We start from the raw sequence: 56,934 nt of genomic DNA on the forward strand, positions 1-56,934 counted from the left end.
GCGTTCCACGCGAGGGAGAAGCTGGTGTTGGTGGTCGCGGTGACCTGGAGGTTGCCCGGCACACCCGGCGTGCCCGCGGGCGTGGTCGGCGGGGGCGTGGTCGGGCCGCCGCCTCCGGTGCAGGTGCCGAGATCGGTCCACAGCGCCGGCGTGGTGGACGGGGTCCAGCCGGCGCCCGGATAGGCGGTGTGCGTCTGCAGGGCCCGGTACGTGTGGCCCTGGTACGTGACCTGGGTGCCCGCCGTGTAGGTGTTGCCTTCCGCCCAGACCGGGGCGGTGCAGGCGGCCTGGACGGCGGCGCTGCCGGCCTGTGCCTGGAGCGTGGGCGCGAGGGCCAGGGTTGTTGCGATGGCCAGGGCCACGCCCGCTGCCAGTGCGAATTTACGACGTTGAGATCTCATTGGACTCCTCGTCATCGATGGATGGAGAGGAAGTTAGCAGTTAACACTGTTAAATGTAAGAGTCAGGTGGGGGACAGGCCGGCGTCGGCGAAGACATGCCGGGCCAGGGCGGAGCCGAGGAATCCCACGAACGCGTCCGCGCCGACGGTGTTGGAACCGGTCGAGACCTTGATCGCGGTGTACTCGTCGGCGATGCGCAGCGCCTGGGCGAAGTCGAGGGCGCGCAGGTCGTTGCCGGAAGCGACGACGTCGGTGCGGTAGACGAGCGCGGCATCGGCGGTGCCTGTGCGGACCCGGTTCAGGGCGGTGGCCGGGTCCGGGTCGACAGCAGCGGGACGCACGTCGATCGATGCGGCGGCGAGCGCGGCACGGCTCATCCGGCCGCACGGGATGGTCTCGGCGCACAACGCCACCCGCGAGCCGGGAAGGTCGGTGACGCCGGCGATCCCGGTGCCCGGCGGGACGGCGATGACGATCGGGTTGCGGGCCACGACGGCGGGCGCGCCGCGGACGTGTCCGGCGGTGACCTGGGCGGTGGCGACGGTGTCCGCGGACACGAACACGTCGACCGGTGCACCGGCGAGGATGTGCCCGGCGTGCTCGGCGCCGCGGCCGTACTCCACCGCGACCCGGACACCCGGGAACGCCTCCTCGAACTTCGGCACGAGCTGGGTCAGCGTGGCGCGTAACTCGTCGGCGGCGTGCACGACGAGCGTCCCGCCCGGCGCGCCGGACCCCACCGGTCCACCGGCGGCGTGCTGATGGTCGTGGCCGGCGGAGGCCGGCGCCGCGACGGGTGCGCGCCCGGAGTCGGACGACGTGTTGGTGCACGCCGCCAGGGCGAGACTCATTGCGACAACGGCCACGCCGCTCAGGCTCCGCAGGTTCATCGGGGCGGCTCCGCTCGCTCGAATGCTCGGAGCCGTCCGGCCCGGGATGCCCGAGCCGGACGGGTCCTGTTGGTGATCAGTGGGGTTGCCGGATCAGCAGGCGCCGTTGTCCTGCCAGACGCCCCACTCCCCGGTGGTGCCAGGCTCCTCGCCCTGGGTCCACCACCGTGCGGTGTACTTGCGGCTCTTGTGCGAGACGGTCATGCCCCCGGTGTAGACGGCCGACGCGCTCCACGCCGCGCCGCAACCGCCGGTCGGCGGTGGGGTGGTGGGGCCACCGCCGCCGCCACCCACGTTGACGTCGACGCACGCGTAGAACGCCATCGCGGTGTCGTAGATGTTCCAGACGGCGAGGACCTTGTGCCGCCCGCTGGGCAGTCCGGTGACGTTGTGGTTGACGACCTGCGGCGGTTGCGCGTTGCCGTTGGTGAACGTCTGGTGCAGGTTGCCGTCCACGTAGTACTGCCAGTTGAGCGTGCGGTGCATCGCGGTGTTGCGCCACGAGAACGTGGTCGAGCTGCTGATGTTCGTGACGATCCAGCCCTTGTTCTCCTGGTCGAGCACCGTGAAGTTGCTGTTGCCGCCGCTGCAGTTGCGGGAGCCCTTGGGAGCCTCGACGCTCTGCGGTTCGTACTGGATGGAGCCGCAGTTGGCGACGGCACCGGTGGCGCACTGGTCCTGGCGGCTCGGCGGGCTCGTGATCCAGCCGTGCGCGCTGGCCGGAGAGGCCGAGAAGATCACGGCGAGCAGGGGGACGGTGAGGAGGGCGGCAGCGAGGACTGCCAGTCTTCTTCGGAGGGTCATGTCGCTCCTTCGGCAGGCGTGGGTCATCCTTCGTTGACGACCGGTCCGCCCACCGACGTCGACCTTCCATCAGGGAACGTCAATACTGTTAGGTTTGTCAACAGTTTCGGCGGCACCGGTCCGGGCCGCTCTGTTCCCACCTGTAACCGGTGCGGCGCCGCGAAGTGATCGCGTGCGAGACTCGGTACCGTACCGGTGGACGTCGATGTTCACGATCGTGCGGGGGCGACGCGGTGGACCTGGTCGTGCTGAAGCCGGGCCTGGACGACCGGGACGAGCGCATCGCATCGGCGGGGCTGATGGGCGAACACGACGGCACCGTCAACGTCGTCCGCATCGTGGAAGGCGTCAGTACCGATGACAGGTTGTGGAACGAGGTCGTCGGCGAGCTGGTGACGGCCGGGCTCCACCACCCGCTCAAGCAGCCGGGCCGCCGCCTGCTGATCGGCGCGGCGCTGGTCCTCATCGCGATGGTGGCCGTCTACTGGCAGATCTTCGCCGGCACCGGCGCCGACGAACCCGGCTGGCTGCGGTGGCTGGTGGGGATCTTCGCGCCGCCGCTGTGCCTGGGCGGGGCGCTGGCGACCGACGCCGTGTTCGCCGCACTGGAGCGCCGGGCCAACGTCCGGCTGCTCAAGCTCGCGCGCCGGGGCGTCGGCTACGACTATCCGGCGAGTGCGGGTCTCGTCGTCGCCCTGGACGGCGTCGACGCGATCACCCGCACGCACCCCGAGCTGGCGAGGCGTCTGGACGTCCGGCAGCGGCGCAGACGCGCGACGCCGCCGGTCAAGAGTCTGCGCGAAGTACTGCTCGAGGAATGAGCCTGGCAGGAGCGGAGGTCCTGCGCACGTTCCTCCGGCCGGGACTCAGTTTGCTCCGTTGAATACGCCGAAAACCGCGGTGCCGACCAGGCCGCACCACACGATGATGAACAGCCCGAAGAGCACGCTGAGGATCCAGCCGGCGATGACACCGACGTTGGCCAGTTCGATCCCGCGTTCTCCGCTCTGCGCGATCTGCTCCTTGGCCTTGCCTCCGAAGTAGATCCCCAGCGGCGGGAAGACGACGAAGGCGAAGACGGCGGCGAGGATGGCATACGTGTTCACGGGCGGAAGCGGGGTGTACTGGAAATTCGGTGGCTCGGTCATACGTCCGTCAGCTCCCCGTCGGGTTTCACACCATCATGGCCCGGGCAGTATCGCAGCTTTTCGATCTCCAGGACATCGATCATTTGCCGAGTGGCGGGTTGCGGGCCGCGACCCGGTCGGCTTCATTGGCTGCCTGGACTATTCCTGGCGATCCTTCCAGCGACGAGAGGCCGGAGCCGCGACGTTCCTCCAAGTTCTTGACTTGGAGGTACAGAATGACGTAGCGTCGCTGACATGGGGAGGCCCAAGCAGTTCGATCCCGACGTAGCCGTCAACAAGGCGATGGAACTCTTCTGGCGCAAAGGATTCGCCGAGACCACACCTCAGGATCTCGTTGCGGAGCTGGGTATCGGCAAGGGCAGTCTCTACAGCACCTTTTTCAGCAAGAGGGCGCTGTTCGACCTTGCGCTGCAGCGCTACGTCGAGATGCGGGTGGCCGGTGTGGTCGAGACGCTGGAACGGCCAGGCCCGGTCACCGAACGCCTGCGGGTGGCGCTGCTGCGGCTCGCCGACACGGATGTCACGCCGACCCCCCGTGGTTGTCTTGCGGTCAACACGGCCGTGGAGTTGGCCGGATGTGACGAGGTCGCGGCCGAGGTGGTCGGGCGATTGTTCGATCGCATCGAGGCTGCGTTCCAGGCCGTGATCGAGGAGGGGCAACGCAGTGGAGAAATCACGGCCGGCCGTGATTCCCGGCAGCTGGCAAGCCTGATCCTCGCCTCGTTCATCGGCATGTCCGTCCTGGCGAAAACCACGGATGCGCAACGGTTGCGGCGAACCATTGATGCGGTGATGGCAGCACTCTGACCTGATCCTCCGATCAGATGGCTCATCATGCCCACATTTTTGACCTGAAGTTACAAAAAGGGAGTCGAAGAATGGAAACGACAGAAGGAGCACCGGAGATGGTCCAGCACGCCGCGAACGTCGGACCAAAAGTGACAAAGGGACTCTTTGTCCGGCTGGAGGCCAAACCCGGCCGGGAGGCGGACCTCGAGGCGTCCCTCAAGTCTGGTCTCGCTGCGGTCCTTGACGAGCCTGACACCACGGCCTGGCTGGCGATCCGCCTCGGGCCGACCAGCTTCGCCGTTGTTGACGCGTTTCCGAATGCGGCTGGCCGGCAATTCCATCTCGACGCCGGCAAGATCCGGATTACCAACGACGCGTACATGGAGATGCTCGCCGAGCCGCCGTCGTTCACCCACACCGACATCGTGGCATCCAAGCTTCCGTTGCAGGCATAACGCCCGCCGGCCCGTCACCCTGCCGTTAGCGCCGAGCGACCCGCACACCGTCGAGCGCGGCTTGCAGCACTCGCCACGGCCACCGCGCGATCGGCATATCAGCGCAGCGTTGACTTTCCGCACGTGCAGCAGGTGTTCCGGGTGCGCCGCGACGTGTTCGACGCCACCCAGCAGCGGGTCGGCAGGGAAATCGTGCATGGGGTGACCAGCTTGCAGCCGGTCACCACCGCCGAGCAGATCAACGCTCATGCGCGCAACCACTGGTCGATCGAGAGCAAGAGCCACTGGGTCCGCGACGTTGGTCTACGCCGAGGACCACCGGCACGCCTACCCCGGTGAGCAGCGTGCCGCCGTCGTGCTCACGGGGCGAGCAGGTCGGTGCGGAGCCGGTACACGTAGTCGTCCCGGTCGCGGCGGCCGGCCGGGCCGGGGCCTTCGCGCGGGACGAACAGGTTGGCCTCCGAGCGGGTCCATTCCCGCGATGCGTAGCGTTCCAGGATGCGCCATTCGCCGTCGCGCTGCTCGAGCAGGTCGATGTAGCGGAAGCCGCTGGTGAAGTTCAGCTGCGGGGAGTCCGATGGGGAGCCCCAGTGCACGGCGGTGCCGTAGGTCTCCGACAGTGCCCGGGTTCCAGCGAACTCGACCAGGTGGTTGGCGACCAGGTGCATCGTGCCGTCGAAGCCGCGCAGCTTCGGCTCGACCCAGGCGACGTACTCCTCGACGGGTCCGTCGAAGCCGGTGTGGTGGTCGATCGCGCCGGGGTGGTAGCAGGAGCGGACCAGCTCCATGTCGAGGCGGTCGACGCCCCGGCAGTACCGGCACACCAGCTCCCGGATGGCGGCCCGGTCGATGTCCTCGTTCGTCATCAGAACCTCCCGCAACTGTCTGTTGTGGACCCGCGTGGCCTGGTGTTTTGCCGGGCCGCACAGGTAAGCTACCAAGCACTTGCTTGGTTCGGGAACCCGTTGGCTGCCAACGGTTTTCGTGGGTGGAAGTGGGGATGCGATGGCTCGGCTGGGCTTCAACCTGATGAGCGTGGACGAGCTGTACGGCGGCCGTTTCACCGGCATCCTGGAGGCGGCCGGACTGGCCGACCGGATGGGCGTGGACCTGCTGGTGCTGCCCGACCATGTGACGATCAGCGAACAGGCCCACCGCGACCGGGTGGCCGTCGGCTTCCCGTATCCCATCGACACCAACTGGTTCGAGCCGCTGACCGCCCTCGCCGCGGTCGCCGGGGTCACCGCCCGGGCCCGGCTCGGCACCAACGTCCTCATCGCGCCGATCCGCCCGGCCGTGCTGCTGGCCAAGCAGCTCGCCACGCTCGACGTCATCTGCGGCGGACGGCTGGATGTGGGCCTCGGGGCGGGCTGGCAGGAGGAGGAGTACCGGGTCACCGAGCGGCCGTTCGAGCGCCGCTTCGGCTACCTGGAGGAGCAGGTCGCCGTCTGCCGGGCACTGTGGGCCGGGGGACCGGCGGCCCACGCGGGGCAGCGGGTGGACTTCACCGACCTGTACAGCATGCCGGTGCCGGTGCAGGGCGCGGACCTGCGGCTGTCGTTCGGCTTCCACCCCACCCCGCGGGCGATCGAGCGGGTGGTGCGCCACGGCGTGGGGTGGTGGGCGGCGCCGATGCCGGTCGAGGAGGTGCGGGCCGCGGTCGCCGCCATCCGCGCCGAGTGCGTGCGGGTCGGCCGGGACCCGGCCGCGATCCCGGTCACCGCGGCCACCACGCTGGTCACGCACGGCAGGACCGCCGAGGAGGCCGGCGCCGCGCCGGTGCTGCAGGAGGCGCGGGCGCTGTGGGAGGCCGGTGCCGACTGTGTCATCGTGCACCCCCTGGCGTTCGTGCGGACACCGCAGGAGCTGCCGGAGTTCCTGCAGCCCCTGCTCGACGCCCGGGACGCGGTTCACGCCTCGACGACCACCTTGAGCTGACCGGCCCGGGGCGCGGCGGCCCGGTCGTAGGCCTCCTGGACGCGCGTCATCGGCAGCCGGTCGGTGACGTAGGCGTCCAGGATCGACGGGTGCTCCCGCAGGTACTGCTGGGCCAGCCGCAGCACCCGTCCGCGGTCCTTGGTGGTGCCGGCCCGCAGGGTCAGGTCCTTGCGGAAGAACGTGTGCATCGGCACCGGGTAGACCAGGTCGTCGGGCACCCCGAAGTAGTAGACCAGGCCGCCGTCCGCGGCCGCGTCGACGGCGCAGCCGAGGGTGCCGACCTGGTGCCCGATGGACTCGACCACCACCCGCGGCCGGTCGGCCGGGGCGAGCGAGGCGACCCAGCGGTCGCACGAGGCCCGCACCGGCTCGTCCACCCCGAAGGTCCGTGCCTGTGCCGACCGGTCGATCCGGTCGACGCCGACCACGTGGGCCGCGCCCGCGGTCTTCAGTACGTGGCTGAACAGCATGCCGATCGGTCCCTGGCCGAGGACGGCGACCCGCTGCCCGGTGACGTCCCCCATCCGTTCGACCGCGTAGATGACGCAGGCGAGGGGCTGCGCGACCACGGCGTGCGCCGGCGGGAGCGTGCCGTCGTCGGGTGCGAGGGAGTCCCCTTCGGTGACGACGAGGTCGGCGAGCGCGTCCTGGCCCAGGGCCCAGCCGACCGCGGTGGTGCCGGGCGTGAAGCCTGGGTGGCGGGAGGCGACCACGTCGCCCACTACCTCGTGCATCGGGCAGCCCGGCCCGGGTGGCGCGCCGTCCGGGTGATTGCCCAGCCCGCCCTGTAGCTGGACGGCGCCCTTGAACAGGGGCATGTCGCTGCCGCAGATCGCGCCGGCCCGGACCCGCAGCAGCACCTCGCCGGGGGCGAGCGCCGCCGGGGATGGTGCCGGGACGCGGACGTCGGCGAACGTCGACGGGGCAACGAGCTGGGCCGCCCACATGTCACTCAATGCTGGCTCCCTCAAGAAAGAGGCCGGGCGGCCCCACAGGACCGCCCGGCAACGTGCATTACGGCCGCATGGACGCGACGTAGTTGCGGATGACCTCGATGCCGTCGAACAGCTCGGTGAACGTCCACTCGCGTGGTGCGTCCGGTGCCGCGCGCAGCATCGCCAGCAGGGTCTCCTCGTCGTCGACGTTGGCGACGATCAGCCGGCCCCCGCCGGCCATCGAGTACAGGCAGTCGAAGGTGCCGTCGGCCAGCTTGGCCGAGATCCAGTCCACGGCCACGTCGGCGATCCTCAGTCCCAGCTCAGGATCGACCGGGCCGTGGTGGCCGACGGCGAGGAACTTCCGCATCGGCTACGCGGCCAGCGCCGTCTGGCGCGGCGTGTCGTCGAACAGCTTGTCGTCGGCCAGGGGTTTGGTGAAGTTGACGATGCCACCGATCTCGGCCCAGGCGGACTCGATCGGTGCGATGTTGCCGATGGGGAACTTGAAGTCGGGGTCGAACACCAGGCTGGACGGCCCGGTCACCTGGGCCTCGGTGGCGCCCAGGGCCTTGATCAGCCCCTCCTTCACCTGCGGGTTGCTGCGGTAGTCGCCCTGCAGATAGGTGCGGCTGGTGCGGACCAGCGCGCGCACGATGGCCGCGGCCACGTCCGGCTTCTCGGTGCGGATCTTGCCCATCCAGTAGCTGGTGATGGACGCGGTGAACGGGATGATGAGCTTGTGCCCGGTCTTCTCGGCGGTGGTCCAGACCGGGTCGCTGAGGTTGCCGGCGTCCACCGAGCCCGAGTCGAGCCCGGCCAGCAGGTCGGCGCCGCCGAGCGGCACGATCGTGACGTCCTTGACGGTGAGGTTGCAGGTCTTCAGGTAGGCGGCCAGCTCGACCACGGCGGGGGAGCCGAGGCCGGTGGCGGAGCCGGTGGAGACCTTCTTGCCCTTCAGGTCGGCGCAGCTGAACGAGCCGTCGGGCTTGAGCAGGCTCTTGCGCACGTAGTAGCCCTGGTGGTTGGCGGGGCTCCAGCCGACGCCGCCGCCGATGCCCTTGATGTCGGCGCCACCGGCGATCGCGTTGAACAGCCCGGCCGACGGCGCGGCGGGCGCCACGTCGATGTCGCCCTTCTGCATCACCACGACGAGGTTGTTCGTCTGTACCAGCTGGATGTTGATCTTGATGTTTTCCTTCTTGAACTCCCCGAAATATTCGGCGAGCAGTAATGGTGCATACGCCTCGATGTTGCGGAAGGGCAGCGAGGCGTTGACGGTGACCTCGCTCGGCAACGGCTTCGGCGCGGGGGTGTTCGGCCCGGTCGGGCCGGGGGCCGGGGCGCTGGTGGCCTGGGTTCCGGTGGGAGTGGAGGACGGGGTCGAGCCGTCGTCGCCGCAGGCGGACAACAGCGGGACGGCGAGCACGGCGACGACGAACAGGGCGGCTGATCGGCGCATCTTTGCGTCTTCCTTACTGGGGGAGGGGAAACCGATTTACAGGAGGTTCCGGTCGCCGCCTTCGATCTCGACGCGAGCCCACGGCAGCACGAGCAGCGACACCCACTTGACGACATTGCTCAGCAGCAGACCCATGAGGGCGACCGCCACGATGCCGACGTACATCCGGGGCGCCTGAAAGAGCGTCCAGGAGTACCAGATGAGATAGCCGATGCCCTTGTTCGCCTGGGTGAACTCGACGCCGACCATCATCAGCACGGCGACGCTGACCGACATCCGCAGACCGATGAACATCTGCGGCAGCGCGGCCGGGAACAGCACATGACGGAAGGTCAGCCACGGGCCGGCCTGGAAGCTCTGCGCCACCTCGCGGTGACCCGGACTCACCGCCAGGAATGCGGCCATGGTGCTGACCCACATGAAGAAGAAGACGGTCATCCCGATGGCCACGTTCAGGGCCGTGTCGGTGAGCCCGAAGATGAGCAGCAGCAACGGGAAGATGGCCAGCTTCGGCACCGTGTACAGCGCCGACAGCAACGGTTCGAGGGTGGCCCGGACCCAGCGGGAGGCGCCGAGGGCGATGCCGGCGGCCACGCCGGTCACCACGCCCATGGCGCAGCCGATGAGCACCCGGGTCAGGCTGGCCCAGAGGTGGTCGAACAGCTCGCCGCTCTCGACGAGCTGCAGGGCCGCCTTCCAGACCTCGGTGGGCGGCGGGAAGAACAGCGGGTTGACCGCGCCGCTGGTCGCGGCCACCTGCCACACCACGAACAGCACCACCGGCGCGCCGAAGCCCAGCACGATCTCGGCCAGCCGGCGACGGCGCCGGCGGACCGCGGCCCGCTCCGGGGTGGCGGAGGCCTCGCGGCGCACCAGCCGGACGTTCCCCGGTGCCGACGCCGGCTTCTGCATGGTCTGGGCCACAGCTACTCCTCTCCCGCCGCGAGCGAGGCCTGGACCTCGTCGCGCAGCACGTCCCACACGTTCTGGTGCAGCTCCGCGAACTCGGGCGTGCGGCGCACGTCGCTGGCGCGGGGCCGGCCGAACGGCACGGTGATGTCACTGACGACCCGGCCGGGCCGGGCCGACACGACGACCACGCGGTCGCCGAGGACGAGCGCCTCCTCGAGGCTGTGGGTGACGAAGATGACGGTGCGCCGGTCCTCCTCCCAGACCTTGAGGAGCACCTCCTGCAGCACCACTCGCATCTGCGCGTCCACGGCCGCGAACGGCTCGTCCATGAGCAGGATCTGCGGCTGCACGGCCAATGCGCGGGCGATCGAGACCCGCTGCCGCATGCCGCCGGACAGCGTGGCCGGGTACGCCTTCTCGAAGCCGCTCAGCCCGATCCGGCGGATCCATTCCATCGCCCGCTCGTTGGCCTCCCGCCGGGGGACCTTCGCCATCTCCAGGCCGAACCGCACGTTGGCCAGCACGGTCTTCCACGGCAGCACCCCGTAGTCCTGGAAGACCATGGACGTGTCTGCCCGGCCCTCGTCCAGCCACAGGTCCAGGGTGCCCGCGGTCGGTGGCAGCAGGCCGTTGACGATGCGCAGAAACGTCGACTTGCCGCAGCCGGACGGGCCGACCAGGCAGACGAACTCGCCGTCGGCGACCCGCAGGTCGAACGGGCCCAGGGCGTGCACGCGGCTCTTGCCGGAGATGAACTGCCGCTCCACGCCGGACGCGAGCAGCTTGGCGCCCGCGGGTGCCGTCGGCGGGGCCGCGGTCGCTTGCCGTGTCTGTGTGTCCACTGTGCTCCAGGTGTCCTCAGGGGCGGGGTGTCCTCAGGTGGCGGGTGTCCTCAGGTGCCGGGGTGTCTGACGGGTCAGCCGAACCATTGGCCTGCGTTGACGTCGAGCGTCTGCCCGGTCACGCCCGCGGCGGCGGGCGAGCCGAGGAAGGCGGCCACGTCAGCCACCTCCCGGGCCGTCACGAACCGGCCCAGACAGGTCCCCTCCAGCGCGGCCCGCCGGGCGTCGGCGTCGGCGAGGAACGCCTCCAGGTTGTCCGACTCGATGTATCCGGGCACGACGGCGTTGACCCGGACCGAGTGCGGGCCCAGCTCGCGGGCCAGGACCTGGACCAGGGTGAGCATCGCCGACTTCACCACGGCGTAGATGCCGGAGCCGGGGTGCGGCCGGCGCGCCGAGATGGAGCTGACCAGCACGACCGCCGCCGGGCGCCCCCGCATCAGCGGCAGCAGCTCGTACAGCAGGTTGGTGGCCGACAGGATGTTGCCGTCGACCGCCGCGTGCCAGTCGGCGGCGGTACGGTCGCCGAGCGAGCCGAGCGGCGGCCGGGAGAACGCGTTGTGCACGAGGACGTCGACGGCGCCGTACCGCTCGCCGATGCGTTCGGCGGCCTCGGCGCAGCGGGCCCGGTCCGTGAGGTCGGTCGGGAGGCGCAGCGCGGCCCGGCCGGCCGCCTCGACCTCGCCGGCGACCTCGTTCAGGTAGCCGGCGCTGCGGGCCAGCAGGGCAAGGTTCGCGCCGGCCCCGGCGAAGGTCAGAGCGAGCTCGCGGCCCAGCCCCGGGCCCACGCCCGCGACGGCGACTGTACGTCCGGTCAGGTCCATGCCGCCACCACCTCGTCCACTGTGGACAGCGTGGCGAGATGGCGCAGGCTGTAACGGATCACCTCGGCGGCGTAGTCGGCCGGGACGCCGGCCACCGCGTCGACCGGCACCACCACGCGGTACCCGAGCCCCACCGCCTCCATCGAGGCGCCGAGGATGCCCATGTTCACCGACACGCCGACCAGGACGATCGTGCGCACGCCGAGGCCGCGCAGGGTCGCGTCGAGGTCGGTGCCGGTGAACGGGGTCACGCCGTGCAGCCGCTCGACGGTGACGTCGCCGTCCTCCGGCCCGATCTCCGCCAGCACCTGTGCGGACACCGAGCCGGTGCGCAGGTGCTCGGGCATGGCCGCGGCGCGCTCCAGGATCGGCGCGTTCGTCAGGCCCGGCCGCCCACCGGCCCGGCGGGCGACGGTGGCGTGCACGACCGCGACCCCGGCGGGGCGTGCCGCAGTCAGCAGGCGGCGCACGTTGCCGACGCCACCGGCGGCCCGCAGCTGCTCGCCCAGCTCCGGCACCAGGCTCTCGGGGCCGACGATGCCGCGCTGCAGTTCCATCGTCACGACCGCGGTGCCGTCGGGGCGGACCACCGCGGGGTCGAGTGGACGGCTCATGGGCCACCTCCGGGCGTGATGGTGACGGCGTGGCCCTGCTCGGCCGACGCCTGGATCGCCTCGACGACCCGCAGCACGGCCAGGCCGTCGGCGAAGGTGGCCGGACGTTGCTCGCCGGTGCTGCCGTCATCGAGGTGGCGGTACAGCCAGCCCGCCAGACCGGTGTAGGCGGCGATCTCGGCCGCGGTCCACGGGCGGCTGCTGTCAGCTGCGTCTGGATGCGACGGTGCGGCGCTCAGGTCGTGGGTCCCGTCGGCGGTCTCGAGGTGGGCCCGGCCGTCCACGATGGACACGGTGCCGGCGGTGCCGGCCACCCGGGTCACCTCGACCGGCGCGCCCCAGACCGCCGCGCACTCCTGGATGATCCCGACCGCGCCGGACGCGGTGCGCAGCAGCACGCCGTAGCCGTCGTCGGCGCCGCCGCCGGGGCGGGGCACCGCCTGGCCCAGCGTGGCCGACACCTCGGCGATCGGGCCGAGCCACAGGTGCAGCTGGTCCAGCAGGTGGGTGCCGTTCGCGCGGAGCCACCCGCCGCCGCGGGCCGGGTCGAACCACCAGCCGGGCGCGCCCGCTTCGGCGTCGGCGAGGATCGGGTAGGATCGCACGACCGTGACCGTGTGCGGCCGGCCGATGCGGCCGCCGGCGATCGCGGCGCGGACCGCCTCGACCGCGGGGTCCCACCGGAACTCGGTGCCGACCAGCGCGACGACACCGGCCGCGTCGGCCGCCTTCGTCATCGCCTCGGCCTGCTCGACCGACAGCGCGAGGGGCTTCTCGCAGATGACGTGCCGCCCGGCCGCGACGGCCAGCCCGGCGAGCTCGGCGTGCGTGTCCGGGGGTGTGGCGATGGTGACGATCTCGGCGTCGGTGGCCCGCAGCGCGGCCTGGAGGGAGTCGAACCCGGCCGGCACGCCGACCCGCGCGGCCCGCCGGGTGGTCCGCTCGGCGTCCTGGCCGACCAGCGCGGCCACCTCGAACCCGGCCGCCCGCAGCGCCGGCACATGCACCCGCAGCCCGAAGCCTGTGCCCACGACGATCGCAAGCCGGGTCATGCCATGCCCCCGCGGTCCAGGCCCAGCACCCGCAGTGCGTTGGTGCGCAGGAACTTCTCCCACACGTCGTCGTGCAGGGGCAGGTCGTCCAGCTCGGTGAAGATACGCTCCAGGGACAGGCCCATCGGGAAGTAGCCGGCGTAGAGCACCTTGTCCGCGCCGCGGGTGTTGGCGAAGTCCAGGATCTGCCGCGGGTAGTACTTCGGCGCGAACGCGCTGGTCGAGTAGTACAGGTTGGGCCACTTCAGCAGCAGCTTCACGGCCAGGTCGACCCACGGTTCGCAGCCGTGCCGGGTGACGAAACGCAGCTCGGGGAAGTACCAGCAGACCTCGTCGATGAGGGCGACCTCCTGGGCCGCGAACGGGATCCGGGGCCCGGGCACGCCGGCGCAGACGAAGATCGGGATGTCCAGGTCGACGCAGGCGGCGTACAGCGGGTAGAACCGCTTGTCGTTGATCGGCACCGGCGGGTTGAGACCGCTGGGCATCGCGCTCGCCGCGACCACGCCGAGCTCCTCGACGGCCCGTCGCAGCGCCCGTACACCCTCCATCCCGGCGTTGGGATCGACGGGGAACGCCCCGAGGAACCGCTGCGGGTGGTCCTTGAGCGCGGCGACGGCGAGCTCGTCGTCGAAGCTGACGGTGATCATGCCGCGTTCGACGCCGAAGCGGTCCATCTCGCCCAGCACGGCCGCCGCGCCGTCGGCGCTGAACCGCTGGTCCGGCAGGCTCTTGTACATGTACTCGGCGGGGAACCGGTAGGTCTCGCGGCTCTCCTGGTCGCGCAGCTGGGCGCCGAGGAACCGGCGCCAGCTGTCGTCGCCGGGTCCTTTCGGGATCCCCATCATCAGGTCGATCACGCCGATGTCGGTGGGCCTGGGCATTGCGTCACCACCCCCGGAAGACCGGGTCGCGCTTCTCCGCGAAGCTGCGCAGCCCTTCGGCGCTGTCCTCGGTCCACACGTTCATCGCCACCGCCATCTCCTCCTGGTGGAACGCCGAGACCCGGTCCGAGTCCAGCGACTGGTTCAGCAGGCGCTTCGCCAGGCCGATCGCGACGGTCGGCCCGGCCGCGAACCGGGCCGCGAGCGCGTCGGCGGCGGCCGGCAGGTCGTCGGGCTCGACCACCTGGTGCACGATGCCGAGACGTTCGGCGTCGGTGACGCTCAGGTCGCCGCCGAGCAGCAGCAGCCGCTTCGCCAGGTGTAGCCCGAGGATGCGGGGCAGCAGGTACGCCGCCGCGGCGTCCGGCACGATCCCGCGGGTGATGAACAGCTCAGCGAACCGGGCGCTGGTCGAGGCGACGACGACGTCGGCGGCGAGGGCGAGCTGGGCGCCCATGCCGGCGGCCACCCCGTTGACCGCGGCGATGACCGGCTTGGGGCAGTCGAGGACCGCGGCGATGAGGGCCTGCGCGCTGCGGACCGCGGGCCCGGTGGCGCCGACCACCCGGTCCGGCCGGCCGTCGGCGGGCGGAGCGGGCTTCGGCAGGCCGAGGTCGCCGCCGGCGCAGAAGGCCCGGCCGACCGCGGAGAGCACGACCGCCCGCACCTCGACCGCCGCGCCGGCCTCGGCCAGCAGCGAGATCAGCCGTTCGCGCTGCGGCGGGCCGAGCGCGTTGCGCCGCTCGGGGCGGTCGAACACGATCCGGGCCACGCCGCCCTCGACGGTGCAGCGCACCTGCTGCGTCACGTCCTGCTCGGCGGTCATGACCCGGCCCGCCGGGCTGTGGCGCGGGGCAGGCCCAGGTGCCGTTCGGCGATGATGCCGCGCTGGATCTCGCTGGTGCCGGCGTAGATGGTGGTCACGACCGAGTGCCGGAACTCGTGCTCGATCCAGCCGTCGGCGGGGGCGCCGGTGCCGTGCCCGGCGAGCAGCCCGTCGGCGCCGACGACATCCATCAGGGACGCCGCGGCCCGCATCAGCGCCTCGGAGCTGAACAGCTTCGCCAGGGACCCCTCGGTGTGCGGCAGGACGTCGCGTGAGGTCAGCCAGGTCATCCGGTACCCCATGAGGCGGCTCACCTCGAGGTCGGTGTACGCCCGGGCCAGGCAGGCGCGCACCTCGGGCCGCTCGATCGGCGCCGGCCCGTCCGGGCCGGCCGTGCGGGCCCAGTGCACTGCGCGGCCCAGCAGGTGCAGCAGGTGCCCGGCCGCGGCCGGCTGCCGCTCGAAGGCGAGCGCCACCATCATGACGTCCCAGCCGCCGTCGACCTCGCCGACCCGTGCGCTGTCCGGGACCCGGACCCGGTCGTAGAACGTGGCGTTGGTGCGTTCCCCGCCGAGGGTGTGCACCGGGCGGACCTGGACCCCGTCGGCGTCCAGCGGCACCAGGAACATGGTCAGGCCGCGGTGCTTGGGCACGTCAGGGTTGGTGCGGGCGAGCAGGAAGACGTAGCTCGCCTCGTGCGCCATCGTGGTGAACATCTTCTGGCCGTCGATGACCCAGTCGTCGCCGTCGCGGGTGGCCCGGGTGCGGGCCGCGGCCACGTCGGAGCCCGAGTCCGGCTCCGAGTAGCCCAGGCACAGCAGGATCTCGCCGCCGAGGATGGCCGGGATGACCTCGTGCCGCTGCTGCGGCGTGCCGACGATCTGCAGCGTCTTGGCCACCAGCTCGGCGATGAGCCAGCCTTCGATCGGGATGCCGGCCCGGGCGAACTCCTCGTTGAGGGTGGCCATCTCGAACGGGTCCCGGCCCTGCCCGCCCTGCTCGACCGGCCAGGCCGCCTTCAGCCAGCCGCGTCCGGCCATCGCCCGGTGCACGTCCCAGCTGTGCAGCGTGCCGGTGTCGTGCACGGCCGCCGACGTCTGCGGTGGCAGCCCGGCCAGGAACTGCCGGACCTCGTCGCGGAAGCGCAGCTGCGCCGCGGAGAGTTCGAAGTCCATCTACCGCCGCCCTGTGTCGGAGTCGGTGTCGGCCAGCGCGAGCGCGACGACGGCGTCGACGGCTGCGGACTCGCCGCCGCTGAGCAGGCTCAGTGCCTTGGCCCGGCGGAAGTACAGCTGGATGTCGTATTCGAGGGTGTAGCCGTAGCCGCCGTGCGCGTGCAGGCTGCGGTCGGTGGCCTGGCGGGCGGCCCGGCCGGCGAACGCGGCGGCCATCGCGGCCAGGCCGTGCCGGCGGGGGTTGCCGGTGTCGGCGGCCCAGGCCGCCTCCTGGACCAGCAGCTGCGCGCCGTCGACGAGGGCGGCGGCGTCGGCCAGCTGGTGGGCGAGGGCCTGGAAGGCGCCGATCGGCTGGCCGAACTGGTGGCGGGTCTTCGCGTACTGCACGCCGAGGTCCAGCCCGGCCGCGGCGATGCCGGCGAGGGTGGCCGCGGTGAGGATCTGCCAGTCGGCGCGGGCCTCGGCGAAGGCTGTCGCCGCCGACGGTCCCTCGGCGAGGACGGTCGCGCCGGTGAGGTCGGCGTGACCGATCGCCAGCGCGGCGAGGGTCTGCTTCGGCCGTTCGACGTCGTGGCCGGGCCCGGCGATGACGATCCGGCCCCCGACGCCGTCGTGCCAGCGCCCGTCCTGCGCCCCGCTCCGGCTGCTGTCCGGGTCGCCGTCCCTTCCGCCGGAGTGGCCGTCCCAGGCGATCACGCGGTCGGCGACGGCGGCCCACGGGACGGTCCGGGCGACGCCGGCCATGGCCGGGCGGGGGGAGAAGGTGACCAGGTCGTCGCCGGCGGCGAGGCCGAGGCGGTCCAGCAGCCGGGTCGCGACCAGGGTCTCCACCAGCGGCGCCGAGGCGAGGCAGGCGCCGGCGTCCTGGGCGGCGACGGCGAGGTCGGCCAGCCGGGCCGGGGTGCCGTCGCGGGAGCCGGCCAGGTGCGGGAAGCCGAACCCGCCGAGCACCGCCCACAGCGCCGGGTCGAAGCCCAGCGGCTCGGCCGCCCGGACCCGGGCCGGCGTCGAGTGGTCGGCGAACACGGCGGTCAGGCCCGCGCGGAGGTCGAGCTGCTCGCTGGAGAGGGCGAAGTCCATCATCGCAGCCGCCACTTCGGCCGGCCGCCGGCGCGGAACGCGTCCTGGCCGGCGGCGAGGGCGGCCGGGTCGGTGCCGGCGGCGACGAGCGCGTGCGCGACGCCGAGCGCCTGGCCGGGCGCCATCTCCGAGCCGATCCAGATGGCCCGCAGGGTGGCCTGGACCGCGAGCGGCGGCAGGGCGGCGATGGTGCCGGCGACCGCTGCCGCCGCCGCGCGCAGCTGGTCGCCGGGCACCACCTCGGACACCAGGCCGATCTCCAGCGCGCGCCGGGCGGACATCCGCTCGGCAGAGCCGAGCAGGGTCAGCCGCAGCACCTCGCCCAGCGGCATGCGGCGCAGCAGGTGCAGCGGCTCGAACACGGCGGGCATGCCGAACGTGGTGTGCGGGTCGAAGAACGTGGCGGTGTCCGCGGCGATGATGATGTCGGCCTCGCCGAGCAGGTAGAACGCGCCGCCGCAGGCGATGCCGTTGACCGCGGCGATGACCGGCTTCCACAGGCCGCAGGACTTGGGGCCGAGGAAGTCGCCGACGTCGGCGCGCAGGAACGGGCTGCTCGCTTTCAACAACTGGGCGGACCCGTCGACGTCGGCGGCCGGGTCATCGGTGGGGTCGAGGCCGGAGCGGTCGTAGCCGGTGCAGAACGCCTTCTCGCCGGCTCCGGTGACGACCACGGCCCGCACCTCGTCGTCGAGGCGCAGCCGTGCCCACAGGGCGGCCAGCTCGCGCAGCATCGTCTCGTCGAACGAGTTCAACACCTCGGGGCGGTTGAGCTCGACCCACGCGACGCCGGCGTCGATGGCGACCCGCACTGTCGTGGGTTCCGCATCTTCGCTGGTCATCAAGTGTGTGTTGTGCATCACAGCCCGAAGGTTATAAGGTTATATCCTTAGCGTCAAGGGTGGCCGGGGAGGGCGACGTGACCGCAGGTCGGCAGGGTCGGGTGTGCACCGACGAGGAGCTCCGGGAGCTGTCCACGTCGCCCCGGGACCGCGTGCGCGCCGCCTCGAGGTCCACTGTGGACGACCTCCGGGGGCGCCTCGCGATCCTCGAACGGGAGCACCGGGGCCAGCGCGAGCGCTACCTCGACTGGGTCGCCACCATCCTCGACACCGCCGCCGAACGGCACGGCCGCGACGGCCTTCGCCTGCTGACCACCCGCACCGTGGCCTTCTTCGCCGCCTACGCGGGCGTGGGCCCGGTCCGCGACGAGGTGCCGGCGCCGATGGCCGACGACGTCGCGGCGGCCGTCGCCCGCGGCGACACGAGCGGCGCGCTCGCGCTCTTCGACGACCGGGAGGCCGCCTGGCGCTCGGTCATCGACGTGCTGCGCGACTGGCTGTCCGCGCTGCTGTCGCAGGTGCACGCCAGTTACGGCCCGGACGAGCTGGAGGTGTTCCACCGCCGCCGCGGCGAGGACGCCCTGCGTGGCCTCATGCGCGACATCGACCGGCCCGTGGCCGAGCGCCTGGCGAACCTCGTGCACCTGCTGCAGGGACACTTCACGGACCTTGCGGTCAGCGAGGACGACGAGAAGTTCACGATCGTGCAGGACCCCTGCGGCACCTGCGCACGCCAGGTCACCGACGGCCGGTTCACCGCCGGGCTCGGGCTCGCCGTCGTCACCGACCCGCACCCGGTCACCTGGGGCGGCCGGCCGACCACCGTCTACCGCACCCACGTGCCGATCTGGCACGTCGAGATGGCCCGCGAGCGCCTCGGCGCGCCGTGGCCGGTGAACCTCTGCCCGGCCGGGCTCGACCCCGGCACCTGCACGATCCTGCTCTACAAGGATCCGCGCGACCCGTCCGCCGTGACCCGGCTACCCACGGCCGCCGACGCGTCCGCCATCCCCGCAACGAAGGGCTCAGGAACCCCATGACCGACGTGGTGACAACGGCGCCGACCGGGTACCAGCTGACGGACCGCTACGACGCCGACGACGGCACCGTCGTGCTCACCGGCACCCAGGCGATCACCCGGATCCTGCTGGACCGGCACCGGCTCGACCGGGCCGCCGGGCTGCGCACCGGCGGGCTCGCGTCCGGGTACCCCGGATCGCCCCTCGGCGGGCTGGATCTCACCCTGCACCGGGCCGCCGCGACCCTGGCCGCCGAGGACGTGCGGCACGTGCCCGGCGTCAACGAGGAGCTCGCCGCGGCCGTCGTGTTCGGCACCCAGCAGCCGTCCCCCGGTGGGTTCCGCGACGGGCTGCAGGGCGTGTTCGGCCTCTGGTACGGCAAGGCCCCGGGCGTGGACCGGTGCGGCGACGCCTTCAAGCACGCCAACCAGTTCGGCGTGAGCCCGCTCGGCGGGGTCCTCGCAGTGGCCGGCGACGACCCGGCGGCCAAGTCCTCGTCGCTGCCCAACCAGAGCGAGACCGCCTTCTACGACGCCCTGATGCCGGTACTGGTGCCCGGCTCCGTCCAGGAACTGCTCGACTTCGGCGTGACCGGCCTGGAGCTGTCGCGGTACTGCGGCTGCTGGGTCGGGCTGAAGGTGGTCACCAGCGTCGCCGACTCGGTCGGCTCGGTGCGCCTGGACCCCGGCAGGCTGTCGCTGCGGCACCCGGCACTGGACATCGACGGCGAGCCCTGGCAGCACCGGCAACGGATCCAGCTGGTCCCCACCATCCTCGTCGACCGGGAGCGGGACCTGCTCGAACGCCGGCACGTCGCGGCCGTCGCGTTCGCCGCCGCCAACAACCTCAACGTCATCGACGGCGCGCAGGACGGCGCCCGGATCGGCATCGTCGCGGCCGGCAAGACCTACTACGACGTCCGGCAGGCCCTCACCGACCTCGGCCTGGACGACGACGGCCTGCGCGAGCAGGGTGTGCGGCTGTTGAAGCTCGGCATGATCTACCCGCTGGACCGCGCCGTGGTGGAGCGGTTCGCCGACGGCCTGCAGCACATCGTGGTGGTGGAGGAGAAACGCGACTTCATCGAGTCCGCCGTGCGCAACGCGCTGTATCCCACCCCGCACCGGCCGACCGTGGTGGGTAAGCGCGACCGTGCCGGCCGGCTGCTCGTGCCGGCCCACGGCGAGCTCGGCCCCGACCAGCTCAAGCCGATCCTGCGGCGCGAGCTCGGCCTGCCCGAGCCCGCCCCGGCCCGCCCCGCGGCGAAGGGCCCGGTCCTGCTGCCGCTGCTGGGCCGGGCACCGGCCTACTGCAGCGGCTGCCCGCACAACCGGTCCACCGTCCTGCCCGACGGCGCGGTCGTCGGCGGCGGCGTCGGCTGCCACGGCATGTCCTACTTCGACCCCCGCATCGCCGGCAACGAGAAGCTGCCGGTGGTCCCGATGGGCTCCGAGGGGGTGCCGTGGATCGGCATGGCCCCGTTCTCGCAGACCGGGCACATCTTCCAGAACCTCGGCGACGGCACCTACTCGCACTCCGGCCTGCTCGCGGTCCGCGCCTGCGTCGCCGCCGGCGTCAACATCACCTTCAAGATCCTGTTCAACGGGTACGTCGCGATGACCGGCGGCCAGCAGATCGCCGGCGGCATGTCGGTGCCCGCGCTGACCCGCGAACTCGCCGCCGAGGGGGTCAGCCGGATCATCGTGTGCGCCGAGGACACCGGCCGGTACCGCGGCGTGCGCGACCTCGCCGACGGCGTCACCGTGCTGCCACGCGAGGAGATCCTCGCCGCGCAGGAACGCCTCAGCACGGTCGAGGGCGTCACCGTGCTCATCTACGACCAGGTCTGCGCGGCCGAGGCCCGGCGGCTGCGCCGCTCCGGCAAGCTGCCCACCCCCGACCGCCGGGTGGTCATCAACGAGCTGGTCTGCGAAGGCTGCGGCGACTGCGGGGTGAAGAGCAACTGCCTGTCGGTCCAGCCGGTCGACACCGAACTCGGCCGCAAGACACAGATCCATCAGACCTCGTGCAACTCCGACTTCAGCTGCCTGGACGGCGACTGCCCGTCGTTCGTCACGGTCCGCACCGTCCCGGCCGCCCGCCCACGGCCGCGTCGCCGCATTGAGGGAGAGGTACCGGCCGAACCAGCGGCGAAAGCGGCGCTCGGCGACCGCGCCTACGGCGTCTACCTGGTCGGCATCGGCGGCACCGGCGTGGTCACGGTGAACCAGATCCTGGCCACCGCGGCGCTGCTCGACGGGCGGTACACCGCCGGCCTCGACCAGACCGGCATGAGCCAGAAGGCCGGAGCGGTGGTGTCCCACCTGCAGATCAGCGCCACCCCGGTGGACGACCGCACCGCTGCGGTCAGCGCCGGCCAGGCCGACCTCTACCTGGTGTTCGACCTGCTCAGCGGGGCGGCGCCGCAGCACCTGGCGCGCACCGACCCGCAGCGCACGGTGTCGGTCGTCGCGTCCTCGGTCACCCCGACCGCGGCTGTGGTCACCAACATCGCGACCACCCTGCCGCCGGCCGGCGAACTGCTGGACCGCATCCGGGACGCGGCCGGCCGCACCACCGCCGTCGACGCGGCCCGGCTCAGCCGCACCCTGTTCGGCGACGAGACCACGGCCAACATCGTGCTGCTCGGCGTGGCGTACCAGACCGGCGCGGTGCCCCTCGCGGCCGCGTCGATCGAGGAGGCGATCCGGCTCAACGGCGTCGCCGTCGAGCAGAACATCGAGGCGTTCCGGGCCGGCCGCCGGCACGTCATCGCCCCGGTCACGCTCGACGAACCCGCCGCGGCCGCCCGGCTGGGCGCGGCCGGTCTCGACCCGACCCCCGGCGCGCTGTCGGTGGCCCGGCGGCTGCTCGACGCGGCCGCGCTCCCGGCCGCGGTGCGCGAGGTCGCCGAACCGCGGGCCGCCGAACTGGTCGACTACCAGCACGCCCGGCTGGCCGGCCGCTACGTCGACGCGGTCCGGCAGGTCGTGGCCGTCGAGGCCGGCCGGTCCGGCACGGACACGGTGTCCGTGGAGTTCGCCCGGTACCTGTACAAACTGCTTGCCTACAAGGACGAGTACGAGGTCGCCCGGCTGCACCTGAAGGTCGACATCGGCGCGCAGGCCGCACCCGACGGCACCCGGGCACAGGTGCGCTACCACATCCACCCGCCGTTCCTGCGGGCGCTCGGCCTGCGGCACAAGCTCGCGCTGGGTGGCTGGATCCGGCCGGCGTTCGCGGTGCTGCGGGCGATGCGGTCGGTGCGCGGCACCGCGTTCGACCCGTTCGGCCTGGCCGAGGTCCGCCGGGTGGAGCGCGCCCTGCCGGACGAGTACACCACCGCGGTGCTCGCCGCGCTCGACGCCGACGACCTCGACCGCTGCCTGACGGTGGCGCGGGCACCGGATCTGGTCCGCGGATATGAGACCATCAAGCTCGCCAATGTGACCCGGTTCCGGGCGGTCCTGGCGCGACCCTCCCAGGTGGACGGATGAAAGAGGCGAAGATCATGTCGGACCCCGCCCCAGGCCGGGCCGTTCCGCAGCGCGAAGGCGGCACGAAAGGCCCGCTGCTCGCGCGGCGCCGGGTCGGTGAGCGCCTCGCCGACGAGCTGCGCGACCGGATCCTGCGTGGCGAGCTCACCACCGACAACGGGCTGCTGAAGCAGGACGAGCTGTTCGAGGAGTTCCGGGTCAGCATGCCGTCGGTCCGTGAGGCCATGCGCACCCTGGAGACCGAGGGCCTCATCACCATCCGCCGCGGCAACCGCGGCGGCGCCGAGGTGCACCCGCCCCAGCTCGAACGCGCCGGCTACATCTTCGGCCTGGTCCTGCAGTCCCGCGACGTCAGCGTGCAGGACCTCGGCCTGGCCGTGCGCCGCCTCGACCCGGTCTGCGCCGAGATGTGCGCGACCAGACCGGACCGCATGGAGACGGTCGTGCCCGCCCTGCGCGAGATCCAGCAGCGCACCGAGGAGAGCATCGGCGACTTCGCCAAGTTCGTGGCCTGCATGAAGGAGTTCCACGAGGCCCTGGTGCGCAACTGCGGCAACCAGACCTTCGAGCTGCTGGCCGGCATGCTGGAAGGACTCTGGTACGCCCACGAGGAGGAATGGGCCGCCCGCACATTGATCGAGGGCGGCATCCCCGGCGACGACGCCACCCGCCGCAGTCTCAACAGCCACGCCGAGCTGATCCAGGCCATCGAACAGGGCGACGGCCCAGGCGCCGCCATCCTGGCCCGCCGCCACCAGGAGGACACCCAACCCCAGGCCAACCTCGGCGGCGAACCCTCAGTGGTGGTCAACGCCCAGCTGATCCGCCCGCCGGACTACTGACCCGGCGTCCCACGTCCAGGCCGTGACGGCGGCGGCCACCGGTGCGGGTTGCACCGGTGGCCGCCGGGTTCACGTCGGTACTGCGCTGGGATTGACGGGGTACGGGTTAGGGGTAGTTCACCACCTGGCGTGGCGTGGTGTTGCCGGCGGGGTTGGGGACGGCGCCGCCGGTGTCGTTGACGACGTTGGCGATGGTGCCTACGTCGCCGAGGGAGACGGTGATGACGCTGTGGAGCCGGACGCCGGCCCGGTTGGGCACCTCGAAGGACCGGTCCAGCCGCACGGCGGGGTTGGCGCTGAAGTAGCAGTACGAGCCGCCGCCCCACAGTTCGTGGTCGGTGACGGTGTCGGCGACCTTGTAGGCGGCGTAGCCGTTGCCCCGGGGGCCGATCCAGGCTGCCTGGTTGGGCACGTCGTACGGCTTCTCGTTCTGGAAGAAGATCGTCCGTCCGCGGTTGCCGTTCCAGATCACCTCGTACTTCTGGTAGTGCTCGACGAACAGGCCGGTGGCGAGGACGTCGTCGCCGTTGACGATGAGGCCGGTGTCGCCGGTGTTCACCGTCCAGCCGGTGGGTGCGCCGCCGTGGTCGGCCCGCCAGGCCCAGATGTGGTCGATGATCGTGTCGTCGCTGTGCACGGCGAGGGTGGTGGTGGCCTTGCCCTGGACGCTGCTGCCGATGCGGAAGAAGACGTCCTGCAGGCTGATCGGGTTCGCGGCGTGGTCGGTGTGGACGCCGGCCTGCCCGATGCTCATCAACGTCGGGCTGTTCGTCGTCCCGGCGTCGAAGGTCAAGCCGCTGATCTTGACGCCGTCGACGTCGGCGACGTTCAGGGCCTCGACGCCGTTGTTCGGGATCAGGGTCGGGAAGCCGATGCCGGTGACCACGGTGTTGGGGCGGGTGACTCTGATGGTCTGGTCGAGGGCGTAGGTGCCGGGGGTGAAGAACAGGTTCAGGCCCTGGGCGAGGGCGGAGTTGATCCGGGCGGCGCTGTCACCGGGCTTGGCGACGTAGAACTCCCGCATCGGGATCGAGGTGCCGGCGGTGTTGGGCCAGGTGGCGCCTGCGGAGTTGCGCCGAATTGCAGGTACGAAGACGCGGTACAGGCCGGCACTGTCGACGTACAGGTAGGGCTTCTCGCGGGTGACGGGGGTGGTCGCCAGGGTGGTGTGCGGCGGGTTCGGGAACGCGTTGGGCGGGGCGCCCTGCACGCCGGAGTAGACCATGTTCCAGACGCCGCCATCCCAGCGCTGGATCCGGCTGTCGCGGCTGTACCACTGCTGCTGGGAGCCGGAGGACACGACGCCGTCGACCACGGAGTCGGCCAGGTAGCCGCCGCTGGAGTAGCCCTGACCGTTGTCCTGGTTCGACGGTGCCAGGGTCAGGTTGCCGCGGATGTGTACCCGGCGCATCGGGGCGGCCTGGGAGACGGCCCACCGGTTGGTGCCGCCCTCGGGCACGATCGACAGGTTCTCCACGCTGCGCCAGAAGTTCTGGGTCGCGTTGAGCTCGTCGCCGAAGTTCCACCCGGAGTCGACGTTGACCGCGCCGTTGATCGTCACGTCGTCGGGGTTCAGGCCGAGACCGGCGACCGTGGTGTAGAAACCGACGTTGGCCCACACCCGCCCGTACGTGCCGGGCTTGAAGAGGAACACGTAGCGCTGGGTGCCGAACTGCGCGGTCGGGCTGCGCAGCTGCGCGTTGAACGCCTGGTCCACCGCCGCCTGGATGGTCGCCGCCGACGTGGACGGATCAAAGATCCGCACGTTCGCGCCCAGGTCAGGGGTGTCGGAGGTCGGGAGGGTCGGGGTGCTGGGGGACGTGCTGGGCGACGCCGAGGTCGAGCCCGACGGGCCGGAGCCGGTGAAGACCTGGAACTCCCAGAGCGAGTAGCCCCACTGGGTGGCTCGGGCGGTGCCGTTCACGCGCACGTAGCGACCGGTCGTCGTGGTGACGGCCGGGGTCTGGACACCGCCGGTGCCGGCGGTCGTGCTGTAGATGTTCGTCCAGGTCGTGCCGTTGGTGGACACCTGGATCTGGTAGGCGGTCGCGTAGGCGGCCTCCCAGTTCAGCGAGACGCCGCAGACGGACACGGCCGCGCCCAGGTCGACCTGGAGCCACTGCGGGTCGGCGGCCGCGCTGGACCAGCGGGTGCCGGTGTTGCCGTCAAATGCGGCTGAAGCCGGGGTGCCGGCGTTCTCGATCGACGAAGCGGTTGCCGGCTTGCCCTGCGCCGCGTTGGTGGTGCCACAGCCACCCGGCGTGTCGGGCGTGCCACCGAAGACCTGGAACTCCCACAGCGACACACCCCACTGGGTGGCCTTCGCGGTCGCGTTGACGCGCACGTAGCGACCGGTGCCGGTGACCGGCAGGCTCTGCTGGCCGCCGGTGCCGGTCGTGGTGGAGTAGACGTTCGTCCAGGTGGTGCCGTCGGCGGAGGTCTGGATCTGGAAGGCGGTGGCGTAGGCCCCCTCCCAGTTCAATGCGACCCGGGTGATCGACTGGGAGGAACCGAGGTCGACCTGGATCCATTGCGGCACGCTGAAGGCGCTCGACCAGCGGGTGCCTGTGTTGCCATCGGTCGCGCTGCTGGCGGGGGTACCGGCGTTCTCCGTTGACGAGGCGGTCGTCGGCCGGCCCTGCGACAGCAGGGTCTCAGCCGCGTTGGCGCGGGTCGTGACCACGACGATGTACGCAACCAGCAGGGCCGCCAACGCGGTCACGAGGGTGACCACGCGCAGCGTGCGCCGGCTCGTCAATGATCCGGATGAACGTCGATGGCCGGGGCGGGGTTCCGACCATTCCATAGGGACTCCTTCGTGAAGCTGGGATGTCGGCGGTGTGACGAGGGTGTGAGAGAGCGCTCTCACACGGGTCACTTTGGCCGCTCCTTGGAGAGGTGTCAATGCTTCGCATGAATTGGGAGAGCGCTTACCAAATCTGGCCTACGGGGAGGCCGGAGCGGCGTGATGGACCGCTGCGCAGTGACACCCGCCGATTACCGACCCGCTGGGAGCGCTCTCTGCCGGGGTATGAAACCGCGTGGGTTCAACCAGTCCGACTTGCGCCTTGATATACACGTACGACACTTTGTGGAAGGACGGGGACCGCCGTGGGTTACGAGACCAAGTTCACCGGCCAGGTGACGATCACTCCTCCGCTGAACCAGCACGAGATCGATTACCTGCTGGCGTTCGCCGAGACCAGGCACGAGCCCCGGACCACCGGCCCCTACGCGCTCGGCTACGGCGACGAGCTCGAGGGCACCGGGGATCCGGACCCGGGCAAGCCCGGGTACTGGTGCAAGTGGGCGCCGACCGCCGACGGCACCGCGATCGCCTGGAACGAGCACGAGAAGTTCTATGAGGCCGATCTCTGGATGGGGTACCTGGTGCACACGTTCCTGCAGCCGGACGCCACCGTCGCGCGGGAGCGGGTCGACCCGGTGGCGGGCCGGGTGTATCCATCCGCGCTGGACGGGTTCACCTTCGACCACGTCGTCGACGGCGTCATCGAGGCCAAGGGCGAGTGGCCCGACGATCGGTGGCGCATCGAGGTGCGCGCCAACGCTGTCTACGTGATCCGGCTGCTCACCGAACCGGACTACGCCGAGTACCCCCGCACCCACCGCGACGACTGGACCGACGAGCAGCGGGCCGACTTCGCCGCGCGGACCCGGCACAATTTTGTGTACCTGGTGCGGGACGGGCAGTTGCAGGAGGTGGGCCCGGCGGACGGGACGTCGTTCGACCCGATCCCGGCCGAGGTGGCCTGAGCGCGGCCGGGACGATGAACACGCCGGCCGCCGACCCGCCCCGGCGAGGCCGCGGACGCCATGTCGTCACGCCCCGGACGGCTACGATGCGGTGAGCGGACAAGGGGGTCTGGCGTGTATCGACTGCTGAGCGTCACGATCTCGCGGTTCCAGCCGGACACTGACGACGAGGCGCCCGTCGGCGGGCTCGACGCACTGCCGTTCGCCGCGGCCCTGGGCACCGGCGTCGCGGCGCAGCTGCGCCGGCTCTCCTATGTGGACCAGCAGACGGTCGTGGACGTGTCGGCGGCCGACCTCGGCACGGCGGTGCGCGCGTTCCTGCGCTTCTGCGATGCTGGAGACATCGTGATCGTGCACGTGCTCAGCCACGGTGCGGTCCACCCGAGGACGGCGAAGCTGCACGTTGTCGGCGCCGACGGTGTCGTGGACCCGGATACCGACGTCGAGCAGTGGCTGGCCACGGCGGAGGGGCGCGATCCGCATGTGCTGTTCCTGCTCGACGTGTGCTACGGCGGGACCGCGGCCCGCATCGACTGGCAGGGCAACGTCGCCGACGGCGAACGCCGCGCCTGGGTGATCGCCGCGACGGACCAGCGGGAGCTCGCCTTCAACGGGCGGTTCAGCGAGGCAACCGCCACCGTGCTGGCGCGGATCGCCACCGGTGGGCTGGACCTGGCCGCCGGGTGGCAGTTTGTGCCGGCCCGCACCCTGGCCCAGCAGATCCGGCGGGAGGTCGACCGGCTGGGCGAGGGCGGCTACCCGCAGCGGGTCGTCGGCACGCGCGTGGACCTCGCGTCCGAAGAGTATTTCCCGTTCGTGCCCAACCCGCGCTACCAGGCCGGCGCCGCGGCGGCCCTGCAGCAGCGCTCGGCGGTGGACAGTTCCGCCCGTCCGTTCCTCGACGAGCTGGATGAGGCCTTGGACTGGCGGCACTTCGCGGCCCGTGCCGCCGGCACCGGCAGCGAGGCGGATCCGGGCCGCCCCGGCGCCTTCCGTGGCCGGAGCCCACAGCTGCGGCGGCTTGCGGACTGGCTGGACGCCGTGCCCGCGGCGCCGGGACTGCTGCTGGTGACCGGGAGTCCCGGGGCCGGCAAGTCGGCGCTGCTGGGCATCACCGTGTGCGCCGCCCATCCGGTCCTGTCGTCGCTGTGCGAGCCCCTGTGGCGTGACCGCCGCGACGACCTGCCGGCCGTCAACGCAGGTCTGGTCGTCGTGCATGCCCGGCGGCTGCGCCTGGAGGACGTCGTGGCGTCCGTCGGGCGGCAGCTCGGATGCAACGAGCCGCTTGCCACCACCGACGCGCTCGTCGCTGCGGTCGCGCAGCGTGCAGCGCCGGCGGTGATCGTGCTGGACGCGCTGGACGAGGCGAGCGATCCGGTCGCGGTGCTCGACGAGGTGCTGCTGCCGCTGGCCACCACGTGCCGGCTGGTCGTCGGTGCCCGATCGTGGCCGGAGTTCCAGGCGCTGCGCGAGGACGCCGAGGCGACCGGCGGCGTGCTGGATCTTGACGAGGTGCCCTCCGAGGAGCTACGCGACGATCTGGCCGGCTACGTCACCGATCTGCTACGGCCTCAGTACCGCACCGCCGCGCAGCGGCCGATACTGCGCACGCTCGCCGGGACCGTCGCCGAGATGCTCACCCGGCCGTGGTCCGAAGAGGCGCGCGAGCCGCGTTGGGGACAGTTCCTGGTCGCGCAGCTCTTCGCCCGGCACCTTCGCCGCGGGGACCCACTGCCCGACACGGCCACGGCACGTGACGCCGCCGCGGCTGTTCCGCGCACCCTGCCGGAGGTGATGGAGCTCGACCTCGGCGACGGCACCCGGCCGCAGCTGCGGCCGTTGCTGTCCACCCTCGCCTACAGTTTCGGTGCCGGCATGCCCCTCACCCTCATCGCCGCAGCGATTGAGCCGTCACCCGTCGCCCTCGACGACGCCCGGTTCTACCTGCGCCAGGACGTCGACGTGGACGGCACCGTCCTGTATCGCCTGTTCCACCAAGGCCTGGCCGACTACCTGTGGACCCGCCACGCGGGCGACGACCCGCAGCAGACGGAACGGGCTCTGCTGACCAGGCTGCTCGCCGGTATCGGGCACCGCAACGGGGAACCGGGACGGTGGGCCGACGCGGAACCGTACCTGTTGCGCCACGCCGCGGAACACGCGATTCAGGCTGACTACGTCGACGAGCTGCTGGCCGACGGGGGTTTCCTGGTCCACGCCGAGCCCGACGCCGTCGCGGCGTGTCTGTACGCGGCAGACAGTGCTCGAGCCCGCTCCACCGCCACCGTGTACCGGGCGTCCGTCGACCGGCACGCCCCGCTCGATGCCGCCGGCCGTCGGGACATGCTCGCCGTCGACGCGTGCCGCGTCGGAGCACCGCACGTCCTCGCGGCGCTGGCCGCCGTGTCCGACCTCCCGCCGATGCAATGGCGGCCGCGCTGGGTCACAGCCGACGACAGCGCCGCGCTGCGCCACCTGATGACCGGCCACACCGGCGCGATCTACAACGCCTTCGTCGTGGAACTCGACGGCACCCCACTGGCGGTCACCAGCGCCAGCGACCGGACTGTCCGCGTATGGGACCTGAGGAACGGCCGCGAGCTTTCGGTCGTGACGGATCCTGACGGTTCCGGATACGCCATGGCCACGGCGGGCGCGGACGGGACACTGATGGCGCTCATCGGCCTCGACACCGGCGGCGTACACGTGTGGGACCTGCTCAACGGTCGACTCATCCGGACGCTGACCGGCGGCGGCACGGTGTCGTCCGTCGCGGTGACCAGCCACGCGGATCGCCTGATCGCACTGGGCGGCGGCGACGAGGGGTTCGTCTACATCTGGGACCTCGGCAACGGCGAGCTCCTGCGCACGCTGGAGGGCGGCCGGGGCCAGATACAGGCGCTGGCAGTCGGTGCGGTCGACGGACGTACCGTGGTGATCGGCGGCAGCTACGACGGCTGGGTGAGCGTATGGGACCTCGCCGACGGCTCGCGGGTCCACGCCATGACCGATGGCAACGGCTGGATCGGCGCTCTCGCCACAGGCGATCTGCGGGGGCGGCCGGTGGCCGTCTCCGGCAGCAGTGCCGGCCCGGTGACCGTCTGGGACCTTGTCGACGGCCGCCAGGTGTACTCGTTCACCGACCACGCCGGAGACGTCGCCGGCGTGGCCACGGGCACCGTGGCCGGGCACGCGGTCGCGGTCAGCGCCGGCAGCGACGCCACGGTTCGGCTCTGGGACCTCGACGCCGGCACACCGATGGGCGTCCTGATCGGTCACGACAACCGGGTCAACGCGGTGGCGACGGGCGAGATCGGCGGCGAACCGGTGGTGGTCAGCGGCGGGCTGGACAGCACCACCCGGGTTTGGAACGTCGCCGGCGACGGCGCGACGCCGGACGGCCATGTCGGATGGGTCTACGCTGTGGCGACCGGCGGGCCGATCGGCCGGCCGGTCGCAGTCTCAGCCGGCAGCGACGCCCAGATCCGGGTCTGGGACCTCGGCAACGGCCAGCTGATATTCACCCTGGGCGGCCACGACCGCGCGGTGTGGTCCCTGGCGACTGGAACGCTGCACAACCGCCCGGTCCTCGCGTCGGGCGGCGATGACGGGACGCTGCGGCTGTGGGACCTCGGCACCGGCGACCTGATCCATGCGTTCGCCGCGAACCGTGAACGGATCACGGCAACAGCGATAGCCCAGGTGGGCGGCGAGCCGGTGGTGATTTCCGGCCGGGAGAACGGGGAGATCAGCATTTGGCGCCGGGCCGATGAGCGGCCGCTGCGCAGCATTGCCACCGACTCCGCGGTGACCGCGATGGCCGCCGTCACCATCGACGGCCGGCCCATGCTCGTGACGGGCCACCGGGACGGGCCGCTGCGGGTGCTGGATCTCGCCGACGGGCGGCAACTGCGCACGTTCGGCAGCCATGCCGGCACCCTTGTGATCGCAACAGCCGTGCTGGCCGGAATCCCGGTGGTGGTGACCGTAGGCGACATGGCTGTGGTCGAGGTCTGGAGTCTGACGGACGGGCGACTGGTGGACACCGTGGAGCACCGCGACACCTGGGTCCACGCCCTGGTCGCGCGCGAGATCGCCGGGCGACCGGTCGTGCTCACCGCAGGCAACGACGGGCAGCTGCATGTATGGGACATCACCACGCGTGCCCTGCTCGACGTCGTGACCCTGCCGGGCGCGGTCTACGCCGCTACCGCGCTCGCCGGCGATACGCTCACCGTGCTCGCCGGATTCGACCGGCACGTCGGTGTCGTCGAGATCAACCTGCCAGGGAGGGCATGATGCGGATCGTCGGCGTCCACGGGGTGGGCAACCACGACGCCGCACGTGAGCCGGCTGAGGCGGCCGCGCGGCTCAGCCGGATCTGGGCCGACGCCCTCGGCGGTCCGCACGATCTGCGCGTGGCGTACTACGCCCACCACCTGAAGACGCGGACGGGGCAGAGCGGCGCCGACATCGACCACCTCGACCCCGGCGCCGAGCAGTTCGTGCTCGCCTGGGGCGCCGCGCTCGGCGCACCCGCCGAGCTGGCCCAGGGACGGGCCACGGCGCCGCTGCGCCACCTCGCCGACTGGGTCGCGCGGCGGTTCGGGCTCGACAGCGCCGCGGTGCGCTGGTTCGTCGCGGTGTTCTTCGCCGAGGTCGCGACGTACCTCGCAGAAGCCGGCGACACTGACGGGACTGTCCGCGCGGCCGCCCGTGACGAGGTTGCCCGGACGATCCTCGAACACGAGCCACAGGTGGTCATCGCCCACTCCCTCGGCAGCATCGTCGCCTACGAGGCGCTGCACGCGAATCCGTCCCTCGCGGTCGACCTGCTGGTCACCGTTGGCTCGCCCCTGGCGATGCCCGACGTCGTCTACCCCAGGCTGCGCCCTGCGGCACTGACCGGCACCCGGCCCGCCGGCGTGCGTCGGTGGGTCAACATCGCCGATGTCGGCGACCTGGTGGCGATTCCCCGCCGACTCGGCGGCAGGTTCGCCACCGACGTCGACCACGAGGAGAGCGTCGCGCTGTTCGACTTCCACCGTGTCCGCGCCTACCTGGCCGCCGCCCGCCTGCGCGAGGCCATCGGCAGCTGAGGTTTCCTGCCCAGGCGGTGTCTCGTTCGGCGATGCCGCGGTATCCGGTCGACGAGGCCACCTGCGTGACGGCCGTCGGTCTGCGAATATGCCACGCTCCACCACGCACCATGCGGGGATCGGAGCGCCACGGGAACTCCAGCGCCACCCACCCCGCGGGCGCCGTCGTGCGCTGCAGTGTCGGCGGGCAGTACCGGACCTGCATGATCGGATTCGAGTCGGGCAGCACAACCCCCGACATGACTCGTGCTGAGCACACCGTCCCGGCTCGGGGCGGTGACCTTGGGGGCGGAAGATGACCAACCAGGAACAGCGCTGGCCGGCTCTGCCAGTCGACGAATGGGAACCCACCTACGACACGCTGCACATGTATGCCCAGATCGCCGGGAAGCTCTCGCTGGCGTTGCGACCGATGACGAACCACTGGTGGCAGGTCGCTCTGGAGCTGTCCGCCCGGGGTCTGCGGACGGCGGCGATCCCGTACGGTGACCGCACCTTCCAGATGGAACTCGACCTGCTCGAACACCAGGTTCGCATCGAGACCAGCGTCGGGGAGCGGCGCGCCGTTCCGCTCGGTCGGCCGGTCCGCGACTTCTACGCCGACACCATGGCGGCGCTGGACGACCTCGGGTTGCACGTCCCGATCTGGCCACAGCCGGTGGAGGTGCCGGACCCGATCCCGTTCGACCGGGACGACCGGCACGCCACGTACGACGGCGCCCAGGCCGAGCGGTACTGGCACGTGCTGTGTCAGGTCGGCGCGATCCTCGCCGAGTTCCGGGCCCGCTTCACCGGCAAGGCCAGCCCGGTCCAGTTCTACTGGGGCTCCTTCGATCTGGCCACCACGCGGTACTCGGGCCGGTCGGCCGAACCGCCGCCGGGCGCCGACACGATCACCCGGTTCAGCTACACCGCCGAACAGAGCACGGTGGGCTTCTGGCCCGGCGGGACCTGGCTCAACGGCGAACGCGTCGAGCAGCCGGTCTTCTTCGCCTACAACTATCCGGGGCCGCCGGGGATCCAGGACCAGCCGATCGCGCCGGCGACGGCGCGTTTCGACGCCGGTCTCGGCGAGTTCATCCTCAGCTACGACGACGTCCGGAACTCGGCCGATCCGCGCCAGGCGATCCTGGACTTCGCGCAGAGCACGTACGAGGCTGGGGCGCAGCTGCAGGACTGGCCGCGCGAGTCGCTCGAATGGACGCCGCCCATGCCGCCGAGCCATCGCCGGGCGTTGCTGCTCACCCCGTGAGGACCATGGGACCCTCGGCCTCAGGCCGCGTTGACCGCCAGCGGCAGCCTGGTGGGGCTGATCATCACCCACGGGTTGCGGAACGCGATCGGCGCGTCGGCATCGACCGTGACATCGCGGTACCGATCGAGCAGCATGCCCATCGCAATCTTCGCCTCCAGGCGGGCCAGGGGCGCGCCGACACAGAAATGGATCCCGTGTCCGAAGGTGAGGTGAGGGTTGGGGGACCGGTGGACGTCGAACCGATCGGGCTCGGCGAAGATCCGCTCGTCGCGGTTGGCGGCCGCGAGCCAGGCCACGACGACCGCGCCGGCCGGGATGGCGGCCTCGCCGATCGTGGCGGCGGTGGTCGCCCGCCGGGCCAGCCGCGGGAAGGGCGTGCGCAGGCGCAGCACCTCTTCGATCGCGGCGGGCAGCAGCGCCGGGTCGGCCCGCACCTCGGCTGCGGCGTCCGGATGAGCCTCGAAGCAGAGCACCGTGTTGCCCAGCGTCGCCGTCGTCGTGATGTGTCCGGCGAGCAACAGCAAGCCGACGAACCCGACGATCTCCTCGTCGGTCAGGCGTTCGCCGTCGCCGTCGGCCATCACGAGCCTGCTGGTCAGGTCGTCGGCGGGCGACGCCCGGCGGGCACGGATGTGCGCCAGCAGGTAGGCGTTCATCTCGTGCATCACCGGCGCCACAGCGGCCAACGCGTCATCGTCCATCATCCGGATCAGCGACTCGTCGGGGCCGGCGTTCGAGCGTTCGAACAGGCCGTCGGCCCACCGCCGGAACACCGGGCGATCGGACGCCGGGATGCCGAGCAGCTCGGCGATCACGATCACCGGTAGCGGGTACGCAAGGTCGTCGATCAGATCGAACCGGCGCTCACCGGCCTGAGCGTCGAGCAGTTCGGAGGTGACCTCTTCGATGCGGGGAGCCAGACCTGCCACCACCTTCGGGGTGAACGCCTGGCTCACCAACCTCCGCAGCCTGTCGTGCTGGGGCGGATCCATCCGGACGAAGTTGCCGCGCTGGAACAGTTCCATGTCCTCCTGCCTGGGCAGCAGATCGCCGAGATCGGAGGAGAAGGTGGCCGGATCCGTGAGGACCGCCGCGGCTTCGGGATGTCCGAGCACGGCCCAGGACTGCTGCCTCTCGTCATAGTGCACCTGACCGTCGCGGCGTGAGCGTTCCAGCCACTCGTAGAGGTCCGGCAGCGTGGGAGCAGTCATCGATGAGCCTCCGATCGGGGTCCGGCGGTACGCGCGGCCTACCCGTCGGCCAGACCCCCAAACCGGACTGCCGTCGGGCGGGGTGCTGGGCCGGATGTCAGGCGGCGGCGCCGGCGAGGGCGGGCGCCATCGCGCGGGCGCACCGCTCGCGCGCCCACTGGATCCTGCGCTGCGCAACCTCGGGGCGGTTGCCGAACACTTCCGCGGCCCGGGCGTAGCACTCGTCGGGGCCGAGCTGTTCGAGCGTGCGGTGAACAGTCTCGCGGATGGTGGCGTCGTCCAGGTCGCAGGATGCGGACGTGTCGGAGATGAACAGCGCCATGCTCAGCATCGGCTCAACCGGGCAGATCGTCATGGGAATCACCTGTTCTGAGGGGGCGTGTTCAACGGGGTGTGGAATGTTTCTCCATCCACGTTCTCTCGTACGGTTGGGGGACGGCCTCGGCGCCAGCGGGACTCTCCGACTGCGGGTCTCCGCACCCGCCGATACCTGCTGGCAGGTATCCCTGCCGTACCCCGCGTCCTCGTGTCGGGCTGCGAGGAGCAGAGCGGTGACACGCACCGGGTCGTCCCGCATCCCGAAACCGGTCGACCCGGGACATGGCCCCGCGGCGAACGGGACGGCAACCCGGCATCACGCCACCTCGACGACGTGTGGGGCTCAGTTTGCTCCGTTGAATACGCCGAAAACCGCGGTGCGCGCCTTGCGCGCCGGTACATCGCGGCGGTGAGGGACTCCTCGCCGACTGCCCGAGCGGCCTGACACGGTCGATCGCAGGTCGGTCGTCTCCACGCGGCTGCGGGATTGGTCGCGGCGGGCCTGGGCATCACCCTCATCCCGTCGCTCGCCGTCGCCGCCACCCGTCCCGACGTCGCGCTCGCCGCGCTGCATCCCGACGACGCGCCGGTCCGCGCTGTTTACGCCGCCACCCCGCGCGGGCTCGCTAAACCACCCGCTGTCGTCGCTTTCCTCGACCTGCTGGACGACGCCGTTGCCGAGTTGCGCGTCCAGATCAACGAACGGGTCGGCCAGTGAGATGCGCACCGAGCGCGCCCGGCGCTCGTAACATGGTCACCTAGTCCGGCAGGTCGGCGGTCGGCCGAAGAACTGTCAGCTGATCGTGTGAAGGTCTGCCGACGAGGGGCTCGGTTGCCAAGACGAGCCGTATTGGGCACTATCCACGTCATGACTACACGAAAGGGCAGCCAGCCCTCCGGTCGTTGACCGGCTCGCGGTGGGTGCGCAACGGCGGCGTCGCCAGCACGAGTCCCACCTTTCTCGACCATGCACGAACCCTTCGTGCTCGCTACGGTCCCGGCCCGTGGCCCGGGTTTGGCGATCCGCTTCCCGATGCACGCCCGGACAGCACTCGCCTCGCCTTCGTCGGCGGCGGTGAAGACGCTCTGGTACGCCGTACTCCGGACGGCGACGGCGTGGTTCCTCCCGCCGGTGCCGAACTCGCCAGCCACCTCGAACATCTGCTGTCGGCACCGGTGCCCGGCCTCAGCGGCGACAAGCTCAAGGGTCTCCACGACCTCCTCACTGCTTGCTCGCCGATCGACGTCGCCGACGACCTCAGCACCGAGGTCCGCCGCCGAGGTCTGCCGCCCGACGGCCTGCGCCGAGTCGGCCGGCAGTTGGCAGAGCACGGCACCCACCGAGCCCCGGTCAAGATCGGCCTGGTGCTCCTAGGCCTGGGCGGGGACATTCGCGACCGGGAACTGCTGCTCCTGCTCGGCACCCTGGATGAGCTCACCCTCTATGCAGCCATCGCACTCCACCGCTCCCAGCCCGACGGAGACCTGGCCGTTCATGCCCTCGCCCAACAAGTCGCGGGCTGGGGACGCATCCACGCGGCCCGAACGCTGCGCGATACCAAAGAACCCTCCATCAGGGCGTGGCTGCTGCGCGAGGGCTTCCGCAACGCCATCATGGACGAGTACCTCGCCCACCTCGCCGCGACCACCGGCGACCTGCACGGCGCCCTGAACCACCTCTACGTCGACACTCCGCTCCTGAACGGCGGCGGGGGCATCCTTGCCGCAATGGCCGACGGCCAGGGAGGTCCCGCACCCGGGCTGGCCGAATACTCGCACGCCGTACCCGTGCTGCACCGCTATGCCGACCTGGTCCACGCCCGAACGCCCACCATCGCCATGCTTCGCGACCTGATCAGCATCACCATGTTCTTCCGCCACCCGCCCCAGGAACTGCCCTGGCGGCCCGCCGACATCGCCTGCCTGACAGCACGCTACGAGGGCCTGCTCCACGAACCCCGGTGGCGTGCGCTTGTCCTGGACCACCTCGCCGACCCCCAGCGCCCCCACTTCCACCTCGCTCTGCGACCTGCCGAAGTCCTGGGCCTGAGCCCGACGGCCCAATGCTTGGCACGTCTGGAAACCGGACCGTCCCTGCTCGACCCGACCTGGGCACATGCGCTGTGCAACAGCGACCTCCGGCACGTCGCACACATCCTCGACCTGGCCGAGCGGCGCCTCACCACGACCCCCCGACCCGAACGCGACCATGCTCTCCTGCTGTTCGCGCACTTCCTCCGACGCCATCCTGAACACGGCTGGCCCTTGCTGCGCTCCGCACTCACCAGCAGCACGCCCGAAGCGCGGCGTATCGCGTTGACCACCCTTGCCGGATGGCCTGCCGACACCCTCACGCAGGAGGCCGCTGACCATCTGCGCACCGCCCGGACATCCCCGCCGGCCAATCCCCAGGAGACCCGCCCGTGACCGCAGCTCCCCATCGGCTCGAACCGCACGCCCAACTGCCCGACCGCTACCTCGACCGACAGGTCGCGGCGTCGACCGTCGACGCACTCGGACGCATCGTCGAGCGCGTTGGTGCTATCGCAGGAGGCTCTCGGTGGCGTTGGCTGTGAAGCGTCCGTCGGGGTCGGCTCACCGCTCGAGTGAGCGCAGGTTGGCCAGGATCTTCTCGCTGGCGTGCGTGAACGCCGCGAGTTCCTCCGGGGTCAGCGCCTGCACGATGGCCTCGCGGATGTGGCGGCTGCGCACCGGTCGGGCGGCGACGATGGCGGCTCGGCCGTCGGGCGCCAGTTCCACGACGACGCCTCGCGGGTTGTCGTCGGCCTGGCGCCGCCGGATCATGCCGCGCGTCTCCATGCGGTCCAGGTGCCGGTGGAGCCGGGCCCGGTCGAAGTCGATGCGGGCCGCCAGCTCATAGGACCGTAGCTGTTCCGGCTCGGCGTTCAGGAGCGACACGAGCACCCGGAAGTCGGCCTCCGACAGGCCGGTGTCGCGCCGCAGTTGCTTGGTCAGGCGTTGCCACAGGGCGGCCTCCATGTCGAAGTAGGCGAACCACAGCCGGAACTCCTCCTTGCTGAATTCGGCGGCGAGGTCGGCGTGCGCGGGGTCGTCGAACCCAAGACCATTTGACATGTAAACCCTATCTTCCCTACCGTGACACTAGGACATGAGTTTCCATGTAAACCCTAGCGCCGCGAACATCGGAGTACTCCACCAATGAAAGCTGTTAAGGTGCGGGCCCTGGCCGCCGGGCTCGGCCTGGCCGCCGTGCTCAGCGCGTGCTCGTCGACCGATACCGCCGCCGGCCAGTCCGGCGGCGCGCCGCGCCCCGGCGGAACACTCACCTATGCGCTGGCCACGTCGCCGGACCAGCTCGATCCGGCCCGCAGTGGCCTCAACGTCGCCGGGCGCGTCCTGCGCTCCATCTTCGACAGTCTCGTCTCGTTGCAGCCGGACGGGTCCGTCCAGCCGTGGCTCGCTACGAAGTGGGACATTTCCGCCGACGGTACGGCGTACACGTTCACGCTCCGCGACGACGTGCGCTTCCAGGACGCGACACCGCTGAACGCCGACGCGGTGAAGTTCACGTTCGACCGGATCCTGGCGCCGCAGACCAAGTCGCTCACGGCCAAGTTCCAGCTCAACGCACTCAAGAGCACCGAGGTCCTCGACGCGCGCACGGTCCGGCTGACGCTGAACAAGCCGTCGAGCGCGCTTCTGACCAATCTCGCCTCACCCTTCCTGGGCATCGTGTCGCCCACCGCCGCGGCCAAGCAGGGAGACCAGTTCACCCGCCATCCGGTCGGCTCAGGCCCCTACGAGTTCGTCCGCTGGGACACGAACTCGCAGATCGTGCTCAAGCGCAACCCCGGCTACGCCTGGGCCCAACCGGCCGTCAAGAACCGTGGGGCGGGCCATCTCGACGAGGTCGTCTTCCGCATCGTCCCCGAGGACGCGACCCGGATCGGGGGCGCGCAGGGCGGGGAGCTGCTCGCCGCGGAGAAGGTGCCCGCGCAGCTCGCCGCAGGCGTCGAGCGCGACAAGCGCCTGCGGCTGGTCAAGGAGCGGGTGACCGGGCTGCCGTACTCGCTCATCTTCAACCAGAAGCAGCAGCCCTGGGACGACGTACGGCTGCGGAAGGCGGTGCGGGCCGGACTCGACGTCGAGTCCATCGTCAAGACCCTGTACCTCGGCACCTACGAGCGCGCATGGTCCGCCGTCACCCCGGGCGTCCTCGGATACGACGCCTCGCTGGAGCGCAGCTACCAACCCGACGTGGCGGAGGCGAAACACCTGCTCGACGAGGCCGGCTGGACGGCGGGGCCGGACGGGGTGCGGGTCAAGGGCGGCACGCAACTGGTCCTGCGCTATGTCGGCAGCTACCCCAACAACGAGAAGAGCCACGACATCGCCCAGCTCGTGCAGCAGCAGTTGAAGGCGGTCGGCATCAAGGTCGACGTCGACGTCTCGTCCAACGTCGCCGAACTGCTGACCAAGACGGGCGAGTTCGACGTGTACCCGACCGGCACCGCGGCCGTCGACCCCGACGCGCTGAGCGGCTTCTACTCGTCCAGGATCCTCGCGCTGGTCAACGGCACGCAGGACCTGGCCGGCATCGCCGACCCCGACATCGACGCGTGGCTCGACGAGGGCGCCGCGAGCCTCGATTCCCAGCGCCGGGCCGAGCTGTACAAGCAGGTGCAACGCAAGCTGATCGACCAGGTGGCGCTGATCCCGATCTACGCGCCCACGTACACGGTGGCCGCGTCGAGGAAGGTCCAGGGCCTGGCGTTCGACCCGCTCAACTCGCCGATCATCAACGACGCCTACCTGGCGGGCTGAGCAATGAAGTTCCTGCTCTTCTCGGCCATCAACGGCATTGACGAGCCCAATCGAGGCACCGGCGAGCGGTTGACTCAGCAGCAGCGGTTCCGCCGGATCGTCGACGAGGCCGTCCTGGCCGACAAGCTCGGCATCGACGCCTACGGCGCCGGTGAGCGGCACACCGGCTCGGTGATCAATTCGTCGCCACCTGTCCTGCTCAGCCACATTGCCGCCCTGACGACGCGCATCCGGCTGATCACGACCGTCACGGTGCTCAGCGTGCTCGACCCGGTCCGCGTCGCCGAGGACTACGCGACCCTGGACCATCTGTCCGGGGGACGGCTCGATCTGATGATCGGCAAGGGCGGCGACGTCGAACAGCTGCCGATCTTCGACCTGACCGTGGATCAGGTCCGCGACAGCCTGGCCGAGCGCTACGACCTGCTGCGCCGGCTGTGGACGGAGGAGCAGGTCACCTGGCGCGGGCGGTTCCGGACGCCGCTGGACCGGGTCACCGTCCAGCCGCGCCCCTATCAACAACCGATCCGGGTGTGGCACGCCGGATCCAGCCGCCTGTCGACCGCGGAGACCGCCGCTCGGTACGGCGATGCGCTCTTCTCCACGGCGGGCGGGCCGAACCGGCAGCAGTACCGCGCGTACTTCGAGCACTACCGGGAGCGGTGGCAGTTCTACGGACACGACCCGCGCGGCGCGTCCACCGGGATCAGCGGCGGTTTCCTGTACCTGGCGGACACCACCGAGCGGGCCATCAAGCAGTTCGAGCCGCACTACGCGAACTACCTGAACACCTCGGTCGGCCGTAAGAACGGTTCGCCCTACGATGGCCTTCGCGAGTACATCGCCAGCACCCCGAGCCTGATCGGCAGCCCGCAGGACGTCATCGACCGGATTCTGGGCTATCACGCCGACTACGGCAACGACGTCATCAACCTGCTCGTCGACGGGCTCGCCCTGGCAGAGCAGAGCGAACAGCTCGAGCGGTTCGCCACCGAGGTCATGCCGGTCGTCAAGAAGGCCGCTCCGACCGGGCTGTGGGAGGGGGCGCCGCCAACGGATGCGGCGAGCACGGGCCGGCGATGGTGAGGTTCGTCGCCGGCCGGGTGCTGGCGGCGTTCGCCGTCGTGCTGGGGTCCCTGGTGCTCGTGTTCACCATCATGCATCTGCTGCCGGGCGACCTCGTCGACTCGCTGATCGACGTGACGCGCATGCCGCCGGCCGAGGTCGCCCAGTTGCGGCACCAGCTCGGCCTCGACCGGCCCTTCCTCGTGCAGCTCGCCGGGTATGTCGGCGGCGTGCTGCGCGGCGACTTCGGGACCTCGCTGGCCACCGGCCAGCCGGTCCTGCCGCTGATCCTCCACAGCTTCCCGGCCACGCTCGCCCTGACGCTGACCGGTTCGCTCGTCGCCGTGACCTTCGGCGTGGTGCTCGGCGTCGCGTCGGCCACCCACCGCAACCGGAGCCTCGACCTCGTCGTCCGGATCGTGGCGTTGTTCGGTGTCTCGATGCCGTCCTTCTGGATCGGCATCCTCCTCATCATCGTGTTCGCCAACATCCTGGGCTGGTTGCCGTCGATGGGTGCCGACGGTTGGCAGACCCTCGTGCTGCCCTCGCTGGCCCTCGGGTTCGGCAGTGTGGGCGTCATCGCCCGGCTCGTGCGCAACAGCATGCTGGACGTGCTCGGCGAGCCGTTCGTCGTGACGCTGCGGGCCAAGGGCCTGCCGGAGCGGCTGGTCATGTACCGCCACGCGCTGCGGAACGCGTTGCTGCCGGCGGTCACGGTCATCGGCCTGATGAGTGCTGAGCTGCTGGGTGGTTCCGTCGTCATCGAGACGGTGTTCGCCCGGCCGGGGATCGGCCGTCTGGTCGCGGACGCCCTCACGACGCGGGACATCCCGGTCGTCCAGGGTGTCGTGTTCTGTTCCGCTGTCGTCTACACGGGAATCAACATGATTGTCGATCTGTCGTACTCCGCCATCGACCCGCGGCTGCGGCGGTCGCTGCCGCGCGCCGCCGGGCGGCCCGGATGACGGCGACGCTGCGCCGCCGCCTGTCGGGAGCCAATGCCGCCGTCGTGGTGGCGGCGGGCGTGATCGTGTTCTTCGTGCTCTGTGCGGCCGCGCCGCAGCTGATCGCCACGCATGCACCGAGCGAGGCGAACCCGGCTGAGATCATGGCACCGCCCGGATGGCACCATCTGTTCGGCACCGACTACTTCGGGCGCGACGTGTTCAGCCTGGTCGTGTACGGCAGCCGCGACTCCCTGCTCGTCGGTGTCGCCGCCGTGCTGGCCGGCGGCAGCGCCGGTGCCCTGCTCGGCGCGGTCGCGGGCTATCTCGGCGGGGTCCTCGACCTGGTCCTGATGCGCATCGTCGACATCATCCTGACCGTGCCCGGTGTCCTGCTGGCGCTCGCGATCGCGGCCGCGCTGGGTCCCGGGTTCGCCAACATCGTCCTGGCGATCTCGCTCGCATCGATTCCCGGCTACGCCCGGGTGTCCCGCGGACAGATCGCCGGTGTCAAGGTCCGGCCGTTCCTGCTCGCGGCCCGGGCCCTCGGCGCCGGCCGGGCCCGGATGCTGCTGCTGCACATCCTGCCCAACTCCTGGTCGCCGCTGCTGGTCATGGCCGCGCTCGGGCTCGGCACGTCGATCCTCGCCGGATCGGGCCTGAGCTACCTCGGGCTCAGCGCCGCGAAGGAGATCCCGGACTGGGGCGCCCTGCTCGCGGCCGGCCGCAGCTACATCACGGTGTGCTGGTGGATGTCGACGTTCCCCGGACTGGCGATCACGCTGTTCATCCTGAGCGTCAACGTGCTCGGCGACCGCCTCCGGGACGTGCTCGACCGCCGGACGGACAGTGTGGGAGGCCTGGCGTGACGCCGCCGCTGCTGTCGATCGACGGCCTGACGATCCACGCCCCGACGCGACACGGGCCCGTCAGCCTCGTCGAGGAGGTCAGCCTGCAGGTCCGGCCGGGCGAGACGGTGTGCCTGATCGGCGAGTCCGGCAGTGGTAAGACGGTCACCGCCAAGGCGATCATGCGGCTGACGGACTTCGACGGCCTGCAGATCACCGCCGGGAAGGTCGTCATCGACGGACACGACGTCACCCGCCTGGCCCAGCGGGACCTGCGGCAGATCCGCGGGCGGAAGGTGGCGATGGTGTTCCAGGAGCCCCTCGCCGCCTTCGATCCGCTGTTCACCGTCGGCTCCCAGCTCACCGAGGCCGCGGGCGACGGGGACCACCGGCAGCGCTGGCAACACGCGGTCCGCCTGCTCGACCGCGTCGGCATCCCGGACCCGCAGCTGTGCATGCGGCAACTGCCGGGTGAGCTCTCCGGCGGGATGCTGCAGCGGGTGATGATCGCGATGGCGCTGGCCGGCGGCCCGAGCCTGCTGATCGCGGACGAGCCGACCACGGCGCTCGACACCACCATCCAGGCCCAGGTGCTGCAGCTGCTGCACAGCCTCCAGACCGAACTCGGCATGGCGATCCTGCTCATCACCCACGACATGGGCATCGCGGCACAGTTCGCCGATCGCGTCGCGGTGATGTACGCGGGCCGCGTCGTCGAGCAGTCCGACACCGGCCGGCTGTTCCGCGCCCCGCAGCACCCGTACACCGCGGCCCTGCTGCGGTCCGTCACCAGCCTGGACAGCGACCGCGGAACGCCGCTGCCCGTCATCGACGGCGCCCCGCCGAGCCCGTTCGCGCCGCCCTCCGGGTGCCGTTTCCACCCACGCTGCCCGCTGGCGACGGACCGGTGCCGGACGGCGGTTCCCCCGCTGCGCGACCTCGACGGCCGATCCGTTGCCTGCTGGCACCCCCAGCCGCTCGTCACCCTGCCGCCGGTCCGGGCGGTCGCCACGAGCCGGGCGGCGCGGCCGTCGGAGACGCTCGTCGAGGTGCGGGCGCTCACGAGGACCTACACCCGGGCCGGGAAGCCCGTGCACGCCGTCGACGGTGTCAGCCTCCAGCTCCGCCGCGGGGAGACGCTCGGCCTGGTAGGCGAGTCCGGCAGCGGCAAGTCCACGCTGGGGCGGCTGATCACCCGGCTGGAAGATCCGGACGCCGGCCAGATCTGGTACGCCGGTCAGGACCTGACCGCCATGCGTGGCCGGGCGCTGAAGGAGGTCCGCAAGCACCTGCAGATCGTCTTCCAGGACTCGTACGGGGCGATGAATCCGCGCTGGCGGATCGGGGACATCGTGAGCGAGTCGCTGGCGATCCACACCTCGGCGGGTCGCAGGCAGCGCCGGGTGCGAGCCGGTGAGCTCCTGGAGACGGTGGGTCTGCCGGCGGCGTGGATCGACCGGTACCCGCATCAGCTGTCCGGCGGGCAACGCCAGCGGGTCGGCCTCGCCAGGGCGATCGCGCTCGACCCGGCGGTCGTCGTCGCCGACGAGGCTGTCTCGGCCCTCGACGTCTCCGTGCAGGCGCAGATCGTGAACCTCATGCAGGACCTGCAGCGGCGGCTCGGGCTCACCTTCCTGTTCATCGCCCACGGCCTGCACACCGTGCGGCACATCTCCGACCGTGTCGCCGTCATGTACCGCGGCCGCATCGTCGAACTCGCGCCGGCGGAGGATCTGTTCACCCGGCCCGCACATCACTACACGCGGCAGCTGATCGCCGCGACGCCATGGCCCGATCCCGAGCGGCGGACGGGGGCAAGTGCCGTCAACGCCGGCGCCACGACCTTCACGCCGGGTTCCAGTGACGTGTCTCAATTGCCGAGGCACGTTTACGGAGCGGACGCCAAGCCGAAATAGACGGGAAATAGTCTGAGGTCAATACCAGATGGGTTGAGTAGGACATCGTTGGGGGTGGCGGCGTGTTGTCGGGACGGCGATGGCAAGGACGTGGTGACCGCACGCCGCGCGGCCGTGGTGGTGGGTGGCACCGAGGAAGATCCGCACGATGTGCCGGCCGCGGAACGCGTGCCGATCGACCGGCGAACGGACGCGGGCGGTGACGGGGGTCTCGGAGTCGCGGCCGGTCGAGGCCGGCGTCGAGGCCACCACCACGGTCGAGGCCACCGCCAAGACCGGATCAGTATCTGAGATCGGCGCACCGGCGAACGCCGACCTGCGCAACACCCTGGTGCTCGTGGTGTTCACCGCGGTGACGAACCTCGCCGACGGCGTCACCAAAGTGGTCCTGCCGTTGCTCGCGGTCCGGCTCACCCATTCGCCCATGCAGGTCACCGGGGTCGCGCTCACCCTCACGCTGCCGTGGCTGCTCACCGCGCTGCACATCGGTGCCGTTGTGGACCGGCTCGACCGGCGCAGGCTTGTCATCGCGGCCAACGCGATGCGGGTCGTCGCGGTGACCGGCCTGCTGATCGCGGTGGCGGCCGGCAAGGAGTCGATACCGCTGCTGTACGGCGCCGGACTCGCGCTCGGCATCGCGGAAGTGGTCGCGCTGACCGCCGCCGCGGCGCTCGTGCCCGCGGCCGTCACCTCCGCCGGTCGGGACCGCGTGAACTCCTGGATGACCGCCGCCGAGACCGCCTGCAATGAGTTCTGCGGCCCGTTCGTCGGGGGCGCGCTGGTGGCGGCCGGCTACGTCTTCGCCCTGACCTCGTCCTCCTTCGCCTACCTGGCCACGCTCCTGCTTCCGCTGCTCCTGCTCGGCCGGTTCCGCCCCACCCGGAGCGCCGGTGCCACCGCCCTGCCGGGACGCGCCGAGATCGCCGCGGGCATGCGCTTCCTCTGGCGGTCGCCGCTGCTGCGCACCATGGCCCTGACGCTGACGGTGCTCTGCCTGTGCTGGGGCGCCTGGCTCGGGCTCATCCCGCTGTTCGTCACGCAGGAGTCGAAGGTCGGCGCGGTGGCGTACGGGCTCGTGCTCAGTGGCCTTGGCATCGGCGGTCTGGCCGGCGCGGTGAGCACGGTGCCGTTGAACCGTCTGTTCGGCCGGCGCTGGGTGATGTTCGCCGACCTGATGGGCACCTTCGCCATGGTCGGCGTGCCGGTCGTCACGGCGAACCCGGTCGCCCTCGGTGTCTCGGCCTTCCTCGGTGGCCTGGGCGGGACGCTGTGGGCGGTCAACGCCCGGACGCTGAGCCAGCAGCTGGTGCCCCCGGAGCTGATGGGCCGCTTCCACGCGGCCTGGCGGCTGCTGAGCTGGGGTGCGCTGCCGATCGGGTCCGCGATCGTGGGCGGCCTGGCCGAGGTGGTCGGGTTGCGGACCGCGTTCCTGCCCTTCGCGATCGCCACCGCCCTGCTCGTCGTGCCGTTCTTCCGGGTCATCACCGCCGAGGCGGTCGCCGGGGCGGAAGCGACCCTCACGCCACCGCAGACCGCCGCCGCCCAGTCCGCCGCCCAGTCCGGCGTCGACTGACGACAGCCCGACGCCCACGTAGTACGTCCCTGCTTTCGACCCGGTCCATGGGAGGAGTCCGCCGTGGCTGTATCACGCGCCGAGACGTTTGAATCCAGGTTCGCCTCGGCACTGTCGCGGTTTGTGCCCGGCACGGTCAGCGACAACGCCGAGTTGGTCCGGCTCGGGCTCGACTCGCTGACGCTGGTGCGCATCATCGTCACCGTCGTCGGTGACGACACCGACCGCGAGATCGATCCCGGCGAGATCGGCGATCTTCGTACGATCGGCGACCTGCGCGCCTGGCTGCGCGGCAGCACCGGCGTGGTCGACGATGGGCTGGTGGTGTCGTGAGTACGGTCGCGTACCAGCCGGTGGACGCCGTCGACGGTGTCGACGTCCTCCCGTTGACCGAAGCGCAGCTGGGGCTGCTCATCACGGCGCAGGTGACCGGCAGCGCCCGGCAGTACAACGTGGTGGCCGAGTACGAGTTGGACCCGGCATACCGCGCCGAGGACCTGCGGGTGGCACTGGCCGGCGTCCTGGCCGTCCAGCCGGCGCTGCGGGTCGGCCTTTCCGAACTGCCCGCCCCGTACGGTCGGCTGGCACGGCCACCGCGGCCTGCCGAGGTGCAGTTGTCGTCGGTCGTGGCCCGGTCCGCCGACGAGTTCGAGGCACTGCGGCGAACGACGGCCGAGGACATCGGCGCCTATGAGTTCGACCTCGCCGTGGCTCCGCTGGTGCGGTTCGCGCACATCGTCGGCCCGGCGGACGACGACCCGGACCGATCGGCGGTCCTGCTGATGTGCGTGCACCACACGGTCTTCGACGGGTTCTCCCTCGAGTCGTTCGTCCGGGACCTGAACGCGGGACTGACCGGCCGGCTGGAGGTCGAGGCGCTGCGCGTCCGGCGTGAGCAGCTGCTGCGCAAGGAGCTCCAGGCCCAGGTGAACGCGGCCGGCGGTGCCGCCACCGAAGCCCGCGTGGCGAGCTGGGCGGAGCGGCTTCGCGGGACACCCGACGGGGTGCTGTACCCGCGTCCGGGCCGGCCCGCCGATACGAGGTTCGCGGGCCTGCGGCGGGCGCTGCCGTTGGGCCCACAGCAGTCGGCGGCGATCGACGAGGCGTGCCGGAGCCTGGGGGTGAACTCCTTCACCTTCTTCAGCGCGGTGTTCGCCGCCGTGGTGGCCCGGCACACCGGTTCGTCCCGTGCGCTGCTGGGCACGCCGGTGCTGTCCCGCCGCACGCTCGGCAGCTACGAGCTGTGCGGCCTGTTCCTCAACACGCTGCCGCTCATCGTCGACGTCGACTGGGAACTGCCGTTCGACGTCTACGCGACACAGGCGGTGGCCCGGGAGACCGCCGAGGTCAAGCGCGACGCACACGTGCCGTGGCTGAAGATCGTGCGCGAGCTGCGGCCGGACCGGTCGAGCTCCCGCAACGCCATCTTCTCCTGCATGATCGCGATGCAGGACACCACCGCGGTCGACGCCGGCGCGCCGGTGCGGTCGGTGCGCGAGCACGGCAACGGCACCGCCAAGGTGGACCTGTGGCTCGGGGTCACCCCGACACCGCACGGCTGGCTGCTGGAGCTGGAGCACGACCAGCGCCTGCTGCCCGCGCCGATCGTCGACGGTATCCAGGACTCGCTCCTCGGGGCCGTCGCACAGGCCGCCCGTGAACCGCGGACGGTCCTGCGCGAGCTCTTCCACGACGCCAGCGCCGCCCAGTCGGTGCAGACCGACGGGTACTGGCGCCAGCCGCCCACCGACACCCTGTCCGGCTGGCTGGAGCAGGCCGTGCGGTCGTACGGTTCGGCGACCGCGGTGGACGACGGCGACACCCGGCTGGACTACGCGGCCCTGGAGGCCCAGGTCGGGCAGGCGGCATCCGGCCTGCGGGCCTTGGACGTGTCCGCGGGCGACGTGGTCGGACTGACCACCGACCAGCTCGTGGAGACCATCGTGGCGATGCTCGCGGTGGTGCGGGTCGGTGCAGCCTACCTGCCGCTGGACCTGAGCCTGCCCGCCGACCGGCTGGCGTACATGGCCACGAAGGCGGACTGCCGGCTGGTGATCGGCGGCGGCGCCGTGACCGGTGCCCGGGTCGTCCCGCTGGCCGAGCTGGCTGAGCTGGCCGAGCTGTCCGCGATCGACCCGGACCCACCGGGGCCGGGTGCCGGCACGGCGGAGCAACCCATCTACGTCATGTTCACGTCGGGCTCCACCGGGGCGCCCAAGGGCGTGCTGATGGGTGACGGGCCGCTGCTGAACCTGACCGCCTGGCAGGTGGCCGCGCTCGGGCTGGGACCGGACACCCGGTTCCTGCAGTACGCCCCGCTGGGTTTCGACGTGTCGTTCCAGGAGATCATCCCAACCCTGGTCGCCGGCGGCACCGTGGTGTCGCGCGGCCTCGCCGACCGGCGCGACCTGGCATCCGTGGTCCGGCGGGTCGAGGATGCCGCGGTCACGCACCTGTACCTGCCGGTGGCCGCGCTGCGGGCCTTCGCGGGCAGTGCCGCCGAGGCCGGCGTCGGCTTCGACCGCGTGCGGGTGGTCTGCGTCTCCGGTGAGCAGCTGATCCTCGACTCGCAGACCAGGGCGTTCTTCGCCGCGCGGCCGCACCTGCGGCTGGTCAACCTGTACGGCCCGACCGAGACGCACGCGGTGACCACCCACGTCCTGTCCGGCACCGGGGACTGGCCCACGCACGTGCCGATCGGGCATCCGATCACCGGGACGAGCGCGCAGGTCGTCGACCGCACCGGGCACCTCGCGCCGCCCGGTGTGGTCGGTGAGCTCCTGCTCGGTGGGCGCTGCCCGGCCGAGGGCTACGTGAACGACCCGGAGCAGACCGCCACCAGGTTCGTCCCCGATCCCTACGGCGACGGTCCCCGGCCGGTCCGGTACCGCACCGGTGACCAGGTGCTCTGGGACGAGACCGGCACGCTGGTCTTCCTCGGGCGCAACGACGACCAGATCAAGATTCGCGGCTATCGGGTGGAGCTGGGTGAGATCGAGTCCTCGGCGCTGGAGTTGCTGCCCGTGCGGCACGCGGTGGCGGCCGTGCGCGGCGACGCCGCCGGCCGGCACATCCTGCTGTTCGTGGTGCCGGGCAACGGCGCCGAACCGGTGGAGTCCGACGCCGCCCGCCGGGCGCTGTCGGCCGCGCTGCCGTCGTACATGGTGCCCGGCGCGGTACTGACCGTGGCGGGCATCCCGAAAACCGTCAACGGCAAGGTGGACCGGGCGCAGCTGCTCACCGACGCCGACCGGCTGATCGGCGCCCAGCACGGCGTGGCCGCGTCCGGTGCGGAGCCGGTCAGCGACCCTACGCTGCGCTGGCTCGAGCAGCTGTGGGGGCAGCACCTCGGGCGGGAGCAGATCGATCCCGATGCGTCGTTGCTCGACCTGGGCGCGCACTCGCTGATGGCTCTGGCCGTGGTCGCCACCATCGAGCTGGAGCGCGGGGTGCGGGTGCCGCTGCTGGACTTCTTCCGTTCCCCGACGCTGCGGTTCCTGGCCGGCGCGATCGGGGGCGCGCAATGAACGCCGCCGCGCCGGTCAGTGCCCGGCTGCACGTGACGCTCGGCGGCGACGCCGGTCCGGTGCGCTCGGTGCTGCTGCATCCGGCCGGCGGCGGCATCACCCCGTACCTCCAGCTCGGCCTGCACCTGTCCCGGCGTGGACCGGTGGCGGCGATCCGGGCGGACGGTCTGATGCCCGGAGAGCTGCCGCAGCACGACGTCAAGGCGATGGTCGAGGCGTACGCGCCGCTGCTCGCCGCGCCGGGCCGTCCCGACCTGCTGATCGGCTGGTCGCTCGGGGGAGTGCTGGCCTGGGAGCTGGCCGCCCGGCTCGCGGCGGACGGGCCGGCTCCCGCGGTCGTCCTCATCGACAGCGCGACCCGCGCCGACCCGGCCCCCGGCGGGCGCCTGTCGGAGCTGAAGCAGCAGGTGCTGCTCAGCGCGACGAGCGCGCTCGGCACGGTCGCCGCCGACGAGGTGGTGGCGACCGTCGACGCGCATGTAGAGGCCGTCGCCCGGCACCGGGTGACCGTCCGGCACGACGGTCCGGCGCTGCTGCTGGCCTGCGGCGAGGAGGAGGTGACCGAGCGGCTCGGCGACTGGACCGGACTCGGCGCGCAGCTGCGCGTCGAGCGGCTGCCCGGCGGGCACTTCGACGTCTTCTCCGCCCAGACGTTGCCGGTGCTGCTGCGCCACCTCGACCGGTTCCTCGATGACACCTTCGAGCCTGGAGGCCGGCGATGAGCGAGCGCATCGCGGTGGTCAGCGGCGGCACCCGGGGCCTCGGGCTGGCACTGTCCGGCCGGTTGACCGCACTCGGGTACGACGTGATCGCCCTGTACCGCAGCGATGAGACCGCCGCCCGCACCGCCGAGAAGGAGTACTCCGGGCGGCTGCAGGCGGTGCAGGTGGACGTGTCGCGTCCGGACGAGGTGCGCGCGGCCACCGAGACGATCCTGCGTGAGCGCGGCACGCCGGCGGTCCTGGTGAACAACGCCGGACTCAACATCGACCGGCCGTTGCTCGACCTGACGGACGACGACTGGCAGACGGTCCTGAACACCAACCTGTCCGGGGCCTTCTACCTGATCCGTGGCTTCGCTGCGGCGATGCTCGCGGCCGGCGGCGGCGTCATCGTCAACGTCGGGGCCACCACCGGCATCCGGCCACGCCGCAACGGCGTCAACTACTGCGCCAGCAAGGCCGGCCTGCTGCACCTGACCAAGTGTCTGGCGCTGGAGCTGGCACCACTGATCCGGGTCAACTGCCTGATCCCCGGGATGACCGAGACCGACGAACTGGTGACGCGGTTCCGGCTCGACGATCCCCAGCACCGGGCAGCGGTCCTGGCCGAGATACCGCAGCAGCGACTCGCGTCGGTGGAGGACATCGCCGACGCATTCGAATTCCTCGTCGGTCAGGGCAGCGTCTACATGACGGGCCAGAAGCTGATCGTCGACGGTGGACAGTTCATGTGGTGAGGAGACAGTCGTGGATCAGATCCTCGCAGCGGCCCGGCGGGCGCTGGCTGACGCGCCGCCGCTGGGTCACCCCAGCTACCAACGCTTCGCAGCAGTACTCGGCGAGTCCATTGTGGATGCCTGGCCGGCACTGCGTGAGGCCAACGAGCACGACCTGGAAGCGGCCCGGGAACGTGGCCTTCCCGGCGCCATCATCGACCGGCTGCGCCTGGACGCACCGCAGCGCCGGCACCTGACCGCGCTCGCGCAGGCGGTGCACGCCGCGGTGCCCGACGTGGTCGAGCCGCGACCCGGCCGCCCGGCCGGTGGATGGGGAACCCTGCGGCCGGTGGCCCGGCCGCTCGGCGTGATCCTCATGGTCTACGAGGCACGACCGACGGTCACCGTCGAGAGTGCGCTGCTCGGCGCCGTGACGGGCAACGCGGTGCTGCTGCGCGGCGGCCGCGAGATGGCGGCCACCGACGCCGCGGCGGGCCAGGTCATCCGGCAGGCGCTGGAGCTGGCCGGGCTCCCCGGTGACCTCGTCACGGTGCTCGCCGACCCGGACCGGTCGGTGTTCCGGGCGCTGCTGACCCGCGCCGACGCGGTGGACGTGCTGATCCCACGCGGCAGCCCGAGCCTGATCGAATACTGCCAGCGCAACAGCGCGATCCCGGTCATCGCCAGCGGCGGCGGCGTCAACCACCTCTACGTCCACGCCGGCGCCGATCTGGAACTGGCCGCCAGGGTGGCACTGGACAGCAAGGTGGACGAGCCGACCGCGTGCAACACCCTCGAACTGGTGCTCGTCGACCGCCAGGTGGCCGGGGACTTCCAGCGGGCGCTGATCGCGGAGGCGAACCGCGCGGCCGTCGCGGTGCGGCTTCGCAGCGACGTGACCGCGCAGGAACCCGATGCCGGGATCGTCGAGATCGATCGGTTGGGACCGCACGACTTCGGCCGCGAATACCTCGATGTCACGATCGGCGTCCACGCCGTCGACGGGGTGGACGAGGCCCTCGCACACATCGCCCGGTACGGCTCCGGGCACACCGAGGGGGTCATCGCCACCGACGCCGGTGTCATCGACCGGTTCACCGGCCGGGTCGACGCGGCGGCCGTCGTCGTCAACGGATCCCTGCGCCTGCACGACGGCCCCACCCTGGGCCTGGGACCCGAACTGTCGATCAGCACCGGCCGGCTGCACGTCCGCGGCCCGGTGACCCTGGCCGATCTGGTCACCTACAGCTGGCGGGTGGACGCCAACGGCGCGTTGCGCTCGCAACTGGACGGCGACCCCGCTCGCATCGTCACCCCCGACCTGGAGCCGACCCATGCCTACTGAACCGACCCATGCGGCGCTGATCGACGCGGTCAAGCGGGTCGCCATCGCCGAGTCCCGCCTGTCCGTGCAGCCCGCCGACGTCGCCGACGACGAGCTGCTCAACGGTCCACTGCTGAGCGTGAACTCGTTCGGGTTCCTTGGCATGCTGATGCGGCTGGAGGACGAGACCGGGGTGACGCTGCCGGACGACCTGTTCGTCGGGCGCAGCTTCACCACCATCGCCGACCTGGTCGACGTGGTCGCGCAGGCGGCCGGGACCGCGGTGGCCCCGTGACCGGGCAGGTGCAGGTGCCCGACCATTGGCGCAGCGTGGTGCCCTGGCTGGGGCACGTGCTGCCGGCCGACCGCACCCCCGAGGATCGCACCGGCGGCGCGGTGCAGGTGAACCTGCCGCTGGAGCTGGCCCGGCAGACGCTGACGGCGCGGGAGTACTGGAGCATTCCCGAGCCGGTGCTCGCCGGATACCGCCGGTACCGCCCCACGCCGCTGTGGCGGGCAACCGGCTTCGAGCAGGCTGTCGGTGCCCGGGTGCCCATCTACGTCAAGTACGAGGGCACCAACATCTCCGGCAGCCACAAGCTGAACACCGCGCTGGCGCAGGCGTACTACTACCAGCGGGCCGGCGTCGAGGAGCTGGTCACCGGCACCGGCGCGGGCCAGTGGGGCACCGCCCTCGCGGCGGCGTGCGCCCAGTTCGGGTTGCGCTGCCGGGTGTTCATGGTGGGTTCGAGTCTGCGCCGCAAGCCGTACCGGGGTGTGCTGATGCGGCTGCTCGGTGCCGAGGTGCACGCCAGCCCGAGCGGCCTGACCGAGGTGTCGCGGGCGCGCTTCGAGGGCGGGTACAACAGCCTGAGCCTGGCCCTGGGTGAGGCGGTCGAGTACGCCGCCACCCACCCGGGCGTGGCGTTCAGCACCGGCAGCGGGGAGACCTACAGCATCCTGCACCAGTCGGTGATCGGCACCGAGTCGATCGCGTGGCTGCGCGCCGAGGGCATCGGTATCGACGCGGTGGTCGGCTCGGTGGGCGCCGGATCGAACTTCGGCGGGATCGCGTTGCCGTTCTTCGCCGAGGCCCGCGCCGACGGGACGCCGCCGCCGTTGCTGGTCGCTGCCGAGTCGACGACGACGCCGAAGCTCACCCGCGGGGTGTACGCCTACGACCGCACCGACGCGACCGGCAGCGGCCCGCTGGAACCCATGTACACCATCGGCAGCTCGTATCCGATCCCTGACTCGCACTCGGCGGGGCTGCGGTATCACGGCGCGGCCAAGCTCATCTCGGCGATGCGCCACCACGGGCAGATCACCGCGACCGCGGTGACGCAGACCGAGGCACTGGAGGCCGGTCGGCTGTTCGCGGTGCACGAGTCGACGCTGGCCGCGCCGGAGTCCGGGCACGCCCTCGCGGCGGCGGCGCGGATCGCGGCCGGCGCGGACGCGGACAACGTCGCCCGGCAGGGGGTGCTGGTCTGTGTCAGCGGCCACGGGTACCTCGACCTCGGCGCCTACGAGCAGTACCTCGACGGTGTGCTGACCGATCAGGCACCGGTGGAGCAGGCGCTGGACCTGGCGATGGCCGGCCTGGCCACGGTCGAGCAGGACTCCCGCGCAGCCGTGGGGCAGCCCCGATGAGCGCGGCAGTGGACCCAGTGGTGGGCGGCGTGCACGCCGAGGCGATGGACTGCATCCAGGTGAACCTGGCCGTGCTCGCCGATCTGACCCACGGCCGCGGTGCACACCTGCGGCTCGGCGCGCCGCTGCGGCTGCGCTGGCGGACCGGGTCGTCCGGCCTGCCCTCGGTGGAGCCGAGCCTGGACGAGCACCTCGAGGACGCCCGCCTGCTGCTCGGGTTGCGTCCCAGCCGCCGGTTCACCGGGGTCCCCGGGTCCGACGTGCCGGACGTGCTGCGGCCGGACGGGCACACCTATCTCGTCGCCGACGCCTTCGCCCTGCCCTGGACGCCCTACCGCGGCCGGCGGCACATGTCGCACAGTTTCCTGGTCGCGCCGACCGGGGGCGGCCACGACGGATACGAAGTCATCGACGCATATCACAACGACACGCAGTGGGGGCGGGCCCGGCCGGGCAGTCACCGCATCAGCGCGGCCGACCTGGTCGCCGCGCTGGCATCCGGTGCGCAGCAGGTGCTGTGGATCGACGCCGGGCCGCTGCCGGCGGCGGTCCCGCCGGGCGGCTCCGTCGACGGTGCCGCCGTCGAGGAGTATCTGCGGCCGTACCGGGCGGCGGCCGGCGAGCTCGAAGCGGTCGACGAGCTGACCCTGCAGACGTGGCTGTTGGCCCGGTCGCGGCGGCTGCACAGCGCCTACCTGGCGGCGGCCGGGGCGACCGGCACCGAAGCGGTGGCGGGGCATCTCGACGGCTGGTCCGCGATCGTCGAGCAGACCTATCTGGCGCTGCGGCGGGTGCAGCGGGGGCAGCCGGCCCCGGCGGACCTGGTCGAGCGGCTGGCCCGGCAGCTGCACGCCGACCTCGACGTCTTCACGCAGCAGCCGGTGCCGGTGCCGGTGCCGGCACCGCAGCAGAGTCCGGTCGGCCGGCAGCCGGCCGGGTCGCGGGTCGCCGACCCCAACTGGCCGGCCTTCGCGGCGCTGGTCGGCGGCGTGCTCGGCGTGTCCCCGGACCACCTGGAGCACATCACGTCCCTGGAAACCGTTCCGACCTGGTCGTCGCTGCGCCTGGTCGAGATCGTCGAGGGCCTGGAGCGCCGGTTCGGTGTCCGGTTCTCCGGCGACGACCTGCTGCCCGAGCACGTACGCGACGTCGATCACCTACTGGCGCTGCTCGGCCCGGCCGGCGCCAGCGTCCTGGAGCCCGAGGAGCTGATCCGATGACCCGCCGCCGGGTGCTGCTGCACGACCTGCTCGACACCGCCGCGCACGCGTGGCCCGATCAGCCCGCGGTCAGCGGCGCGGGCGCCTCCCTCACCTTCGCCGAACTGTCCGCGGCCAGCCGCCGGGCCGCCGACTGGCTGCTGGAGACCGGCCTGTCCCGCGGGGACCGGGTCGTGCTCGCCTCCGGATCGGCGGTGCTGACCGCGGCCACGATCTGGGGCGCGTCCCGCGCCGGTGTCGTCTTCATCGTCGTGCACGAACGGGTTCGCGGCACGCCGCTGACGCACATCCTGGCCGACAGCGAAGCCGGTCTGCTGATCGCCGACACCGCTGAGGCGACCACGACGGCCACCGCCCTGGGCATCCGCGCGGTCGCCGCCGCCGAGGTGGCCGACAGGATCCTGCGCGGCCCGGACCCGGCACGACCGGTGCACCAGGCGCCGCTCGCGGTCGACCCGGCCTGCATGATCTACACCTCGGGCAGCACCGCCGCCCCCAAGGCCGTGGTCAGCACCCACGCCCAGATGGTGTTCGCGGTCGAGGCCATCGACTCGGTGCTGCGATACCGGCCCGACGACGTGGTGTACTGCCCGCTCCCGCTGTCCTTCGACTACGGGATGTACCAACTGTTCCTGGGCGCTGACAGCGGTGCGCACGTCCGGGTCGGGCAGCCGGCCGAGGTCGGACCGACGCTGGTGAAGAACCTGCGTGCGGCCGGCGCCACCGTGCTGGCCGGCGTGCCGGCCGTGACCGGGGCGCTGGCCCGGCTGCTGCGCCGGGCACCGGCGCCGGACCTGCCGCTGCGGCTGCTGACCAACACCGGCGCCGCGATGTCGCAGGCGACCCTGGACGAGCTGCGTGCCCAACTGCCGCGGATCAAGGTGCAGCTGATGTTCGGGCTGACCGAGTGCAAACGGGCGACCATCATGCCACCGGACGGCGACCTGGTGCGTCCCGGCGCGTCGGGCCGGGCGCTGCCCGGTACCGAAATTCTCATCGTGGACGACGACGGCAAGGCCCTGCCGGCCGGCATGATCGGCCAGATCGTCGTCCGCGGGCCGCACGTGATGGCCGGATACTGGCGCCGGCCCGAGCTGACCGCGCAACGGTTCCACCGGGCCCAGGGACTCTTCCCGGAGCTGCGGACCGGCGACTACGGCTGGGTGGACGCCGAGGGCTACCTGTACTTCGTCGGTCGCCGTGACGACATCTACAAACAGAGCGGGTTCCGGGTCAGCGCGACGGAGGTCGAGGCGGCGGCGATGCGGGTGCCGGGCGTCGACGCCGCCGCCGTGCTGCCACCCTCCGACGACCGTCCGGCCACGTTGCTGGTGGTGACGCGCCTGCCGGAGGCGGAGGTGCTGGCCCGGCTGCGCGAGGAGCTGGAGGAGTTCAAGATCCCGCCGCGGTACGAGGTGCTGGCCGCCCTGCCGCTGTCGGGCAACGGCAAGGTGGACAAGAAGGCCCTGGCGTCGTCGCTCGCGGAGCGGGCCGATGTCTAGCGCCACCATCGGCACGGGCTCAACCACCCGCCCGGCCGGTCCGGACGGGCAGTGGCTGGCCCGGTTGCCCGAAGCCGTGCTGGCCGGTGTGACCCCGGCGTACGTCTACGACCTCGCCGAGGTGCGACGCAACGCCGCCGCGCTGCGGTCCGCGCTGCCGGCCGGATCCCTCACGTACTACTCGCTCAAGGCCAACCCGCACCCCGTGCTCCAGGACTGCCTACGCCGGG

The 56,934-nt window shown here is 71.5% G+C and carries 51 protein-coding genes and 1 pseudogene (1 of these 52 only partly in view); 30 read left to right on the forward strand and 22 right to left on the reverse strand.

Going from position 1 to position 56,934, the window contains the following annotated elements; genetic code table 11:
• From ACFPIJ_RS33170 to ACFPIJ_RS33180, 3 genes are all read right to left on the reverse strand, one after another.
• The coding region (locus ACFPIJ_RS33170) for a carbohydrate-binding protein (RefSeq protein WP_380120959.1) at positions 1 to 362 on the reverse strand (362 nt) is incomplete at its 3' end.
• A 101-nt stretch (positions 363 to 463) separates the two neighbouring features.
• Entirely contained in the window at positions 464 to 1,267 is an 804-nt protein-coding gene (modA, locus tag ACFPIJ_RS33175; protein WP_380120961.1) for a molybdate ABC transporter substrate-binding protein, read from the reverse strand.
• Positions 1,268 to 1,384: 117 nt separating this feature from the next.
• Positions 1,385 to 2,095, reverse strand: coding sequence for a lytic polysaccharide monooxygenase (locus tag ACFPIJ_RS33180; protein ID WP_380120963.1), 711 nt, complete (start codon positions 2,093 to 2,095; stop codon positions 1,385 to 1,387).
• Positions 2,096 to 2,328: 233 nt separating this feature from the next.
• Here ACFPIJ_RS33180 and ACFPIJ_RS33185 point away from each other — a divergent pair, with 233 nt between their 5' ends.
• On the forward strand, positions 2,329 to 2,916 hold the full coding sequence (locus tag ACFPIJ_RS33185; RefSeq protein WP_380120965.1) for a hypothetical protein: 588 nt from the start codon (positions 2,329 to 2,331) through the stop codon (positions 2,914 to 2,916).
• Between the two features lie 45 nt (positions 2,917 to 2,961).
• Here the strand turns inward: ACFPIJ_RS33185 and ACFPIJ_RS33190 are convergent, their stop codons facing one another.
• Positions 2,962 to 3,243 (reverse strand): DUF4190 domain-containing protein, encoded by a 282-nt coding sequence (locus ACFPIJ_RS33190; RefSeq protein WP_380120967.1) that lies wholly within the window; start codon positions 3,241 to 3,243, stop codon positions 2,962 to 2,964.
• Between the two features lie 234 nt (positions 3,244 to 3,477).
• On the opposite strand from ACFPIJ_RS33190, the gene ACFPIJ_RS33195 reads away from it, so the two are divergent.
• The 3 genes from ACFPIJ_RS33195 (at position 3,478) to ACFPIJ_RS33205 (ending at position 4,826) form a co-directional block, all read left to right on the forward strand.
• Entirely contained in the window at positions 3,478 to 4,050 is a 573-nt protein-coding gene (locus ACFPIJ_RS33195; RefSeq protein WP_380120969.1) for a TetR/AcrR family transcriptional regulator, read from the forward strand.
• Between the two features lie 71 nt (positions 4,051 to 4,121).
• Positions 4,122 to 4,487: a putative quinol monooxygenase gene (locus ACFPIJ_RS33200; RefSeq protein WP_465252341.1), complete on the forward strand. Its 366-nt coding sequence runs from the start codon at positions 4,122 to 4,124 to the stop codon at positions 4,485 to 4,487.
• Between the two features lie 123 nt (positions 4,488 to 4,610).
• Entirely contained in the window at positions 4,611 to 4,826 is a 216-nt protein-coding gene (locus ACFPIJ_RS33205; protein WP_380120972.1) for a hypothetical protein, read from the forward strand.
• Between the two features lie 20 nt (positions 4,827 to 4,846).
• On the opposite strand, the gene ACFPIJ_RS33210 is transcribed toward ACFPIJ_RS33205, so the two are convergent.
• Positions 4,847 to 5,353, reverse strand: a complete 507-nt coding sequence (locus ACFPIJ_RS33210; protein ID WP_380120974.1) for a nuclear transport factor 2 family protein — start codon at positions 5,351 to 5,353, stop codon at positions 4,847 to 4,849.
• A gap of 139 nt (positions 5,354 to 5,492) precedes the next feature.
• On the opposite strand from ACFPIJ_RS33210, the gene ACFPIJ_RS33215 reads away from it, so the two are divergent.
• Positions 5,493 to 6,425, forward strand: a complete 933-nt coding sequence (locus ACFPIJ_RS33215) for a TIGR03619 family F420-dependent LLM class oxidoreductase (protein ID WP_380120976.1) — start codon at positions 5,493 to 5,495, stop codon at positions 6,423 to 6,425.
• Here the strand turns inward: ACFPIJ_RS33215 and ACFPIJ_RS33220 are convergent.
• From ACFPIJ_RS33220 to ACFPIJ_RS33280, 13 genes are all read right to left on the reverse strand, one after another.
• The gene (locus tag ACFPIJ_RS33220) at positions 6,398 to 7,372 is read right to left on the reverse strand and encodes a zinc-binding dehydrogenase (protein WP_380121096.1); all 975 of its coding nucleotides are present in this window, start codon (positions 7,370 to 7,372) and stop codon (positions 6,398 to 6,400) included. The two genes, ACFPIJ_RS33215 and ACFPIJ_RS33220, sit on opposite strands and share 28 nt — an antisense overlap.
• Before the next feature lie 67 nt (positions 7,373 to 7,439).
• Entirely contained in the window at positions 7,440 to 7,730 is a 291-nt protein-coding gene (locus tag ACFPIJ_RS33225) for a hypothetical protein (RefSeq protein WP_380120978.1), read from the reverse strand.
• A 3-nt stretch (positions 7,731 to 7,733) separates the two neighbouring features.
• Entirely contained in the window at positions 7,734 to 8,822 is a 1,089-nt protein-coding gene (locus ACFPIJ_RS33230) for an ABC transporter substrate-binding protein (protein WP_380120981.1), read from the reverse strand.
• 36 nt (positions 8,823 to 8,858) lie between these two features.
• Positions 8,859 to 9,746 carry an ABC transporter permease gene (locus tag ACFPIJ_RS33235; protein ID WP_380120983.1) on the reverse strand — a complete coding sequence of 296 codons (888 nt, stop codon included), beginning with the start codon at positions 9,744 to 9,746 and terminating at the stop codon, positions 8,859 to 8,861.
• A gap of 2 nt (positions 9,747 to 9,748) precedes the next feature.
• Complete coding sequence (locus tag ACFPIJ_RS33240) at positions 9,749 to 10,576, reverse strand: ABC transporter ATP-binding protein (protein WP_380120986.1); 828 nt, start codon at positions 10,574 to 10,576, stop codon at positions 9,749 to 9,751.
• Between the two features lie 74 nt (positions 10,577 to 10,650).
• A complete protein-coding gene (locus tag ACFPIJ_RS33245) occupies positions 10,651 to 11,400 on the reverse strand; it encodes an SDR family oxidoreductase (protein ID WP_380120988.1) in 750 nt (249 codons plus the stop codon).
• Positions 11,391 to 12,014: a cysteine hydrolase family protein gene (locus ACFPIJ_RS33250; RefSeq protein WP_380120990.1), complete on the reverse strand. Its 624-nt coding sequence runs from the start codon at positions 12,012 to 12,014 to the stop codon at positions 11,391 to 11,393. The genes ACFPIJ_RS33245 and ACFPIJ_RS33250 overlap by 10 nt, the downstream gene beginning before the upstream one ends.
• Complete coding sequence (locus ACFPIJ_RS33255) at positions 12,011 to 13,066, reverse strand: Gfo/Idh/MocA family protein (protein ID WP_380120992.1); 1,056 nt, start codon at positions 13,064 to 13,066, stop codon at positions 12,011 to 12,013. Before ACFPIJ_RS33255 ends, ACFPIJ_RS33250 begins: the two co-directional genes overlap by 4 nt.
• The gene (locus ACFPIJ_RS33260) at positions 13,063 to 13,950 is read right to left on the reverse strand and encodes an amidohydrolase family protein (RefSeq protein ID WP_380120993.1); all 888 of its coding nucleotides are present in this window, start codon (positions 13,948 to 13,950) and stop codon (positions 13,063 to 13,065) included. The genes ACFPIJ_RS33255 and ACFPIJ_RS33260 overlap by 4 nt, the downstream gene beginning before the upstream one ends.
• A gap of 4 nt (positions 13,951 to 13,954) precedes the next feature.
• Positions 13,955 to 14,776: an enoyl-CoA hydratase/isomerase family protein gene (locus ACFPIJ_RS33265; protein ID WP_203854129.1), complete on the reverse strand. Its 822-nt coding sequence runs from the start codon at positions 14,774 to 14,776 to the stop codon at positions 13,955 to 13,957.
• Positions 14,773 to 15,951, reverse strand: coding sequence for an acyl-CoA dehydrogenase family protein (locus ACFPIJ_RS33270; protein WP_380120996.1), 1,179 nt, complete (start codon positions 15,949 to 15,951; stop codon positions 14,773 to 14,775). Before ACFPIJ_RS33270 ends, ACFPIJ_RS33265 begins: the two co-directional genes overlap by 4 nt.
• Positions 15,952 to 17,034, reverse strand: a complete 1,083-nt coding sequence (locus ACFPIJ_RS33275) for an acyl-CoA dehydrogenase family protein (protein ID WP_380120998.1) — start codon at positions 17,032 to 17,034, stop codon at positions 15,952 to 15,954.
• Positions 17,031 to 17,873, reverse strand: a complete 843-nt coding sequence (locus ACFPIJ_RS33280; RefSeq protein ID WP_380121000.1) for an enoyl-CoA hydratase/isomerase family protein — start codon at positions 17,871 to 17,873, stop codon at positions 17,031 to 17,033. The genes ACFPIJ_RS33275 and ACFPIJ_RS33280 overlap by 4 nt, the downstream gene beginning before the upstream one ends.
• A gap of 77 nt (positions 17,874 to 17,950) precedes the next feature.
• Here ACFPIJ_RS33280 and ACFPIJ_RS33285 point away from each other — a divergent pair, with 77 nt between their 5' ends.
• The 3 genes from ACFPIJ_RS33285 to ACFPIJ_RS33295 are packed head-to-tail and all read left to right on the forward strand — an operon-like array spanning position 17,951 to position 23,231.
• The gene (locus ACFPIJ_RS33285) at positions 17,951 to 18,913 is read left to right on the forward strand and encodes a hypothetical protein (RefSeq protein ID WP_380121002.1); all 963 of its coding nucleotides are present in this window, start codon (positions 17,951 to 17,953) and stop codon (positions 18,911 to 18,913) included.
• Entirely contained in the window at positions 18,910 to 22,389 is a 3,480-nt protein-coding gene (locus tag ACFPIJ_RS33290) for an indolepyruvate ferredoxin oxidoreductase family protein (protein ID WP_380121004.1), read from the forward strand. Before ACFPIJ_RS33285 ends, ACFPIJ_RS33290 begins: the two co-directional genes overlap by 4 nt.
• Positions 22,386 to 23,231, forward strand: a complete 846-nt coding sequence (locus ACFPIJ_RS33295; RefSeq protein WP_380121006.1) for a FadR/GntR family transcriptional regulator — start codon at positions 22,386 to 22,388, stop codon at positions 23,229 to 23,231. The genes ACFPIJ_RS33290 and ACFPIJ_RS33295 overlap by 4 nt, the downstream gene beginning before the upstream one ends.
• Positions 23,232 to 23,337: 106 nt before the next feature.
• Here the strand turns inward: ACFPIJ_RS33295 and ACFPIJ_RS33300 are convergent, their stop codons facing one another.
• Complete coding sequence (locus ACFPIJ_RS33300; RefSeq protein ID WP_380121008.1) at positions 23,338 to 26,037, reverse strand: discoidin domain-containing protein; 2,700 nt, start codon at positions 26,035 to 26,037, stop codon at positions 23,338 to 23,340.
• A 305-nt stretch (positions 26,038 to 26,342) separates the two neighbouring features.
• Here ACFPIJ_RS33300 and ACFPIJ_RS33305 point away from each other — a divergent pair, with 305 nt between their 5' ends.
• From ACFPIJ_RS33305 to ACFPIJ_RS33320, 4 genes are all read left to right on the forward strand, one after another.
• Positions 26,343 to 27,005 carry a hypothetical protein gene (locus ACFPIJ_RS33305; RefSeq protein ID WP_380121010.1) on the forward strand — a complete coding sequence of 221 codons (663 nt, stop codon included), beginning with the start codon at positions 26,343 to 26,345 and terminating at the stop codon, positions 27,003 to 27,005.
• A 114-nt stretch (positions 27,006 to 27,119) separates the two neighbouring features.
• Positions 27,120 to 31,304 (forward strand): AAA family ATPase, encoded by a 4,185-nt coding sequence (locus tag ACFPIJ_RS33310; RefSeq protein WP_380121013.1) that lies wholly within the window; start codon positions 27,120 to 27,122, stop codon positions 31,302 to 31,304.
• Positions 31,304 to 32,104: a hypothetical protein gene (locus ACFPIJ_RS33315; protein WP_380121015.1), complete on the forward strand. Its 801-nt coding sequence runs from the start codon at positions 31,304 to 31,306 to the stop codon at positions 32,102 to 32,104. Before ACFPIJ_RS33310 ends, ACFPIJ_RS33315 begins: the two co-directional genes overlap by 1 nt.
• 295 nt (positions 32,105 to 32,399) lie before the next feature.
• Positions 32,400 to 33,356, forward strand: a complete 957-nt coding sequence (locus ACFPIJ_RS33320; protein WP_380121017.1) for a DUF5996 family protein — start codon at positions 32,400 to 32,402, stop codon at positions 33,354 to 33,356.
• Between the two features lie 20 nt (positions 33,357 to 33,376).
• Here ACFPIJ_RS33320 and ACFPIJ_RS33325 read toward each other — a convergent pair whose 3' ends face one another.
• On the reverse strand, positions 33,377 to 34,570 hold the full coding sequence (locus ACFPIJ_RS33325) for a cytochrome P450 (protein WP_380121019.1): 1,194 nt from the start codon (positions 34,568 to 34,570) through the stop codon (positions 33,377 to 33,379).
• Positions 34,571 to 34,667: 97 nt separating this feature from the next.
• Positions 34,668 to 34,925 (reverse strand): hypothetical protein, encoded by a 258-nt coding sequence (locus ACFPIJ_RS33330; RefSeq protein WP_380121021.1) that lies wholly within the window; start codon positions 34,923 to 34,925, stop codon positions 34,668 to 34,670.
• A gap of 432 nt (positions 34,926 to 35,357) precedes the next feature.
• On the opposite strand from ACFPIJ_RS33330, the pseudogene ACFPIJ_RS33335 reads away from it, so the two are divergent.
• A pseudogene (locus tag ACFPIJ_RS33335) lies at positions 35,358 to 35,606 on the forward strand (LysR substrate-binding domain-containing protein); the annotation flags it as partial.
• Between the two features lie 185 nt (positions 35,607 to 35,791).
• Positions 35,792 to 37,315 carry a hypothetical protein gene (locus ACFPIJ_RS33340; RefSeq protein WP_380121024.1) on the forward strand — a complete coding sequence of 508 codons (1,524 nt, stop codon included), beginning with the start codon at positions 35,792 to 35,794 and terminating at the stop codon, positions 37,313 to 37,315.
• A gap of 168 nt (positions 37,316 to 37,483) precedes the next feature.
• Here ACFPIJ_RS33340 and ACFPIJ_RS33345 read toward each other — a convergent pair whose 3' ends face one another.
• Complete coding sequence (locus ACFPIJ_RS33345) at positions 37,484 to 37,984, reverse strand: MarR family winged helix-turn-helix transcriptional regulator (protein WP_380121026.1); 501 nt, start codon at positions 37,982 to 37,984, stop codon at positions 37,484 to 37,486.
• A gap of 84 nt (positions 37,985 to 38,068) precedes the next feature.
• On the opposite strand from ACFPIJ_RS33345, the gene ACFPIJ_RS33350 reads away from it, so the two are divergent.
• From ACFPIJ_RS33350 to ACFPIJ_RS33425, 16 genes are all read left to right on the forward strand, one after another.
• Positions 38,069 to 39,694: an ABC transporter substrate-binding protein gene (locus tag ACFPIJ_RS33350; protein ID WP_380121029.1), complete on the forward strand. Its 1,626-nt coding sequence runs from the start codon at positions 38,069 to 38,071 to the stop codon at positions 39,692 to 39,694.
• Between the two features lie 3 nt (positions 39,695 to 39,697).
• Positions 39,698 to 40,780 carry an LLM class flavin-dependent oxidoreductase gene (locus tag ACFPIJ_RS33355; RefSeq protein WP_380121031.1) on the forward strand — a complete coding sequence of 361 codons (1,083 nt, stop codon included), beginning with the start codon at positions 39,698 to 39,700 and terminating at the stop codon, positions 40,778 to 40,780.
• Entirely contained in the window at positions 40,774 to 41,724 is a 951-nt protein-coding gene (locus tag ACFPIJ_RS33360) for an ABC transporter permease (protein ID WP_380121033.1), read from the forward strand. The genes ACFPIJ_RS33355 and ACFPIJ_RS33360 overlap by 7 nt, the downstream gene beginning before the upstream one ends.
• Positions 41,721 to 42,572: an ABC transporter permease gene (locus ACFPIJ_RS33365; protein WP_380121035.1), complete on the forward strand. Its 852-nt coding sequence runs from the start codon at positions 41,721 to 41,723 to the stop codon at positions 42,570 to 42,572. Before ACFPIJ_RS33360 ends, ACFPIJ_RS33365 begins: the two co-directional genes overlap by 4 nt.
• Positions 42,569 to 44,467, forward strand: a complete 1,899-nt coding sequence (locus ACFPIJ_RS33370; RefSeq protein WP_380121037.1) for a dipeptide ABC transporter ATP-binding protein — start codon at positions 42,569 to 42,571, stop codon at positions 44,465 to 44,467. The genes ACFPIJ_RS33365 and ACFPIJ_RS33370 overlap by 4 nt, the downstream gene beginning before the upstream one ends.
• Before the next feature lie 199 nt (positions 44,468 to 44,666).
• Positions 44,667 to 46,040, forward strand: coding sequence for an MFS transporter (locus ACFPIJ_RS33375; protein WP_380121039.1), 1,374 nt, complete (start codon positions 44,667 to 44,669; stop codon positions 46,038 to 46,040).
• Positions 46,041 to 46,103: 63 nt separating this feature from the next.
• Complete coding sequence (locus ACFPIJ_RS33380) at positions 46,104 to 46,373, forward strand: acyl carrier protein (RefSeq protein WP_380121041.1); 270 nt, start codon at positions 46,104 to 46,106, stop codon at positions 46,371 to 46,373.
• Positions 46,370 to 49,567 carry a non-ribosomal peptide synthetase gene (locus ACFPIJ_RS33385; protein ID WP_380121043.1) on the forward strand — a complete coding sequence of 1,066 codons (3,198 nt, stop codon included), beginning with the start codon at positions 46,370 to 46,372 and terminating at the stop codon, positions 49,565 to 49,567. The genes ACFPIJ_RS33380 and ACFPIJ_RS33385 overlap by 4 nt, the downstream gene beginning before the upstream one ends.
• Positions 49,564 to 50,289: a thioesterase domain-containing protein gene (locus ACFPIJ_RS33390; RefSeq protein ID WP_380121045.1), complete on the forward strand. Its 726-nt coding sequence runs from the start codon at positions 49,564 to 49,566 to the stop codon at positions 50,287 to 50,289. The genes ACFPIJ_RS33385 and ACFPIJ_RS33390 overlap by 4 nt, the downstream gene beginning before the upstream one ends.
• Positions 50,286 to 51,026, forward strand: coding sequence for an SDR family NAD(P)-dependent oxidoreductase (locus ACFPIJ_RS33395; protein WP_380121047.1), 741 nt, complete (start codon positions 50,286 to 50,288; stop codon positions 51,024 to 51,026). The genes ACFPIJ_RS33390 and ACFPIJ_RS33395 overlap by 4 nt, the downstream gene beginning before the upstream one ends.
• A 10-nt stretch (positions 51,027 to 51,036) precedes the next feature.
• Positions 51,037 to 52,350, forward strand: a complete 1,314-nt coding sequence (locus tag ACFPIJ_RS33400) for a glutamate-5-semialdehyde dehydrogenase (protein WP_380121049.1) — start codon at positions 51,037 to 51,039, stop codon at positions 52,348 to 52,350.
• Positions 52,340 to 52,624: an acyl carrier protein gene (locus ACFPIJ_RS33405; protein WP_380121051.1), complete on the forward strand. Its 285-nt coding sequence runs from the start codon at positions 52,340 to 52,342 to the stop codon at positions 52,622 to 52,624. Before ACFPIJ_RS33400 ends, ACFPIJ_RS33405 begins: the two co-directional genes overlap by 11 nt.
• A complete protein-coding gene (locus ACFPIJ_RS33410) occupies positions 52,621 to 53,982 on the forward strand; it encodes a TrpB-like pyridoxal phosphate-dependent enzyme (protein ID WP_380121053.1) in 1,362 nt (453 codons plus the stop codon). Before ACFPIJ_RS33405 ends, ACFPIJ_RS33410 begins: the two co-directional genes overlap by 4 nt.
• Positions 53,979 to 55,202 carry an acyl carrier protein gene (locus tag ACFPIJ_RS33415; RefSeq protein ID WP_380121055.1) on the forward strand — a complete coding sequence of 408 codons (1,224 nt, stop codon included), beginning with the start codon at positions 53,979 to 53,981 and terminating at the stop codon, positions 55,200 to 55,202. Before ACFPIJ_RS33410 ends, ACFPIJ_RS33415 begins: the two co-directional genes overlap by 4 nt.
• Positions 55,199 to 56,704 (forward strand): class I adenylate-forming enzyme family protein, encoded by a 1,506-nt coding sequence (locus ACFPIJ_RS33420; RefSeq protein ID WP_380121057.1) that lies wholly within the window; start codon positions 55,199 to 55,201, stop codon positions 56,702 to 56,704. The genes ACFPIJ_RS33415 and ACFPIJ_RS33420 overlap by 4 nt, the downstream gene beginning before the upstream one ends.
• A protein-coding gene (locus ACFPIJ_RS33425; RefSeq protein ID WP_380121059.1) for a type III PLP-dependent enzyme domain-containing protein crosses the window boundary here: on the forward strand, positions 56,697 to 56,934 show its 5' portion. The gene runs 1,109 nt beyond the window's last position; the window shows 238 of its 1,347 coding nt (coding positions 1–238); its start codon is at positions 56,697 to 56,699; its stop codon lies off the right edge, out of view. Before ACFPIJ_RS33420 ends, ACFPIJ_RS33425 begins: the two co-directional genes overlap by 8 nt.

This window comes from Dactylosporangium cerinum (assembly GCF_042653625.1).
GTDB classification, from domain to species: Bacteria; Actinomycetota; Actinomycetes; order Mycobacteriales; family Micromonosporaceae; genus Dactylosporangium; species Dactylosporangium cerinum.

Bases quoted from the DNA above. Each gene is read 5' to 3' on its own strand.
- ACFPIJ_RS33295 (WP_380121006.1), top strand. From the start codon at position 22,386: ATGAAAGAGGCGAAGATCATGTCGGACCCCGCCCCAGGCCGGGCCGTT.
- ACFPIJ_RS33330 (WP_380121021.1), bottom strand. From the start codon at position 34,925: ATGACGATCTGCCCGGTTGAGCCGATGCTGAGCATGGCGCTGTTCATC.
- ACFPIJ_RS33300 (WP_380121008.1), bottom strand. From the start codon at position 26,037: ATGGAATGGTCGGAACCCCGCCCCGGCCATCGACGTTCATCCGGATCA.
- ACFPIJ_RS33360 (WP_380121033.1), top strand. From the start codon at position 40,774: ATGGTGAGGTTCGTCGCCGGCCGGGTGCTGGCGGCGTTCGCCGTCGTG.
- ACFPIJ_RS33225 (WP_380120978.1), bottom strand. From the start codon at position 7,730: ATGCGGAAGTTCCTCGCCGTCGGCCACCACGGCCCGGTCGATCCTGAG.
- ACFPIJ_RS33190 (WP_380120967.1), bottom strand. From the start codon at position 3,243: ATGACCGAGCCACCGAATTTCCAGTACACCCCGCTTCCGCCCGTGAAC.
- ACFPIJ_RS33320 (WP_380121017.1), top strand. From the start codon at position 32,400: ATGACCAACCAGGAACAGCGCTGGCCGGCTCTGCCAGTCGACGAATGG.
- ACFPIJ_RS33220 (WP_380121096.1), bottom strand. From the start codon at position 7,372: ATGTGGGCGGCCCAGCTCGTTGCCCCGTCGACGTTCGCCGACGTCCGC.
- ACFPIJ_RS33290 (WP_380121004.1), top strand. From the start codon at position 18,910: ATGACCGACGTGGTGACAACGGCGCCGACCGGGTACCAGCTGACGGAC.
- ACFPIJ_RS33210 (WP_380120974.1), bottom strand. From the start codon at position 5,353: ATGACGAACGAGGACATCGACCGGGCCGCCATCCGGGAGCTGGTGTGC.
- ACFPIJ_RS33265 (WP_203854129.1), bottom strand. From the start codon at position 14,776: ATGACCGCCGAGCAGGACGTGACGCAGCAGGTGCGCTGCACCGTCGAG.
- ACFPIJ_RS33395 (WP_380121047.1), top strand. From the start codon at position 50,286: ATGAGCGAGCGCATCGCGGTGGTCAGCGGCGGCACCCGGGGCCTCGGG.
- ACFPIJ_RS33345 (WP_380121026.1), bottom strand. From the start codon at position 37,984: ATGTCAAATGGTCTTGGGTTCGACGACCCCGCGCACGCCGACCTCGCC.
- ACFPIJ_RS33200 (WP_465252341.1), top strand. From the start codon at position 4,122: ATGGAAACGACAGAAGGAGCACCGGAGATGGTCCAGCACGCCGCGAAC.
- ACFPIJ_RS33195 (WP_380120969.1), top strand. From the start codon at position 3,478: ATGGGGAGGCCCAAGCAGTTCGATCCCGACGTAGCCGTCAACAAGGCG.
- ACFPIJ_RS33355 (WP_380121031.1), top strand. From the start codon at position 39,698: ATGAAGTTCCTGCTCTTCTCGGCCATCAACGGCATTGACGAGCCCAAT.
- ACFPIJ_RS33180 (WP_380120963.1), bottom strand. From the start codon at position 2,095: ATGACCCTCCGAAGAAGACTGGCAGTCCTCGCTGCCGCCCTCCTCACC.
- ACFPIJ_RS33275 (WP_380120998.1), bottom strand. From the start codon at position 17,034: ATGATGGACTTCGCCCTCTCCAGCGAGCAGCTCGACCTCCGCGCGGGC.
- ACFPIJ_RS33365 (WP_380121035.1), top strand. From the start codon at position 41,721: ATGACGGCGACGCTGCGCCGCCGCCTGTCGGGAGCCAATGCCGCCGTC.
- ACFPIJ_RS33270 (WP_380120996.1), bottom strand. From the start codon at position 15,951: ATGGACTTCGAACTCTCCGCGGCGCAGCTGCGCTTCCGCGACGAGGTC.
- ACFPIJ_RS33315 (WP_380121015.1), top strand. From the start codon at position 31,304: ATGCGGATCGTCGGCGTCCACGGGGTGGGCAACCACGACGCCGCACGT.
- ACFPIJ_RS33350 (WP_380121029.1), top strand. From the start codon at position 38,069: ATGAAAGCTGTTAAGGTGCGGGCCCTGGCCGCCGGGCTCGGCCTGGCC.
- ACFPIJ_RS33420 (WP_380121057.1), top strand. From the start codon at position 55,199: ATGACCCGCCGCCGGGTGCTGCTGCACGACCTGCTCGACACCGCCGCG.
- ACFPIJ_RS33280 (WP_380121000.1), bottom strand. From the start codon at position 17,873: ATGACCAGCGAAGATGCGGAACCCACGACAGTGCGGGTCGCCATCGAC.
- ACFPIJ_RS33415 (WP_380121055.1), top strand. From the start codon at position 53,979: ATGAGCGCGGCAGTGGACCCAGTGGTGGGCGGCGTGCACGCCGAGGCG.
- ACFPIJ_RS33390 (WP_380121045.1), top strand. From the start codon at position 49,564: ATGAACGCCGCCGCGCCGGTCAGTGCCCGGCTGCACGTGACGCTCGGC.
- ACFPIJ_RS33230 (WP_380120981.1), bottom strand. From the start codon at position 8,822: ATGCGCCGATCAGCCGCCCTGTTCGTCGTCGCCGTGCTCGCCGTCCCG.
- ACFPIJ_RS33325 (WP_380121019.1), bottom strand. From the start codon at position 34,570: ATGACTGCTCCCACGCTGCCGGACCTCTACGAGTGGCTGGAACGCTCA.
- ACFPIJ_RS33215 (WP_380120976.1), top strand. From the start codon at position 5,493: ATGGCTCGGCTGGGCTTCAACCTGATGAGCGTGGACGAGCTGTACGGC.
- ACFPIJ_RS33260 (WP_380120993.1), bottom strand. From the start codon at position 13,950: ATGCCCAGGCCCACCGACATCGGCGTGATCGACCTGATGATGGGGATC.
- ACFPIJ_RS33245 (WP_380120988.1), bottom strand. From the start codon at position 11,400: ATGGACCTGACCGGACGTACAGTCGCCGTCGCGGGCGTGGGCCCGGGG.
- ACFPIJ_RS33405 (WP_380121051.1), top strand. From the start codon at position 52,340: ATGCCTACTGAACCGACCCATGCGGCGCTGATCGACGCGGTCAAGCGG.
- ACFPIJ_RS33255 (WP_380120992.1), bottom strand. From the start codon at position 13,066: ATGACCCGGCTTGCGATCGTCGTGGGCACAGGCTTCGGGCTGCGGGTG.
- ACFPIJ_RS33250 (WP_380120990.1), bottom strand. From the start codon at position 12,014: ATGAGCCGTCCACTCGACCCCGCGGTGGTCCGCCCCGACGGCACCGCG.